The sequence below is a fragment of the Paraburkholderia unamae genome (assembly GCF_003096875.1).
Taxonomy (GTDB): Bacteria; Pseudomonadota; Gammaproteobacteria; order Burkholderiales; family Burkholderiaceae; genus Paraburkholderia; species Paraburkholderia unamae.
This window is the reverse complement of the sequence record NZ_QEOB01000012.1, coordinates 283,628-334,466: the sequence shown is the minus strand read 5'-3', so window position 1 is coordinate 334,466 and position 50,839 is coordinate 283,628. Positions and strand designations below refer to the sequence as shown.

Sequence of the window (50,839 nt, the reverse complement as noted above, 5' to 3'; positions counted from 1 at the left end):
CAGTCGCTCACTCAAAGCTGACAGGTTCTGAATAAATTCAAAAACCTGACTTACTTTAGTGTGAGACTCTTGATACTTTCGCTACTCCCGACTTCATTCCGAAGAACAAGGTCAGGCCGCGCCACCGCATCAAGCGCCCACACTTATCGGCTGTAAATTTTTAAAGAGCAATTCGTCTTAATCGCTGCGTTTTCGTTCGCAGCGATCAGCGAAGGAGGCGAATTATGCAGGTCGCTGAATCACCCGTCAAGCGATTATCGAAAAATAATTTCTGGGGCCGCTACGCTGATTATTTGACACGCAACCCCTGCCTCCCGACGCGCCTGCGAATGAAAATGCGTTGCCATGTATTGAACGCCCGCCATCGCCCCGGCACCGCATATTGGCGCCATCCCATTTCGTGAATCACAAGCGCTCAAGGGCAATCCGTTCGTGCCGGGCGTTCAGTTCAGCCCGCTCAAGAATTGTGCACGGTGGGCACCCGACCGCAAAAGGTAGCGCGCGGGGCGCTGCCCGGGCGACCCCGGCGATGTCGTCTGCTCGACGATCTTCGCCGACGTTTCTATCGACGGTGGGCGCTGGCGCGACGAGATCTTCGGCGCTGCGCCCCGCGTAAGCGCGTTCGATAGCGAGGCAGGGGCCGTCGCCACGGCCACCGAGACGTGGTACGGCGTCGTCGCAACTGCGGTAACTCGTGACGCCGCGTCCGGCGCGGCATGGTGTGGCTCAACACGCCACAAGCGGATCTTTGCTCAACCCTCGTGAGACGGCTACAGCCAGAACAGGCTAGGCCGCGAACTCTGCTCATTCGGGCTCGCCGCATGTCAGGAAAAAACGGGGGCCCGCCTCGCCTGAGCGCCTTCTCTCGTGCGGCGCCATGAGGGAATCTCATGCGGCCCATGAGGAGATTTCGATTGTCCGGCGAATTTGGGCTACCTACATTCCTTTCTCACACCGCACTGCGGAACAGCGGTCAATGCCCCGTTCGGGCACGGTGCAGCCCACCGCCTCTTTGAGGCAGCGTCATTCCCCAGGAGAGAATCGTGCAGAGTTTGAAACCCGGCAGACGGCAGGCCATGAAGATCATCGGCAGCACGCTCGGTGCCTGCGCGCTGCCAATGCCGTTCATTCAGACGGCCCGTGCGCAGGACCACAATTTTGCCGGCAAGACGCTTCGTCTTCTAACCTGGTCGGACGATACCGGCGCGGCCGCTCTGCGCAATATCGCCCAGACGTTCAGCAAGCAAACCGGCGCAAAAGTCATCGCCGATCGCGCGGACGGCACATCGGGCATGGTTGCGAAGGTCAAGGCCGCAGGCGATCGCCCCACCTACGACGTGATTACGCTCGCAGGTGTCGGTGCGGCCGGTCTTGCCGACGCTGGACTGCTTGCCCAGCCCGACCTCGGCCGCCTGCCGAACCTCAAGGACGTGCCTGCGGCCTATCGCACAGGAGCGAACGGGTTTGGCGTCGCGTATCTGTTGTGGTCGGACGGGCTCGTCTACAACACCTCGACAGTGAAAACGCCGCCAGCGAGCTACGAATCGCTTTGGGATTCAAAGTACTCAGGGCGCCTGTTCCTGCCGCCGCCGGAATGGGCCGAAGCCGTCGACCTGACGATCATTGCGGCCAAACTCGCGGGAGGATCGCAGCAGAACATCGAGCCAGGCTTTCGCAAGCTCGGTGAACTGAGGGAGCGCGTGATGACGCTCGGCGAGAATCCGAACCAGGTCGCCGACCTCTTTCGTACGGGCTCGCTTGATATCGGCGGCATCTATTCGGCTGCGTTCTTCCCCGACCAGATCCGCAAGCCCGAGTACAACCTGGGCATCACGTACGGCATGAAAGAGGGCTTCGCGACGCAACTGATGTTTACGGTGATTCCGAAAGCGCATCCCGGTGACCTCGACCTCATTCACGCGTTCATCAACCACTCGCTCGACGCGGGTGTTCAGGGGCGTATGGCGGCCGACGTGCTGAATGGCCCCGTCAACGCCCGTGCGGTGATTCCCGCTGAAAGCCGCGCATTCGTGCCGTCACCGAAACAGATCGCCGAAAAGGCCATACTGCACGACGACAAGGCACTCGCTGCCGTACAGGCCGCGTGGATCAAGCGCTACACCGGTCTCTTCGCTGCCTGACGTCATGTCTGCCCTTTCATCAGCCGCAGCACAATCCGCCGGACCGCGTGCGTGCCGGGGGCGCGACCGGCCAGCGCTCGCGCGCATGCCGCCCTGGCTGCTGCTCGCGCCGATCCTCGTCGTGCTTGCCGTTCTTGTTGCCGCCTCGCTCGTCGTGCTGCGCATGAGTTTCGGTGTGCCAGGCAACGAATGGCACACGTTCACGCTGCAAAATTACGCGGATCTCGCTGACGCGTACTTCCTCAAGTCACTCTGGCTCACGGTGCGGCTCGCGTTCGAGAGCACGGTCTGCGCCATGCTGCTGGCAACTCCCGTTGCGCTGGCGATGGCGCGCACCGAATCGCGGCTCGCACGCCGCCTCATGCTGGCCTTGGTGCTGCTGCCGCTGCTCGTCAACCTGCTGCTTCAGGGATATGGCTGGCTCGTGATCCTCGGCCCCGCAGGCGTGTTGAACCATGCATTGAAGGCGGCCGGGCTGGTGCAACGCCCTGTGATGTGGCTGTACCGCGAACAGGGCGTGCTGCTCGGTCTGATCCAGACCGCGTTTCCGCTCGGCGTGCTGCCGATGTCGAGCGCGCTGCGCGCCGTGTCGCGCTCGTTCGACGAAGCCTCCGCCACGCTCGGCGCTTCGCGCTGGCAAACGCTCCGGCACGTCACGCTGCCGCTCGCGATGCCCGGCATCGTGTCCGGCGCGCTGCTCGTGTTCGCGTACAACGCGAGCGCGTTTGCCGTGCCGCTCCTGCTCGGCGGCCGGCGTGTGCCGATGCTCGCGGTGCTCGTGCACGATCAGGTTGCCCCGCTGCTGAACTGGCCGGCCGCGTCGGCCTCGGGTATCGTGCTGATGGCTGCGACGCTCTCCGTGATGGCCGTGTCCCAGCGCCTCGCGCGCCGCCGGCAGCACACCGTGGAGCCCGGCCGATGAACCGCTTCCTGCCCGGTGCGGCGCTGCCCGGACGCCTCGGCCGCTCGACCGCATGGCTCGCCACCCTCGTTCTGTTTCTCGCCGCCCTGCCGATTCTCACGATGATCGTGATGTCATTCGGCACGGCCGACACGCTCGAGTTTCCGCCCGCGCATTTCGGCCTGCACTGGTACCGCGCGGCGTGGCGCACGTTCGTCTCGCCCGACGACACCGACGCGCTGTCGATGGGCGCGGCGCTCACCACGAGCCTCATCGTCGCCGTCGCCACGATGCTTGTCTCGACGCTGGCCGCCGTACCGGCCGCATATGCGCTCGCACGCTATCGCTTTCGCGGCCGCACGCTCGTCGAGCAACTGGTCGCGCTACCCATCGTCTATCCGGTCGTGATGCTCGGACTCGCGCTACTGCTCGTCTTCAACGCACTGCCCGTTGAGCTCGGCTTGCTGCGCCTCGTCACAGCGCACGTCATTCTCACGCTGCCGTTCACCGTCAAAAACTGTGCGGCGTCGGTGGCCGCGATCGGCCCCGAGTTCGAGGAAGCAGCCTGCCTGATGGGCGCGAGCCCCGGACGTGCGCTGTGCGACGTCGTGCTGCCGCTCATGAGGCCTGGCATTCTCGCCGGCATGTTGTTTGCCTTCATCGTGTCGTTCAACGAGTTCACCGTGACGTTCTTTCTCTACAACGTCGACACGATGACGCTGCCGGTCTGGCTCTATAGCCGGACCGTCTCGTCGCTCGACCCGACCGTATTCGCCTTTGCGGTCTTCATCGTCGCAATCGACTTCGCGCTGATCTGGCTGCTCGAAAAGCTCGTCGGTGACAACGGCGTCGCGCTTTAGGCGCCGGACACCCATATCGCCGCCCCCGACCAAGGAATGACGATGACCCAGCTGATACTGCAAGACGTGGCGAAGCGTTTCAACGATGCGTACGCCGTCGATCACGTGAACCTGAACGTCCCCGACGGCAAGCTCGTGTGCTTTCTGGGCCCCTCGGGCTGCGGCAAGACCACCCTGATGCGCATCATCGCCGGGCTCGAAACGCCCACGTCCGGCTCGATGACCTTTGCTGGCGAAGACCTGTTGCGCGTGAGCGCGAACCGGCGCAACTTCGGGATGGTATTCCAGTCGCTCGCGTTGTTTCCGCATATGACGGTCGCGCAGAATATTGCGTATCCGTTGCGCTTGCGCAGGACCGACGCGACCACGCAATCGCGCCGCGTTGCCGAGTTGCTCGACATGATCCGCTTGCCGCACGTCGCGAACCGCCTCGTCACGCAACTCTCCGGAGGCCAGCGCCAGCGCGTGGCGATTGCACGCGCGATCGCCACGTCGCCGCGCCTCTTGCTGCTCGACGAGCCGCTCTCGGCACTCGACGCGAAGCTGCGCGAGGCAATGCAGGTCGAGATCAAGCTGCTGCAACAACGGCTCGGGATCACCACGATCATGGTCACGCACGACCAGCGCGAAGCGATGACGATGGCCGACGAGATCGTCGTGATGGACAAAGGCCGGATCCAGCAGACAGGGCAGCCGCTCGACATCTATCGCAATCCCGTCAACGAGTTCGTCGCCGATTTCATCGGCCTCGGCAACATCCTGCCCGTTGAGGACGTCGGCAACGGCGAAATCATGCTGCGCGGCGGCCAGCGCCTCGCCGTAGCGAAAGCGGCGCACGCGGATGATGCTCGACGCGACATGCGTCTGCTGATCCGCCCGGAAGACGTGTGCCTGCGCTCGCGCGGCGACGCCGCAGCACCGAACACGCTTGCGGGCGTCGTGACGTTCGTGCGCGACGTGGGCGTTTCGATTGAAGCCACCATTGCGTGCGAAGGCTTCACCCTGACGGCCACCACGACACCGCGTGAATCGCCGGCCCTGCACACAGGAATGCCTGTTTTCGCCGAACTGCCGCCGCATGCCTGCAAGCTCATTGCCGCCCGCCCAGCCGCCTGAGCGCAGCGGCGAAACCCTCTCCTGCCAGAGCCTCCCAAGGACATAGCCCACCATGAACATCTCCGCCCAATCCACTCACCCCGCCCGGGGGCTGCTCGCCCGCGCCGCTGTCACGTTTGCCTGCCTGAGCGCGCTCACCGTCGCACCGTTCGCACAAGCCGACACCCTCGATACGATCGCGAAGTCCGGAGTCGTGCGGATCGGCGTGTTCGAAGACTACCCGCCATTCGGCTCGATCGGCCCCGACATGCAGCCGCAGGGCTATGACATCGACATGGCCACGCTAATCGGCAAGGCACTCAATGCGAAGGTCGAGCTTGTCCAGGTAACGGGCGACAACCGCATGGCCTACCTCGCGGACCACAAGGCGGACATGCTGCTGTCGGTCGGCCAAACGCCGGAGCGCGCGAAGGTCATCGACTTCTCGCAGGCGTATGCGCCGTACTACCTCGCCGTGTTCGGGCCGAAAAGCCTTGCCGTGAAAAGCTCGGCCGATCTTGCGGGCAAGACCATCGCCGTGGCGCGCGGCACGCTGGAAGACCTGAGCGTGACGAAGGTCGCGCCAGCAGGCGCGACGCTCAAGCGCTTCGACGATCCGAACGGCGCGATCTCAGCGTTCCTCTCCGGCCAGGCGCAGTTGCTCGTCGTCGGTAACGACGTGGGCGCGACCATCATCGCGCGTCACCCGTCCATCGACCCCGAACAGAAGTTTTCACTCTTTAGTTCACCCGATCATGTCGGTCTGAACAAGAACGAGCCGCGCCTGATGCAGAAAGTGAACGATGCGATCTCGGGCGCGAAGAAGAACGGCACGCTCAATACGATCTCGCAAAAGTGGTTGCGCACACCGCTGCCCACGGACCTGTGAGGCCGAGCAGCCGTCTTGCTTCCGGTGTTCGAGAGGCCCCGCGTAACCCGTCGCGGGCGCTCGGCAGCGCCATTCCCGGCGCTAGTGGCACCGTCATGCGTGGCCCGGAAGTCATCTCGCAGACGTTGGTAGATGACGTCACGTACACGGCGACCTAACTGTTTCTTTGGATAGCGCCGCACCGGCTGAAGCGGCGCATCAGCATTTATGCACCGATCTGGTGAATAACGTCCGAAATGAGGCCAATGCCCGCGCAACGATTCCATGGACTGCCCGTTAGACTCCCCGTGAACAAGCGCAACGCATGAAGTTGGCGCAGTCCTTGCTTAGCCCACGGCACGCTCGTGCTTGACGTCAATTGCGGGCGACAGACCTCTTTGGAAATCCCACGATGGAAAACAAGACCCAATCACTTCAACGTCGTCGTTGGCTCGCTGCGCTCCTGGCCGTTCCCGCGCTGACCGTTTTCGCGGCACAAGCGGCCAACGCCGACGCGCTCGACGCCATCACCAAACGCGGCACGCTACGCGTCGCCGTCCCGGAAGACTATCCGCCGTTTGGTGCCGTTGGCCCGGACATGCAGCCGCAGGGCTACGACATCGACATGGCCGCACTGCTGGCGAAGTCGATGAAGGTCAAGCTACAGCTCGTGCCCGTCAACAGCGCAAACCGGATTCCCTATCTGCAAACCGACAAGGTCGACCTCGTCATCTCATCACTAGGCAAGACGCCGGATCGCGAGAAGGTCATCGATTTTTCACAGGCCTATGCCCCCTACTTTCAGGGCGTTTTCGGGCCTGCCGATATCAAGGTCGGCGGCCCGGCGGACCTGACCGGCAAGACCGTCGGCGCGACGCGCGGCGCGCTCGAGGAAGTTGCGCTCACGAACATGGCACCCAACGCCACCATCCGCCGCTTCGATGATAACAACGCCACAATCCAGGCTTTTCTCTCCGGCCAGGTGCAGTTGATCGCCGCAGGCAATATTGTCGCCGCGGCGATTCTCGCCAAGCACCCGCCGCGCGAACCGCAGATGAAGTTCGTCATCAAGGACTCGCCGTGCTTCGTCGGCCTCGACAAAAACGAGCCGCAACTGCTCGCCAAGGTTAACGCGACCATCGAGCAGGCGAAAAAAGACGGCTCGCTCCAGGCGATGTCGAAGAAATGGTTCGGCCAGCCCTTGCCAGCCAATCTTTGACGTCCCCCGCCGCCACGCGCGGCGGGCGCTTTCACCGCTGTGCAACCCTCGTTCCTTCATGAGTTATCAGCTTCAGTTCGGCGACCTCGGCGCCTATACCAGCATGTTCGCAAGCGGCGCGGCCGTCACAATCGCGCTCACTGCGGCCTCGACGGTACTCGGCATCAGCCTCGGCGTTGCGGGTGCCGCTGCGTACCAGAGCCCCCGTGCGATGCCGCGCGCAGCCGTTCATGCCTACGTGGAGGCGATCCGCAACACGCCTTTTCTCGTCCAGCTCTTCTTCGTATTCTTCGGGCTCCCTGCCCTTGGCGTGCACATCGGCGAATATACGGCGGCCGTTCTGGCCATGACGTTGAACCTCGGCGCGTACTCCGTGGAAATTCTGCACTCAGGCATTGAGGCCGTGCCGCGCGGACATCGCGAGGCTGCTGCGGCGCTGGCGATGTCGCGCCGCGAAACGTTTGTACACGTGCTCCTTCCACAAGCGTTCGCAAAGGTGTTCCCTGCTCTGGCGAGTCAGATCGTCATCACGATGCTTGGCTCGGCGGTCGTCTCGCAAATCTCAGTCGCGGATCTCACGTATGCGGCAAGCTATGTGCAGTCGCGCAATTTCCGCGCTTTCGAAACGTATTTCCTCATCGCCGGCATCTACCTTGTCATGGCGCTCCTCTTACGCGGCGCGCTTAACGCCGCCGGCCGGCGCTTGTTCACGCGCAACGTACGAGGCGCGCGATGATTGAATTCACATTCGCTCAGATCGTCGAGGGTTTGCTCCTGGCCGCGCGTTGGACCGTCCTGCTCTCGCTCGTCTCGTTCGCGACCGGCGGCGCGGCAGGGTTGCTGCTCCTCGTGATGCGCGTATCCAACTCCTTCGTGCTGCGCTCGGTCGTGCGCATTTATATCGAGGTGTTCCAGGGCACACCGTTGCTGATGCAGCTCTTTATCGTCTACTTCGGGTTGCCGTTGCTAGGCATAGACGTCTCCGCATGGACGGCTGCCACGCTCGGCCTCACGTTCTTCACCAGCGCCTATCTCGCCGAGATCTGGCGCGGCTGTGTGGAGGCGGTGCCGAAGGGCCAGTGGGAGGCGTCGTCCAGTCTCGCCATGGGATATTTCGAGCAAATGTGGCACGTGATCCTCCCGCAAGCCGCGCGCATCGCCATAGGCCCCACCGTGGGTTTCGGCGTTCAGGCCATCAAGGACACGGCGCTGGTGTCGATCATCGGTTTCGCCGAACTCACAAAGGCCGGCACACAGATTTCGAACGCAACGTTTCGCCCGTTTCTCGTCTACGGACTCGTTGCGCTGATTTATTTCGCCCTGTGCTATCCGCTGACGCGGTTTGCGCGGGCGCTTCAAAGGAAATGGCATGCCGCTCGTTAAAGCCGAGGGCGTCGAAAAGCAGTACGGCGCCCACCATGTACTCAAGGGAATCGACCTCGCCGTCGAGCGCGGCCAGGTCGTCTGCATCATCGGACGCAGCGGTTCCGGCAAAAGCACCTTGCTGCGCACGCTGAACGGACTCGAAAGCATCGACGCGGGATCGATCGAAATCGACGGCGAACACGTCGATGCGCGGCACGCGGACCTGCGCGCGCTGAGACTGAAGGTCGGCATGGTCTTTCAGCAATACAACCTGTTTCCGCATCTGAGCGCCGGCGAGAATGTGATACTTGCGCAAAAGGTCGTCAAGAAGACGTCACGCAAGGAGGCGCGCGCAATCGCGCAGGAGATGCTGGAGCGTGTTGGCCTCGGCGGCAAATTCGACGCGTATCCGGATCAACTCTCGGGCGGACAACAGCAGCGCGTCGCCATTGCACGCGCGCTCGCCATGAAGCCGAGCGTACTGCTCTGCGACGAGATCACGTCGGCGCTCGACCCCGAACTGGTGGGCGAAGTGTTGGGTGTTGTGGAAAACCTGGCGCGCGAGGACATGACGCTCATCATGGTCACCCATGAAATGCGCTTCGCGCGAGCGGTCAGCGACACCGTGGTGTTCATGCACGAAGGCCGAGTGTGGGAAAGCGGACCGCCCGAGGAAATTTTCGGCAGCCCGTCGACAGTGGAATTGCGGCGCTTCATTCAGTGACACGATGGCTCGGCGTGCAAGTTCCTTGAAGCCGATAGGCGCTTCGCAGATGCAGCGTTGAACGGGCGAATCGTGCCAGCCGACGCCGCAGCCAATGGTGTCCATTAATCAGCAAGCCTGTCTTTCTGCCCACACGCTCACGCACGTCAACGTGACAGAGCCGATGCGAACGTTCAGCCTCCAGCCGGAAGCCTGACCAGTAAGCCGTTCGACTCGGCACGAAGCACGGAAAGACCGTTGCACCTGCGTTCGTGGCCCGATATGCCTGCGCGAACCACGCTTCAACTCACGAACGGCAGTTTGCTATGGCGCGCCTGTGCCAGCATCGAAACGGTGATCTTGCGCACTTCCAGCTTGCTCTGCGTCACATGCGCGCGCAGCAGGATGGCCGCTTCGGCAAGCTTGCCGCGCTCGATCAGCGTGAGCATGGTCGCGTGCTCGTCGTAGGTCGCGTCGGTGCGATGCGGCTTGAGGAAATCGAGCCGCCGCACGATGCGGATACGTTCCGTCACTTCGTTGTGAACGCGCAGCATTTCCGCGTTGCCGGTCGCTTCGACCAGACCGCGATGAAAGCTCTCGTCGAGCCGGAACATGCGCGCGGGGTCGCTCTCGCGCAATTCGGGCGCGACGCACCAGACTGCCTTGAGCGTGTCGATGACGCGATGCGACGGCCCTGCGCTCGCCACGCGTTCGATGGCGGCGAGTTCCAGCACGATGCGCAAATCGTAGAGCTGATCGAGACGATCGAAATCGATGTCGCACACTTTCCAGCCGCGCCGGAAACCCACTTCCAGATAGCCCTCGCGTAGCAGACGGAACAGCGCGTCGCGCATCGGCGTGCGTGAAACGCCGTAGTGTTGCGCGATGTCGGTTTCCGAAAAACGGTCGCCGGGAAAGAGCCGGAAGTCGAAGATGTCGTGCTTGAGTTGCAGATACACCTGCTCCGCCAGCGGATTCGCGCCATATACGACTTTCGCCGCGCCTGAGCTCGCGTCCCCGATCGCGTCTTCGTTTGCCTCCACGGTCGCGTCATCCGACGCCTGTGAATCGGCCTGTTTCGCGTCGATCTGCCGTTTGGGTTCGATGACCGTTCTCCTGCGCGCGTTTGCGTGCCAAGCGTGGATTAACCGAGGGTTGCGTAAGCTGCCAGCGCATCCGGCGCGTCGATCAGACTCACGTGCGCCGCAACGATGATCCAGCCGCCGAACGCCGCATCAGGCGCACCAAGCCGCGCCCACGTCTGCATCTGGCGGCCAACGAGCGGCGTGGCGTCGCTGGTGAATTCGGTGCTCACGGTCGCGTAGTCTCGATCGAACGTGGTCACCACCGTGCGATGCCGCTTTCGCGACTTCGGCACCGGCGCGCACGATTCGCGCCACGCGCGCACGGCCGCGCCGCCGTGCTGGATTTCGGCGATGCCGTAGCGCACCGTCTCGGGCGCGTCCCAGAACAACACGTTCATGGCAGCGACGTCGTTGTCGATCAGCGCGCGTTCGTAGGCTTCGAACGCCGCCGTCACCTGGGCGACGATGGCCGGATCGTCGATCACCGGTATGAGCTTGTGTTGCGTCATGTTGGATCGGACTCCAGAAGTTGCGCAAGCGTCGCGGTCCACCCGACGATGCCGCCTTGCGAGCGGATCATCGCGAGCGTCGCGTCCTTGAATGCGGGAATGTAGCTCGCTGTGGCGTCCTCGATCACGAGGCAGTCGTAGCCGCGGTCGTTCGCCTCGCGCATCGACGTCTGCACGCACACCTCGGTCGTGACGCCCGCAAACACCAGATGCGTGGTGCCGCGCGTGGCGAGTTCCTCGCCGAGCCGCGTCGCGTAGAACGCGCCCTTGCCCGGCTTGTCGATCACGAGTTCGCCGCCGATGGGCGCGAGCGCGTCGACGATCGCGTTACCGGGCTCGCCGCGCACGAGAATGCGGCCCATCGGACCCATGTCGCCGATGCGCGCGCTCGGCTGCCCGCGCAAACGTTTCGCGGGCGGGCAGTCCGACAAATCCGCCGCATGCGATTCACGCGTATGCACGACGAACCAGCCGCGCTCGCGCGCGTGCCGCAACAGCCGCGCGACGTCGGGCACGATGCCGCCCAGCAGCGACACGTCGTTGCCGAGCGCCGCGCCGAAGCCGCCGGGCTCGATGAAATCGCGCTGCATGTCGATCACCACGAGCGCGGTCTTTGACGCCTCGTACGAGAAAGGAGAAGGCAACGCGCCAGCAAGAATCGGCATGGTCGATCAACCCTTGTAAGTGCGTTCGGGCGCGGGGAAACCGCACGAGGTGCCGTCGGTCACGCGCACCTCGCTTTCCCACGGCAGACGATACTCGCCGCGCACCATGTCCTGCATGAAGGTGTACGGGCAGTCCCTCGCACCGCCCTTCACGGCCACATAGCCGCGGTGGCCGAACTGATAAATATTGTTCTCGACGCCCCAGTGCGCGCGCGCCTCGCGCACGAGGTCGGGCCGCATCTCGCAGGTGATGATCTCGTCGGGACGATGGCTGCCGTCCACCATCACGGTGCCGTCGAAATCGCAGAACATGCCTTCGCCCATCGAGTCGAACGTGCCGTCGCTACCGCACAGGCACACGCTCGCGGTTTGCGCTAGATTCTGGAACGCATTCGACTGATTGGTGATGCGCCACGCGTGCCGGATCGGCGCCGTATAGCCCGCCGTACGCAGGATCACTTCCGCGCCCTTGTACGCGGCTTCGCGCGCCATCTCCGGAAACATGCCGTCGTGGCAAATGACGAGACCGAGTTTCACGCCGCGCGGTCCCACGCACACCGGCACGCCGAGATTACCCGGCTCCCACGGCTCGACGGGCACCCACGGATGCAGCTTGCGGTAATACAGCTGGATCTCGCCCTTATCGTCGATGATGAGGCCGCTGTTGTACGGATTGCCGTGCGGGTTGCGCTCCATGATCGAGAAGCAGCCCCAGATGCGAAACGCCACGCACGCGGCCTTGAACGCGGCCACTTCGGGGCCGTCCAGCGTGCACATGATCGCGTCGTCGGTGCGCATGGAAAGGCCGTGCAGCGCGTATTCGGGAAACACCACGAGATCCATCGCCGCGTTGTTGCGCCGCGCCTTGCCGACCAGATCGACGATGCGCTGCGTTTGTGCCGCGAGTTGCGCCGGTGTTTCGATATCGGGATTGCGCAGTTGCACGAGGCCGATCACCACGCCCGCAGGCGAGCGGTTCAAGCCGCCGAGTCCACTCGAACTCATCGTTCAGGCTCCATGAAAAGCAGCGGACGGCACCGCCGCGTCGGGTTGACGATCGTCGCCGTGGCCGGCCATGTGGCGCCCGAGCACCACGCGGTCCGCGTTTTCCACGGGGGTTTCGAACACCAGCCTCCCTTGCGCGATCACGGCGATGCGGTCGGCCAGTTCCAGCAATTCGTCGAGGTCTTCGCTCACCAGCAGCACGGCCGCGCCGGAGTCGCGCGCGGCCAGAATGCGCGCGTGTATATCCGCGACCGAAACAAAGTCGAGCCCGAACACCGGATTGGCGACGATCAGGACGTCGACCGGCTGGCCGAGTTCGCGGGCGAGCACGGCGCGCTGCACATTGCCGCCGGAGAGCGTGCCGATCGCGCGGTCCGGCACCGGCGGCCGCACATTGAATTCGTCGATGCGCTGTTCGGCACGCTCGCGCATGGCGCGGCGGTTCAGCCGCCAGCCGCCCGCGCGCAGCGGCGCGCGATCGAAATCGCGCAGCGCGAGATTCTCGGCGATGCTCAAGTTCGCCACGCACGCGTTGCGCAGCGGCTCTTCCGGCAATGCGAACACGGACAAGCGCGTCATCGCTTCGCGCGTCGCGCGGTACGCCTCGCCCTTTACCCGCATCGCGCCCGACTGCACGCGGCGCTGCCCGACCAGCGCTTCGACCAGTTCCTTCTGGCCGTTGCCCGACACGCCCGCGAGCCCGAGAATTTCCCCGGCGCGCACGGCGAGCGACGCCTCGCGCACCGCGGCATGGCCACGATCGTCCACCACCGTCAGCTTCGACAGTTCGAGCGCGACCGGCGCATCGGCGGCGATCGGCTTGCGCGCGGGCTGTCCATCGTCGATGCCGGCCGTGGCGCGCGCGTCGACACTGTTATCGCCGCCCATCATCCAGGAAGCCAGGCGATCGCGATCGGTGTCGCGCACGGCGCAACTGCCCACGAGACGCCCCTTGCGCAACACCGTGACATCGTCGGCATAGGCCATCACTTCCCGGAACTTATGCGTGATCATCAGCACGGTCAGCTCGTTACGCGTGGCGAGATCGCGCATCAGGCCGAGCACCTCGTCGGCTTCCTGCGGCGTCAGCACGGAAGTCGGCTCGTCGAGTATCAGCAAGCGCTGCCGCAAATACAACTGCTTGAGAATCTCCAGCTTCTGCTTTTCGCCGGCCGCGAGACCCGACACCGGCGCGTCGAGCGCGAGGCGAAACGGCATGGTGTGCATGAACGCGTCCAGCGCCTTTCGTTCGGTATGCCAATCAATTTTAAACGGCAGCTTGCCGCGCGCGAGCAGCAGGTTTTCTTCGACCGACAAGCCCGCCGCCAGCGTGAAATGCTGATAGACCATGCCGATGCCGAGCGCCTGCGCGTCGCGCGGCGAGGCGATGCGCACCTCGCGCCCATCGGCGACGATCTGCCCGCTGTCGAGCACGCCGTAGCCCACGAGCCCTTTCACGAGCGTGCTCTTGCCCGCGCCGTTTTCGCCGAGCAAGGCGTGGACGGTGCCCGCGCGCACCTTGAGCGTGACGTCGTCGAGCGCGCGAAACGCACCGAAGCGCTTGCTCGCGCCGAGCACTTCGATGCCAAGCGCGCCGCCGCGGGACGGCAGGGGTTTCATGCTGGCGAGCGTGGACATGATCAGCGTCCCAGCGTCGCGAGCAGCGCATGCGAATCCGACACGGTACCGAACACGCCGCCTTGCATCAGCACCATGTTCAGCGCCGCGTCGTGATTGCCCTTGTCGGTCGCGCCGCAGCAGTCCGCGAGGATCGTGCATTCGAAACCACGATCGTTCGCCTCGCGCATCGTCGTGTGCACGCATACGTCGGTGGTGATGCCCGTGAGCACCAGATTGACGATGCCGCGCGTGCGCAGGACGAGTTCGAGATCGGTCGCGCAGAACGAGCCCTTGCCCGGCTTGTCGATGACGATCTCGCCCGGCAGCGGCGCGAGATCGTCGATGATCTCCCAGCCCGGCTCGCCCCGCACGAGAATCTTGCCGCATGGACCATCGTCGCCGATGCCGACGCCGTTCGTGCCCGCGCGGCGGCTACGCCAGCGCTTGTTCGCGGGGAGATCGGAGAGATCGGGCCGATGCCCCTCGCGCGTGTGGATGATCGTGAAGCCTTGCGCGCGCATCGCGGCGAGCACGCGCTGGATCGGCCCGATCGGCGCGCGCGTGAGCGAGAGGTCGTAGCCCATCTTGTCGACATAGCCGCCGATCCCGCAGAAGTCGGTCTGCATGTCGATAATGACGAGCGCAGTGTTGTCGGCGCGCAGCGCGCCGTCATAAGGCCACGGATAAGGACGGGCGTCGATGAAACGGGTCATGTCGGTCTCCGGTGAGACGGATGGATTCGAAGGCGAAGGAAAACGTCAGCGCGTGAGACTCAGCTCGCCGGGCGCGCCCGCGAGCGTGCGATCCGGCCGGCAGTTGACGATCATGATCGCGAGCGTCAGCACATAGGGCGCGGCGTTGAAAAGGTAATAGCCGCTCGTCACGCCGATCGCCTGCAACGCGGGACCGAGTGCGCCCGCCGCGCCGAACAGCAGCGCCGCCCACAGGCAACGCAGCGGCTGCCAGCGCGCGAAGATCACGAGCGCGACCGCCATCAGCCCCTGGCCGCTGGACAGCCCTTCGTTCCAGCTGCCCGGATAGACGAGCGACAGATACGCGCCGCCCACGCCCGCGAAGAACCCACCGACCGCCGTCGCGACGATGCGCACGCGCGTGACCGCATAGCCCATCGCCCGCGCGCTCTCCACGTTCTCGCCGACGAGGCGCAGCGTCATGCCCCAGCGCGTCGAACGCAGCCCCCATTGCAGGACGAACGCCAGCGCCACGCCGATCAGAAACAGCGGGTTCACGTGCATGGCGTTATGCAGTTGCGGCGAGGCGCTCCACGCGCCGAAATCGAACGAGCGCAGCATCGGCGCCTGCGGCTCGATGAACGGCTTGCCGAGATAGAACGCAAGACCGGTGCCGAACAGCATCAGCGCAATGCCGAACGCGATGTCCGACACGCGCGGCAACGAACAGATCAGGCCGTGCAGACAGCCGAGCAGCAGGCCCGCGCCGCCCGCGATGAGCACGCCTGCCCACGGCGAGCCGGTCAGATACGCGCCCGCGTAACCGCTCATCGCGCCCGACACCAGAATGCCTTCGAGGCCGAGATTCACGCGCCCGCCCTTCTCGGTCAGGCATTCGCCGAGGCTCACGAACAGATACGGCGTGCTCACGCGAATAGCGCCCGCGACTAGCGAGAGCATCAGCACGGCAAACGGCGATTGCAGATCAGGCATGAGTTTGCTCCAGCGAAGGCGAGACTTCGGATTGCGCCGCGGCCTGAAGCTTCACGCGCCACGCGGCGAGGCGTCCGCCCAGCGCTTCCCACGCGAGGAGGTTCGCGAACAGCAGACCTTGCAGAACCAGCGTGGTCGCGTCGGGCAGATCGAGACGACGTTGCAGCAGACTGCCGCTCGCCTCGATGCCGCCGATCATCACCGCGCACACGACGATCGCGAGCGGATTCTGGCGCGCCGCGAACGCGACAAGGATGCCCGCGTAACCGTAGCCCGCCAGCAGCGAGGCGTTGGCGCTGCCCTGCACCGCCGCCACTTCGAACATGCCCGCGAGGCCCGCGGCCGCACCGCCCAGCACGCACGCGGTCAACGCGAGTGAATTCACCGGCAGGCCGACGAGGCGCGCGGCGCGCGCATTGCCACCGGTCACGCGCATCGCGAAGCCCTTGGTGCTATGACGCACGAACACCCACGCCGCCACGCACGCGAGCGCGCCCCAAAACAGACCCCAGTGCACGTCGAGCCCCGGCAGCGAACCGATCGAAAACGCGTCGGGCAACGCGGGCGTGGACGGCTTGTTCAGGCTCGCGGGATCGCGCAGCGGCCCTTCCACGAGAAACTTGAACACGGCGATCGCGATATACGACATCAGCAGCGAACTGATCGTCTCGTTCACGCCGCGCCACTGGCGCAACGCGCCCACCGCGCCGATCCACGCGCCGCCCACGAGCATGCCGGCCACCGCCATGAGCGGCGTCGCGACGAACCAGGGCGTGGCGGCCGGCAGCAGTTGCGGCATGAGCGCCGCCGCGAGGCCGCCGAGCGCGAGCGCGCCCTCCCCGCCGATCACGATCAGCCCGACCTGCGCGGGCAGCGCCACGCACAACGCGGTGAGCATCAGCGGCGCGGCGCGCAGCAAGGTGCTTTGCCACGCGAACGACGAGCCGAACGCGCCCTGCGCGATCAGCACGATCGCGTCGCCGGCCGGTTGCCCCTGGATCAGCAGGAACAGCGAAAACAGCAGCAACGTGCCGACGATCGCCGCGAGCGTCGGCAAGGCGGGCAGCACGCCGATCAGCACGCGGGCGGCGCCGACTGAAGTCACCGAGGAAGCGCGAGCGCGCATGATCTCTCCTTGCAAGGGGGTGCGAGCGTGGGCACGCGGCGGTTATGCGATGGCGCGCGACGTGGGCATCGACGTGGGCATCGATCAGATCTGGCCGACGACGCCCGCGACGAGGTAGTTCATGCTTTCGAGCGTGATATCGGTCTGCGCGTAGCTCGTGCCCGCCGCGATCGCCGCGCCGCCCTTGTTGTCCTTCAGCGGTCCCTTGAAAATCACGAACTGGCCGGCCACCATCTGCGCCTTGATCGTGTCGGCGCTCGTCCTCGCGGCGGGCGTGACCTTCGCGCCGTAAGGCGACATCTTCACGAAGCCTTCCTTCAGGCCACCGCGCAAAATGTTCGGCTGCGGCTTGCCCGCCTGCGCGTCGGCCACGAGCGTCCTGTACGGCGTCGCCCAGTCCCATTCGGCGCCGGTCAGATACCCCTTCGGCGCCAGCGCGGCCTGGCTCGCGTGGTAGCCGCAGCTCATCGCGCCGCGTTTCTCCGCCGTTTCGATCACCACCTTCGGACCATCGACATGGCAGGTCAGGACGTCGCAGCCTTGATCGACGAGACTGTTGGTCGCCTCGGCTTCCTTGACCGGCATCGACCAGTCGCCCGTGAAAATCACGTGCGTGGTGATCGACGGATCGACCGACTGCGCGCCGAGCGTGAACGCGTTGATGTTGCGCAGCACCTGCGGAATCGGCTTGGCGGCGACGAAGCCGAGCTTTTTGCTCTTGCTCATGTGACCCGCGACCACGCCGTTGAGGTACTGGCATTCGTCGATATAGCCGAAGTAGCTCGCGATATTGGGCGGATTGCCCGGCTTCCAGAGTCCGCCGCAATGCGCGAAGCGGATCTTCGGATACTTCGCGGCCATCTTCAGCACGTGTGGATCGAAATAGCCGAACGAGGTCGCGAAGATCAGCGTCGCGCCGTCCTGCTCGATCATCGCTTCCATCGACTTCTGCACCGCGACCGTTTCCGGCACGTTCTCTTCCTCGACCACCTTCACGTTCGGCAACTTCTTGATGACCGCCGTGGCCTGCGCCTGCGCCTGGTTGTAGCCGTAATCGCCCTTCGAGCCGACGTAGACCACGCCGACCGTCAGCTTGTCGGCGGCGAACACGCTTTCGAGCGGCAGCAGGCTGCCGAGCGCGAGCGCGCCGGCCTGTTTGATGAAGTCGCGGCGTTGGGTCATGGTGTGGATTCCTTGAGTGGGTCGTTCACTGCGTTCGGGTTTCACTACGTTTTGGAATGGCGGATCGGAGACGTCAGGCATGCGGTGGCGGCGCGCGGTGCGCAACGTGATGTGCCAGATACGCGCGCCAGCCGCCATACGCGGTGATGTCGACGGCGCCCGCGCTGGCGGCGACGGCGCACGGCTCGCAGACAAAGCCCTTCACAATGCGTCCGTCGAAGGTGTCGAGCGAGCCGATCGCGAGCGGCGCGGGCACGGCGGCCACGAACGCGCCGAACGTGCGCAGCGGCACCTCCCAGAGTTCGATGTCGATGGCCTCGCCTTGCGAGCCCTCCACAGCGTCGCGCTGACGCACGAGGCCGGGCTTCGGTGGCGCGGTGCCTGCCAGCGCATAGAGCCGGTAGCACGGCGCCGTCGTCGTCGCTTCGAGAAAGCGCGCGCCGGCCTGCCGGAGTTGCCAGTTCAACGGCTCCCCGCGCAAATGCGCGCCGACCACGGCAAGCGTGACGGTCGGTTCCTGGAGCGGCAGCGGCTGCGCGGCGATTGCGTCGGCAGCGCGCGCGTCGGCGGCGTTGTCGAAGCACGCCTGAATGCGCGCGCCGAGCACCGCAAGCTGCTGGTCGGCGCCCGAGCGCGCGATCAGCGTGACGCCCGCGGGCAAGCCGTCGGCGCGCGGCGCACCGGGCACGGCGAGCGCGCACCAGTCGAGCAGATTGACGAAGTTCGTGTACACGCCCAGGCGGCTGTTCACCTCGACGGGATTCGCCTCTACCTCGGCGATGGTCGGATGCGTCGGCGTGGTCGGCACGATCAGCACGTCGGCATGCTCGAACAGCGCCTCGGCGTCGCGCTTCAGGGCCGCGAGCGCGTACTGGCCGTCGAACGCCGCGGCGGCGTCGAAACGCGCCGCCTGGCCGATCACCTTCGCCACGGTCGGGTCGATGTCCGCGCGATGCGTGTCGAAGAAGTCGCCGAGCGCGGCACGCCGCTCCGCCACCCACGGCCCGTCGTAGAGCAGCGCCGCGACCTGCTGCAACGGCGCGAACGCGAACGTCGAAGGCGTGAGCGCGAGATGCGCGGCGATGCCGTCGAGCGTCGCGGCGAACGCGCCGGCCGCGCGATCGTCGCCGAAGAACGTCAGCGTGTCCGGCACGGCGATGCGCAGCGGCGCGTGCTGCAAGCCGCGCGAGGCGAGCCGCTTGGCGTAACCGTCGCGCGCGTCGAAGGCGGCAAGGCGGTCGAGCACCGTCCATGCGTCGGCGACGTCGTGCGCGAACACGCAGAGCGTGTCGAGCGTGCGGCACGCCGGCACCACGCCACGCTTGCTCACGAGGCCGAGCGACGGCTTGAGGCCGACGAGTCCGTTGAAGCCCGCCGGCACGCGCCCCGAGCCCGCCGTATCGGTGCCCAGCGAAAACGCGACGATGCCCGCCGCGGCCGCGATCGCCGAACCCGAACTGGAGCCGCCGGAAACGTACGCGTCGCGCTCGATCTGACGCACCGCGCCGTAGGGCGAACGCGTGCCGACGAGGCCGGTCGCGAACTGATCGAGATTGGTCTTGCCGACGAGGATCGCGCCCGCCTCCAGCAATCGCGCGACCGCGAACGCGGTTTCGTCGGGCGTGTAGGCAAACGCTTCGCAAGCGGCGGTTGTCGGCAGGCCCGCGACATCGATATTGTCCTTGACCGCGAACGGCACGCCGAACAGCGGCATGCGCGCGAACAGCGCCGGGCCTTCGTCGGCGAGCAACGCTTCGAGTTGCGCCGCGCGCGTGACGAGATCGGCCTCGGACACGCGCAGGATCCACGCTTCGGGACGATGCGTGGTCGCGAGACGTTGCAGCACGGTAGCGACGATGTCGCGCGGCGAGATCTCGCCGCGGCGATAGGCGTCGAGCAGGGCGTGAACCTTCAACACAGCGGTGCGTGGCATGAGTTCAATCTTGAATACAAGATGAAGTGCGCCACGCAGCATCCATGCCAGATGCGATAAAGCGAGCGGCAAACGCTTGTCCGCACAAGCTTTTCGGGCAATCGACAGCGTGTCGATCCAGCGATTTACCGCGAAGATCGCGCGCCATCGTGGGCCGTTTCATGTTGCCGGGCGGTGCAGCGATTCACGTTGCCAGTGCACGGCGGCGGCGCCTCGCACTGGCGCGGCGCGCCACGCTTCAGGGCATTCTCGCCACGCCGGGTCGCTGCGCGTACATCGGGCAAGCGCTGCCAGGGTGCAGACGCGTCGCGTCGCAGCCGCATTCGGCGTTAGCTGTCATTCAAGAAAATTTTCGGGGTTGGCATTGCCCCAGTACCGTCCAGACCGATCCCACCAAACGAGCGGTAGAGACTACTGTTGCCACCTGAGATTGCAACAGCAGCGACGCGCACGCGTAAAGGTACCCCCGACCACCCCATCGAGTTTCGGCGAGAACTCGCCAAGCTGGCATGTGAACCGGTTGTCTCGGTCGCACGACTGGCTCAGGAACACGGGCCGAATTGACATCGATCGTTGCAGAACGGCCGATTGACTCTTGGAACCTGCCGGATGCTACGCGATACGGCAAGCGAGCGGCGAGGAGCAAACAGCAAAAGCAAAAGATTGACTCCTGCGATATTGGTCATAGGATTAAAAGGAGTCTCCCCTGGTTCGTTGAGTTTTCTCGTCTATGCTTTTTGGCAGGTGGTTGCTGAATCTGGAAAATTCGGCGCTGAATGCTCCATTACCTTAATGTCCTTCCGGGTTTTCATGCTTGTGATCGCTTTGTTGCAGGTAGTCCTGAAATGTGTGGGGAGAATCAGATCGCCGTGAACTTTTCTCGGTGCGCGTCTTGCGGGAGAAGTGCTCCCGGCTCTCCGTATCGAAATAGAAGAGGTAACGATGAGTGGCACAAACAAAACTATTGCCGACAAGGCCAATGTCTACATTCAGGCGGCGGAATCGGTGAGTACTGCAACGCGTAACCAGGTGGTTGAGATAGCGTTTTGGAACATTCAATCTGATCGTCAACGATACTGCATGAATGACGTCGCGATTACATCTGCCGAACACTATCTTTTTGCCAGATATATCGTGGGCTTATATTTCCTCATGATTTGGCCATTGTGCGCTATCGCGTTTCCCGGTTACGACGTGATCAAATCTGTTCTCGGTAATTTTACTGCTGCATTTTTAAACAATTTAAGATATATCGATTTTGGTGCTGGTAGATAAATTTCCGGATGGAAATACAAATGCACATTTGCTTGCACTCAACCGCCCCTACCGAGAAACGATTTGCATCGAAAGCCACCTTCAGCTACCTTTCAGATTCCAGTATCAGAACGCCGGCGCGGTCAAAATTCGGAGTCCCTGCGTGCGTGGGAAAATGACCGTTGTAACTTCTCGATTCAATCTGCCGTTGCCCGCGGGTGAGCACGGAGTGACCGCTCAGGGTTGCGGATTCAACCGGTCAACGCGATCCGTTGCGTGTGCGCTTCCGATGGTCTTCAGAGTTCGGCCATAACCTGCCGATCGCCAACGGCAGCTTTCGGGAATGCGAAAGATGCCTCAGGACCACAGTGTGTAGTGTGGTCCTCAGTTCCCGTACTGCCGTACTCGTCGTGAACGCACCCGCGTTCTCGTTGATCTCAAGCTGCCCGTAGCCTCAGCGAGTGAGTGCCCGAGACATCTCAGCAATCGGCATTGCGCGGACCGAGTTCAGCAGGCGCATCTCACCCGCGTCCGGCGTCGCCATGTTCACGACCGCGTTGAATGTCTCATCCACGCGCGCACGGAACACGTCCAGCATCCCGTCGAGGAGGCGTTCGGCGCCCCTTCCCGGGAGCCCGAGTTCGTCCGCCAGCTTCAACATGTTCTGTCTTGAGACGTCAGCAAAATGCCTGGCGTCGCCCACCTGCATGGTCAATTCACAGTTCGGCCACTGGTCCGCGCGCTCCGGCTGATATGTTTTTGTGTGGTACACGGCCGTGCTGACGATGTCGTAGAACGGTGCCAGCCTGTAGCCGAGCGGCGTCACGAAAAACGAAAGATTCTTCAGGTGCGCGTCGCCGTTACCGACAAGCACGTTGAAGACAGCCCACCGGAAAATCTCCAGTCGGGTATTTGCCCGGGTACTGGTTCTGTCTATCGCCTCTCGCAGCCGCTGTGCGTTGGCGCCGTCGTATTTGTAGTCCTTCGAGACGTTCAGCAACTGCGCTGCATCAATGACGTGCAGTCGGCGCGCTGGCTGCGCCGTCGTATCCCGGTCAAATCGGTCGACGATGTAGCACGGTGTCGGCACACGTGCGAAGTGCGTCGCGGGTACGGGCAGTGCCACTGCCCGCGCAAGTCGCATACAGAAGAACTCGTTTATCGCAGAGTGGGGATAGCCTGCCGCACGTGAGTCCGGCTTGAGCAGTTGCATCGAGGGCTCACTGCCTTCGGGCTCAAAGAGCTCGCATTCGGGCGGCTCGCCACGCATCGTCACGAGGAGCTTGGGCTGTGCGCCTGCCGCCGACATGCGTTTGGGCGCGTCAGCGGTCAGAGGCCGTTGCGGCATCGCGAGAATCCGCGCCTCGAGATCGGCAAAAGACAGCGGCCGCAGTGCGCCAGGAGGCTCTTTTTCGTCGGGCGCGAGCAGCGTGAGCGCGCCGGCCGATTCCCGGCCGTAGTAACCGAGGAGGCCCCAGGCATCACTCGCATCGATTTTCGCCTCGCGTGCGAGCGCCTGGCGCATGCCCTCCTCGGGAAGCAGGTTATCGAAGAACCATTGCACAGGACGATTGCTTGAGCCGTCGATAAAGGGCTCCTGCCGCAGCGGGAACGCCGGCGACAGCGCAAAGGCGCTTCTGGAAGCGAGCCATTGTGGGTCGTACGTGAACGACCAGATGTCGTCGTTGTCTGCGACGACCCCCATGCGTTCGCCATTGGCCCACGCTACGAGCGCCCTATTCGGCATTCGGGCTCCTGCGCCTGCGGCGGGCCTGCTCCGCTGTCCTGGCCGAAATGGCGATCGATGTCTGCGCACGGAGCGTGATGCCCAGTTCGGAGAGCAGAACGAAAACCTTGCCTATCTGGGCTGTCGGCTTTCCAGACTCCACATGCGTAATGAATTTGGGCGACAGCCCCGTGACGTTGACCAGGTCATCACGCGTGAGCCCCTGCGCGATGCGGGCCGCGCGAACAATGTTGCCAAGCGCCGCAACGTCCGATATGGGGAAATCCGATTGATCCACAGTGGGCCCTTTTGCTCGTACCCGATCGGGTACATCATAGCAGAAAGGCGGCTGACGCCCCCGGGAAAAGTTCCGATCGGGTACGAAAGCCAAGTCAATCGGCGTGCTTCGATCTATTCGTATCCGATCGGGAACGAAACTCAGTCAAGATCACTGGCCAAGGGCGGCTGGTATCCATTTGGGTACCAAGCAAGTCCCCAGCGTCGATTTCAATCGGGGAAATAAAGGGCCCCTGAGCGCACCGATCGCGCCTTACGTGCAGCGGAGAATCCGCACAATGTCGCTATCGCTGCTGGTTTTCCGTGCATTCACTTCCCGGCGCGATACCAGCCCGCATAGAGAGAAGCGATGATTCGAAAATCGTCACGGGTTAACGAATCGACGCCACGTCCGTTCGCCACTTCAGACACGACTTTATTGAAATCATCATCGACCTTTAAAAACATGTCCAATACCCCGATGCTTTGCAGAACCGCCACCTTTGGTGCAGATTCAGCGATGAATTTCATGGGCAAGCCTGCGGGATGTGCTGCCACCACGAGCGGCCAGTACGTCTCAAGCAAGCACGCGAGATCCAGTTGTTGAGGTAAATCCATGGTCGTCCAGTTTTCTTAGTCATGCCCATACCAGGCGTCAACGAGCGGCCCAACCTCGACAGACGTCAGTTCGGCCCTCGCTTCAAGCCAATCGCGTACAACGGCTCGATGCGACTCCGTTGCCGATGCGAGATTGGCAAAGGGAACGACAAATCCATCAAGCTTGTCCCCGATCGCTCCACCATAGGTCAATTGCGCGTCCTCGATACAGTCAGCGATGAACGCATCGCAAACACGCTCGGCGTCGGCTTCGGAAACGCCCTCGCGCAGCACGGCGGACACGGCGAATCCCAGTTCCTGAAACTCCCCGAGATGGAGCTTCTTACGTTGGCGACGATTATGTTGTTTAGCCATGAATGTGTGGCTCCAAATTTCCAGTTTATCGGCCTGTGCCGTGATGACTTGATCAACTGCCTCCCTGCAACTTTCGAGGCCGCCACGTCGAGAGTTGCCGTGGACTCGCACTCAGCCACATACCCGGAACGCTCGATCAGGCAGTCCGCGAAATCCGCCTTGGCGCATGCCACGAAAACACGAAGCGCCTTTCCACTGTAACCCGCGTAGCGCCTCGCTTGCCCGGAAAAATGCCGGATGTGGCAGCCCCCACCGCGGCAGGCAACCGGAACGGCAGGAGGCAAGCCGGTGCGCCGCCCGTCCTGCTAACCGGGATCATGCGCCGAGAACTGGCGCTTACGTGGAACGACCGCCGTGCCGGGATCGCGTCGGATGGATTTTCGGCCATTGCGGTCGCTCAGATGTCGCACTTCGTCAGGCAGCTTCAGGTCGCTTTTCAGCCATCCACAACCGCGCACGAGCACGTCACACGGGCGTGCCTGTGCCGCGACTCCATGCACGCCATTCAGCTCGCTTTCAATCAGATTCAGGTTGGCCAGGTTCTCTCCCCTGCGGATCGATGGTGACTGGAGTCTGTGGATCCTGGTGCCGCCAGTCGGCCTAAGAGCGCGCACCTGCATGCCGCGGATCACCGTACGAACGCGATCCAGATCAGGCTGGTATATATCGCTTTGCTCGCCGCCGCGCTGCATCGCCCCCCGTTTCGTCACACGCTTGTCCTCGCGCGCGCGAATGGCCTGGATCCTTCATGACGCGCCCTTACTCACCACGCATGCCGCGTTGCCCTCGGCCGGCTCATCGGTTGGCCAATATATCGGCGCTAGTGCTGGCCGTTCTCATTGTCGCGCTGCTATCCGGCTGCGCGATGGTGCGCGTGAACTCGCTCGGCCCGCAGCAGTACTTTGCCATGCGCCGGGGCGATATTCTCTCGACCGGCCACTTGAGCGCGGCGACGCAGGCCACGCTGCGGGTTGCGGCACTGAACGAAGGTTCGTGCCAAAGCGCGCCGCAAGCGTGTATCGACACGATTGCAACCGTCCGCGGACTCAATACCGATCAGCGCCTCGCCAGCCTTGCCGAGTTATCGCTCCAGATGGCGCTTGCACAAACGCCGCCTGCGGGCACCCCCTGGAGCGACGCTCAATTCGATTCGTGGCTAAAGACAGCGCGCTACGCGTATGCGTTTTTATTCCTCGGTCAACGCACGGCAGGCGAACGGGCATTCAAGGATCGCCAGACGCAGATTCGCGACTACTACAACTATGCGGTCCAGGAACTTGCCGGCGCGCTGTTTCTGCGCAGCACGTCTGCAACGAACCATGGCAATCGCGATCCGGAAAATCAGTTCATCGCGGCGTGGACCGTTCATATTGACCTGAGAGAAGTCCGGCTGCCCGAGGGCGTACGCGAACTCAGCGAAGTCATTCCGGCTTCGAGGCTGTCGTTCGCGGGACTGCACAATACCTATCGCCGTGACGGCCTGGGCGCGGAACTGGTTGCGGTCACCCAGGCCGCCGCGCCCAACCCGGCCAGCAGCACACCAAACAGCGCGGCAAACAGCGAGCCAACCGCCGAAGGCAATCCTGATTCGAACGCGGGCGCCACGCTCTGGTTCGCACCGGGCTCGCGTCCGTTCAACGAAATGCCCTCGCCAAATGTCACGGCGCTGCTGTCGTTTGGCGGCGGCACGCTCGAACAGGTGCTCGCTTCGCACGACGTGGTCTTCTCCGCCTACGATCCGTATCGGGTGGAAGACGTCGAGCTGAATGGCCAGACCGTGCCGCTCGCGGCCAACTTCAGTGCAGGCTACGGCATCTGGCTTGCCCGCTCCGGCTTTGCCAGACAGTCCTTGCTTTCGATGCTCGGCCGCACGAGGGGCATCGATCGCCCACGCATTTACATGATGCAACCGTTCAATCCCGACCGGCGCATCGTGCTGATGCTGCATGGACTGGCCAGCAGTCCCGAGGCATGGGTCAACGTCGCCAACGATATTCAGGGTGACGAAATACTTCGCGATCATTTCCAGGTCTGGCAGGTCTACTACCCGACCAACGTGCCCATACTCGTGAACCTCGCGAGAATACGGCAGGCGGTGCAACTCACGCTCGCGCATTTCGACCCCGCAGGCGTGCTGCCCGCTTCGAACGGCATGGTGCTGATCGGCCACAGCATGGGCGGTGTGCTCGCGCGGCTGCTCGTTTCGTCTTCCGACGATGTTCTGTGGGTCACCATCCAGAACCAATACCTGCCCGAAGGGGTCGACCTCGTTCGCGAGGATGAACGGCTCAATCGTCTGCTCCGCTTTACGCCGATGCCACAGATCGAGCGCGCGATCTTTATCGCCACGCCACACCGCGGCACGCCGTTCGCGAGCAACAGGCTGTCTCGCTGGGTCGCGAATCTGGTGCGCTTGCCGCTTGCGCTGCTGAAGGAGATCGACGACATGCTGCAAAGCGCGACCAACGCGGATAGCACCCAGCGGGCAGGAAAGACCATCGCGATTCCCAACAGCATTGAGCAGTTGCGGGAAACCGATCCGATCATCCAGTCGATTTCACGGCTGCCGATCAGCCAGAGTGTGTGCTTTCACTCGATTATTGCGCGGCGCCGTGAGACGGGCCCGCTCGAAGATTCCGATGACGGAGTCGTCCCCTATCGCAGTGCGCATCTCGACGGCGCGCTCTCGGAAAAGGTGATCGTCTCGGGGCATAGCGTTCAGGAAACACCTGAGGCGATCTTTGAAATCCGGCGCATTCTGCACGACGATATCGAGGTCTTCGATAGCCACGGTGCATGTGCACGTCTTGGCGCCAATTGAATTGGCATGCCGGCTATCGCTTTCATGCCGGAAGCCCGCGCCGCCGCTATCGCGAAGGAACTCACTCCACCCGCGCGAATGCGGCACGCTGCGCGTACATGCTTCGAGGTTGTCGAGGGCGCGCCAATACTGGCGGATACCCACATGAATCCGGGTCGGTCTTACGGACTGCAATCTCGGTGCGCCCGCCAACTCAGGCAGGGGGCACGACATCGCCCGTTGTCAGGAGGAACAACGGCTCAACCCGCTCGCGGCAACGATACATCGCCTGTTGGATCCGGCCGACTGTCTGCCCACAGCTAATCGCTGCCCACAAAGGGTTCTTGAAGCGGGCGGTCACAAAATACCTGGTTTCAGTGATATGGCGACTCGTCTTCGCTTTGCATAATTCCTCTGAAGTTTGGGGGTGTGGGCATTCCCGTCTGGAGAGACGCATCGGTCAATGCCTGCTCGATAGCTGCCTGGTCCCATGTTCCTGTGCCCCGATTGATGCATTGGCAGGCACCCGGAGTCGCTTCGCCCGGTTGCGACTCCAGATAGCCAAGGCGGGGAAATCAGGGCAGACCTATCACACGCTAGCTCTAAATAAACGTTCTCGTTTTACTATAAAAATAGAGTGCAGATCATGAAATCTTATTCGCTTAAAGTGACGGTGCTGGCACTCGTCATATTTCTGGCGTCGTGCGGGGGAGACAACACGACATCGCCAACGCCTCAGCCGCAGGCGGCCACTACCGTGATGGTCTACATGGTCGGCTCCAACCTCGAGAGCAACTGGGAAAGCGGTACCGCGAACATCAACGAGATGCTGAAGGCGACGCTGCCAGCCAGTACCAATATCGTGATCGAAACCGGTGGCGCCAATGTCGTAGACGACAGTTCCCGACCGGTTCCGGACTGGGTCAATGTCAAACGCCACGTACTCGCCAACGGCAAGATTCAGCAGGTCGCCGATCTTGGCAAGGTCGATATGGGTGCGCCCTCAACCTTGTCGGATTTTATCGTATGGGCGAAACAGCACTATCCAGCGGGCAACTACAAGTTGCTGTTGTGGGACCACGGGGGCGGCTGGTCCGGTTTTGGCGGCGACGAGAATTTCCGGAGTGCGTCCGGGGCGGACTCGTCAATGACGTTGCCGGATTTGTCAAAAGCGATCTCGGACGGCACCCGGGCAGCGAATATTCACTTCGATCTGATCGGTTTTGACGCGTGCCTGATGGCGACTGTCGAAGTTGCGAGCGCGCTGAGCCCGTATTCCAGCTATCTGCTCGCATCACAGGAGCTGGAACCTGGGGCCGGCTGGAACTGGACTTCGGTCGTGGCCTCTGCGGCGCAGGATGCCCGCACGTTCGGCAAGTCGGTTGCCGATTCGTACATCGAAAAACAGGACGAGGACAGCGAATTCGGAACACTGTCGTTGATCGACCTGAGCAAGATGCCAGGCGTACAGACCGCCCTTGAGTCGTGGTCAGGATCCGTGTTGTCGAGGGTTGCCTCTTCGGATGACAGCTGGGTCAATGTCGTCTGGAAGCGGGCGACCTCGCTGGGATTCGGCGGAACAGGCAATGCCGCTGACAGCAGCCGCGACCTTGATCTGGTCGATCTGAAGCAGTTTTCACGAAGCATTGCCGATACCGCTCAGGGGTCTGTTGCGCTGGCTAACGCGATCAGCCAGGCTGTGGTGTATAACAACACCACGGCGGATTACAGCGGTTCATCCGGGCTGTCTGTCTATTTTCCGTCGCGATCTCTCGCGAGCCAATCGGGATCCGCTCAGTATCAGACCATCGGTTTTTCAGCTGGATACCGGGATTTCACGAGCAAATATATTGCCGCGATCGAAGCCAGGCCGCATATCAGCTACATCAACGCCGTTGTCACGCGAGGAGCGATCGCGGCCGATGTCCGCAGCGATGCGGGGATCGTCCTGGTCGACAACCTGCTTTTCTCGAATGTGGGAGCGGACGGCCAGGCGACGCTGGTAGGCAGTATGCCCATTTACCAGAATGCCAAAAATTTCAGGGCCTCAATCTCCTTGACTGCACCGTTGTCGGGTAACTGGCTCACGCTCAACGGCTATCCGGTGATTCTTGGCTATGTTGGTGCTGACGACGATGGCGACCAATACTGGGTGGTTCCAGTTGAGCTGAATGGGGAGCTGACTTATCTCATGTATCAAGAATATATCGGTCCGCAAGGTACACCAGTGTGGGTCGCGTTCGGCACGACGTCGTCGCTCGCTGATCGTGTGCCCCGAATCTTGCCGTTACCTGAACCGGGCGACAAGGTACGTGTCCTTGCCGCAGACTACGACATCAAGACAGCGAAGCTGACAGGTTTCCTCCCCGCTACGCCTGAATTCAGCATGGAGGATTTCGATCTCGCGTCGACGCCAGTGGCGGCGAATCTGAGTCAGGCATTGATGGCGACAGATTCGACCTGGAACGTCAACGTCACGGATATTTATCCGCGTACCCAGTGAGCCGACATGCGGGACATGCAACGCGGCGCATGCTTCGCCCCGTTGCATTATCGTGATCCCGTAAACGTGTGCGACGGTTATGTACACCAGCAAGCTCTGGCTGAAGCGTTGCGATGGAAGCCGGGTGGAAAGATATGTTGATGGATTGAAGGATTCGACTTTCATCCAAGGTGGATGATTACATTATTAAATAAGGATGCCTGATTTTATAATGAGTCGAATTTTATTGATTGGCGCAACTTCCTTTTCCTGAGTGTGACTGGAGCGGCAAGCGCGCAGTCGTACGGCGAACTAGAAAACATTCGGCAATCGAGCCCAAAAACCTTCGGCAGCGGAACCGGCGGGTCGCTTGCTCGCCAGGCCGCGGCCCCGGTGCGAATGACAGCGGCCGGGCATCTGTCTATTTTGACAAGCGCGGCTCAATGGCCCGCAAGAGGGATCCGGCAACCCACTGCAACCAACCGGGTTGATTGTGGTTCACGGAACAAATGAGCCGGGCTGCAATTTAGCTGGTGATCAACATGAACAAAAAAATCCTGAAGCGCGCCGGCGCCGCCGCGTCCTTGCTCGTGACTCTCGGCCTGTCCGCCTGCGGCGGATCGGACAACTCCCGTGATGCGGCGCTGGAGCCTTTCTACCAGCAGACCGTGGCCTGGAGCGACTGTAGTACCGGCACGTTCGCCAACGTCACGCCGGATCTTCGGCCGGTGTTGTCCGGCAGAACCCAGTGCGCCATGGTGAGGGTGCCACTCGACTACAGCGACGTCTCCAAAGGCAGCGTCAGCATCGGCGTTCTGAAGGTGGCGGCGGGCACGCAGGAAAACCGGCTGGGTGCGCTGTGGACCAATCCGGGCGGACCGGGCGTAAGCGGGCTGCACATGCCGTTGGCCCTGAGTCGCCTGTGGCTCCTGGCCAACCCGGCCAATCCGGTCGGCGCGAAGCTTCTGCGCTTGTCTGATTCCTACGACCTGATCGGCTTCGATCCACGCGGAGTGGGCGTCAGCACTACGCTCACCTGTAGCTCGACGACGTCGCTGCCGGCGGTCAACGACACTGACCGTTCCGCAGAGGGCATCAACTCGCAGATCGCCTACGACCGCGCGGTGGCCGCCGCCTGCGGCGGCAATCCGCTGACCCCGACGATCAATACCGAATACACGGCGCGGGACATGGATGTCATTCGCGCCGCGCTGGGGTACGACAAGCTCAATTATTACGGGGCCTCGTATGGGACGCGGTTGGGTGCCTATTATGCCGACCTGTTCGCCGATCGCACTGGCCATATGATCCTCGATAGCCTGATGGATATCGGCCTGCCGCTGCCGGATGCTTTTCTCGGTCAGGCTCCGTCCATGCAGTATCTACTGGACGACATCATCGCACCCTATGCCGCCGCCCATGACAGCTATTTCGGTCTGGGTTCGGACGTGGACGGCATCCGGCAGATCGCCCGTAGCGGTCCGGCCTGGCTGACGAGTTGGCTTGCCGGGGGCTTGTACGACTTGTTGGGCAACCAGGATGATGTCAACGGCGTCATCGTTCATCTGGTGGTGAGCAAGGCGGTCGGTGCCATCTTGCAGGGGAACCCCGCGATCTCCCCGGATGATCTTTATGCTGCCCTTGACACGATGCAATTCCTGCCCGCTGCGGCGGCGGATCAGGAAGTCGCCGCGCATCAGGTCGCAATTAACGCGGCTACGTACTACCGCGATTTCCTTGCCGGTCAGACACAAGCCATCGCGCTAGACGCCAGCCAGGCCACGAGCAGGTCGGTCATCTGCAACGATGCCGCGCCGCTGCATCGGGACCAGCCATATTGGACGAGTCTTGGCAACGCGCTGGCACAGTCCTCGCTGTTTGGAGGGGGAGTCGTCGGCAGCGTCCAGCATTGTCTGTACTGGTCGTTCGCCCCCCGGAATCCGCCGACCTTCGCGCGCGCGGCGGCGCTGCCCTTATTGCTGCTGCAACCCGAGTTCGACGCCAAGACGCCTTTGGCCGGTGCGCGCGAAACAGCGGCCATCCTGAAGCATTCGAAGTTCGTATTGCAGGAAACCAGCTATACCCACGGCGCGCTGTTCACCAACGATGCGTGCATGGACGACTATGTGGCGAACTATCTGCTGCAAGGCAGCTTGCCGTCTGGCGACGCGGTCTGCGCGGGCGCGGGTTTGCCTGAGCCGGGCACCGCCTCCGCAATACAGGCCAATATCGCCGCCAGGCGGCTGACGCAGCCGGCCGATCTCTTTACCGATCCGGCCCAGGCGCAGGATTTGCAGCGCCAGCTGCGCGACATGATCAGGTAGGGGTTCGCCGCCGGAAGGCCGGGTATTGCGGCCGTACCGCCAGTGCCACACTACCCCGCGCCAACTTCAACTTGCCAATACCGTCCTGAGGCTGACCCGGCATTCCGGATCAGCCTCACCCCATGCCTAAAAGCTGTGACGCATACCCACGCGCACGACGACCTGATTGGGCGTAGTCGAAGCCGTGATGTTATTGTTCGCCGCCATCGCCTCCGTGCCCACCGAATTCGTGCCGCTCGCGTGCTGCCACACGCCGCTCACGTATAGCAGCGTGCGTTTCGACAGCAGATACGTCGATCCGAGATTGAGCTGACCGTAATGCGCGTCGTTAGCCCATGTGTAGCTGTAGGCCGCACCGAGGAGGAAAGCCGGCGTCACGTTGAACGTGTAGTTGCCCTCGAGCGTATTGAAATGCGCATTGCCACCGAGCGGCGTTGTCGACGTGACAACGGCATCGTGGAACTGCACATTCGTGTAGAGCAAGCCCAGGTTCGACGCGCCAAGTTGATACTTCGCACCGCCTCCCGCGATCTGCAACGAAGACGCGCTCGCATAGCCGCGATAGATCGGCGTGGTGAGCGGATTCGTCCACGATGCGCCTTCCACGGGCGTAGCGGTCGCGCTCCAGACGGCCGTGGCGGGATTGTTGACCTTGAGGTAGGCGGCGGCCAGGGCGAGCGGCCCGTTCGCATACGTAAGCGAGAAGTTGACCGTCTGGTTGCGTCCCATCGACCCGGCAACATTGCCGAACGCGTAAGCCGCACCGAACTGCAATCCGGAGAGCGTGGGCGAGAGATACTTCACTGCGTTATTGAGGTTGAAGTCGCCCCACACGTTGTCCACGTCGCCCGCATGTGCGCCGAGGCCGCCCGCGAACTTGCCCGCCGCCGAAAGCGGCACAAGGCTTTCGAACAGCAGGTCGTACTGGCGACCGAGGCGAATCTGCCCATAGCGGTCGCTGCCGAGCCCCACATACGCCGAGCGCCCGAATAGCGCGCCGTTGTTGCCAAGCGCACCGTTGCCCGGATTGAAGCCGTTTTCGAGCTTGAAGAACGCACGCAGGCCCGCACCCAGATCTTCAGTGCCCGTCAGGCCCCACTTGCTGCTTCCAAGCCCGCCTTGCGACATCGCATACGAGGCGTGACCGCCCTGGTTGTTCGTGTATTGCAGCCCTTCATCGACGACCCCGTAGAGCGTCACCGAACTTTGCGCGTGCGTGGCGCCCGCCGCCACGCCGCACACGACCATCATCATGACCTTTTTCATCGAATTTCCCCAAGCCCTGAATTGTTGCGACATTTCCCGGAGTGGCTTCGTCATGCGAAGCACATTGACCGCGTGGCCTCCGCTTTATTTTTTCTGTGACGCACGCTTCGTCAGAGCGTCACGCGCATGCGCTCCACCTGCGCCGCGCCCGCGCCGCGATACGCCGTCACCTCGATCTCGACGAGATACTCCGGACCCGCCAGTGGCGTCGCCGTGATCGTGCTCGCAGGGTCGACGCCGCGAAACGCCTCGGCGATCACGTGCATCACGGCGTCCTTGTCTTCGAGACGCGGAATAAACACGTGCGACCGCACCACATCGGCGAAACCCGCCCCCACGGCCTTGAGCGCGCCTTCCACGTTGGCGAGGCACTGGCGGGTCTGCTCCGCGGCATCGTTCGAGATTTCGCGCGTCTGATAGTTACGTCCCGCCGTATTGGCGACAAGAATCCAGTTGTCCACGACCACGGCGCGCGAATAGCTGTATTTGTCTTCGAACACGCTGCCGGATTTGAGTTTTTCGACTTGCGGAGTTGCCATTTGAATCTGCCTCTTGAAGTGGGTGGCGCCAAAGAAACGCCATAATCAAATCAGTTGATTTGGCATACTAAATATTGACCAAATCATTTGAATCGGGGTAAGACGATGCGTCGTGCGACGTCGAACGCCGCACGACCCAACAGAACACACTTACACGCTGTAGCGATACACTCGCTGCGCCGTTTCCGGCGAGATGCGACCTTGTGCGAGGTCCGCTTGCACCTGGTCATGCGGTCGCTTCACGGGATCGCCGTACCCGCCGGCACCGGGCGTCACGATATCGAGCGTTTGCCCGCGCTTGAGCGCGACCGAGCCTTTGAGCGATGCACCCGGTTCGCCGAAATCGAAGCGGCCTCGCCCGCCCTCTTCGCCGCCATGCAGCCCCCACGGCGACGACATGAGGCGCGAACCTTCGAGATACACCACGCAATCGCGGTCGATGCGATAGACGCGCCGCAGTCCCATGCCACCGCGGAATTCGCCGGCGCCACCCGAGTCCCCCACAAGCTCGTAGCGCAGCAGCGTGAGCGGATATTCGAGTTCGAGCGCTTCGACCGGAAGGTTCGAGGTGTTCGTCATCGAAACGTGCACACCGCTCAGGCCATCGGCATGTGGGCGCGCGCCGCTACCGCCGCCAATCGTCTCCAGATACACCCAGAGGCTGCCGTCGTCACGCGTGCCCGTGAAGCTCGCGACCGTGCAGGCGCCGTTGCCCGCTGCCGGCACGCGCTCGGGCACGGCTTGCGCGAGCGCGCCGTTGATCACGTCCACCACGCGCTGACACGCGCCGATGCGTCCGTCCACCGCCGCCGGGTGCGTGCAGTTGAGCAGCGTGCCCTTCTGCGCCGCCACCGTAATCGGGCGCGCAAGACCGGCGTTCGGCAAGATGCTCGGATCGACGATCGATTTGACTGCGTAGTAGACCGTCGCGAGCAGGCCCGTGTAAGTGACGTTCATGCCGGCACGCACCTGCGCGGGCGACTCGAAGTGCAGGCGCATCTCGTCGCCCCTCACTTCGATTTCCACGCCCAGCGTCATCTCGCCGTCGAACTGCACGCCGTCGTAACGATCGGTGAAGCGATAGCGTCCATCAGGAATACGCGCGATGCCCGCACGCATCTTGCGCTCTGCATAGTCCTGTAACGCGTCGCCGGTTGCGACCACCTGCTGCGCACCGTACTTGCGGTAGAGCGCTTCCATGCGCTCCACGCACAGCCGGTTCGCCGAACATTGCGCGCGCAAATCGGAAATACGCTCGTGCGGCACCTGGCAGTTCAGCAGGATCAACTCCTGCACGTCCTTTTGCAGCACGCCTTCGCGGTAGAGGCGAATCGGCGGAATGCGCAGCCCTTCCTGATAGATATGCGCGTGGCCGCGGTCGGCGAAGTCGGCGTGGTGCGCCGTGTTGACGGCCCAGCTCACGATCTTGCCGTCGAAGAAAATCGGCTCGGCGATCACGATGTCGGGCAAGTGCGTCGCGCCACCTTCATACGCGTCGTTGGCGATGAAGATGTCGCCGGGGCGAATGTCCTCCACGGCGTTGCGCTTGAGAATGTGCGGAATCACGCCGATGAAGCTGCCGAGGTGCATCGGAATGTGCTCGGCCTGGCACAGCGCCTGGCCGTTCCGGTCGAAGATGGCCGTCGAGCAGTCGCGGCGCTCCTTGATGTTGGTCGAGTAGCTGGCGCGCACAAGCGCTTCGCCCATTTCCTCGACAATCGACGTCAACGCGCTGCCGATGACTTCCACGGTGATGGGGTCGACGGTGATCTGCATCACACGAACTCCAGAATGAGGTTGAGGTAAGGGTCCACGCTGGCCTTCATGCCAGGCAGCACGACCGTCGTCGTGTCCATCTGCTCGACGATGGCCGGGCCATCGATCACGTTCCCCGCGCGCAGCAGCGAGCGCTCGTACACGGGCGTTTCCACGAAACCGCCCGCCTCGGGCAGCCACACTTCGCGCGCGCCGCCGCGAGCGGCGGACGCGTCGGGCCCCATGTCGGGTTGCGGCTGGAATTCGTTCTTCGCGACGCGGCCGAGGGCTTCGACGCGCATCGCCACGATCTGCACGGCCTCGCCTTCGGCGACGAAGCCGTAACGCTGACGATGCGCCTGCTCGAACGCCGCGCGCAGCGCGTCGAGGGTGTCCGCAGTGATATCGCCCTCGGGCAGTTGCACCGATAATTCGTAGTTCTGACCAACATAACGCAGGTCGATCGTGCGCGTGAGCTGGCGCGCGGGCGCGGCAATGTTCTCGCCGTCGAACCACCGTTTCGCCTTCGCCTGCAATTCACCGTAGCCGTCGCGCAACGCGCCGAGCGCGTCTTCAGCGAGGGGCAGCAGTCGCGTGAGGGCGAAATCCGAACGCAGGTCGGTGAGCAGCAAGCCGAGCGCGCAGAGCGTGCCAGGCGTGCGCGGCACGATCACGTGCGACATGTCCAGTTCCTTCGCGAGCCGCGCCGCGTGAAGTGGACCCGCGCCGCCGAACGCCATCAACGCATAGTCGCGCGGGTCGTGGCCGCGCTGCACGCTGATCACGCGAATCGCTTTCGCCATGTTCGCCGTCAGCACGGAAATGATGCCCTGCGCCGTGTCCATCGCCTCCATGCCGAGGCGTTCGGCGATCTTGCCGATCGCCTCGCACGCGAGATCGCGATGCACCTTCATGCGCCCGCCCAGAATCTCCTTCGGGTTAAGCGTTTGCAACACGATGTTGGCGTCGGTCACGGTCGGCTCGGTGTTGCCGCGGCCATAGCAGACCGGACCCGGATCGGCGCCCGCGCTGCGCGGGCCGACCTTGAGCAGGCCGCCGCTGTCGATGCCCGCGATCGAGCCGCCGCCCGCGCCCACCGTGTGGATGTCGAACATCGGCGCCTTGATCGGATAGCCATGCACCTCCGCCGAACTCGTGAGCTTGCAAATGCCGTCCTGCAACAGCGCGACGTCGCTGCTCGTGCCGCCCACGTCGAAGGTGATGACGTTGGGAAAACCCGCCTGCCTGCCGATGGCCTGCGCGGCGACCACGCCCGTGCTCGGGCCCGAGAGCAGCGTGCGCACGGGCAGCGTCGCCGCGGCGTCGAAGCCGATCACGCCGCCGTTCGACTGCGTGAGACACGGCGCGACGCGCAGACCGATCTCGACGAGCCGGTGCTTGAGCCGCTCGACATAGCGATACATGACCGGGCCGAGAAAGCCGTTTACCACCGTCGTCGACAAGCGCTCGAATTCGCGGAACTCAGGCGCGACGTCGCTCGACGTGCTGAGGAACACGCCCGGCAGCAGTTCGGCAAGCAGTGCGCGCGTGCGCGCCTCGTGCTCCGCGTTGAGGAAGCTGTACAGATAGCAGATGGCGACGGCGCCCACGCCCGCGTCCTTCAGGCGCTGTGCCGCGGCGCGCACGTCGTCCTCGCGCAGCGCAACTTCCACGCGGCCCGTGCTGTCGAGCCGCTCGACCACTTCGAGCCGCAGGTCGCGCGAAACGAGCACGTCGGGCTTTTCGGCATTCATGTCGTAAAGGCTCGGTCGCTTCTGGCGCCCGATTTCGAGCAGGTCGCGAAAGCCGTCCGTGACCACGAGACCCGTCTTCACGCCCTTCAGTTCGATGAGCGCATTGGTCGCGACCGTCGTGCCGTGCCCGAGGAACGACACCTCGCCCGCCCGTGCACCCACGCGCTCGAGCCCCTGCTGCACGGCTTCGATGATGCCGCGCGAAGGATCGTCCGGAGTGGACGGCACCTTCCAGATTTCCAGCTGCCCAGTTTCGTCGTTGAAGAGGCAGATATCGGTGAAAGTGCCTCCCGAGTCCACACCTATGCGCCAGCTCATGGTCAGTCCTTGCTCCAAAGTTGAATTACCGTCGACGAATCGACACGTGCCTGATGGTTCGCGCGAGGGCACTCGAATGGGCCTCGCGCGCGGCGCTCACACTTCGCCGCTGTGAATGATTTGCTTGCCGCGCGTTTCGGGCAGCGTCCAGAGCGCAGCCGTCGACAGCAGCGCGAGACAGATGCCGACGACCATCATCGACCAGCCCAGCCCGTAGCGGCTCGCCATGAAGCCGATCAGCATCGGCCCGAACGCCGCGATGCCGCGCCCGACGTTGTAGGTGAAGCCCACGCCCGCGCCGCGAATGCGCGTCGGGAACTGCTCGGAGAGAATCGCGCCGAGCCCGCCCGCCACAGAGGAAATGCTCATGCCGACGAGAAACACCAGCACGTAACCGAGCGCGAGCGACTGCACCGGCGTGTAGAGGAACGCGACAATGCTCGCAATGGCGAACGCGAACGCGCCCGTTTGCGTGGGGCGGCGGCCGAAGCGGTCGTGGAACCAGCCGCTCGAGTTGTAGCCGATGAAGCCGCCCACGATCTGCACGAGCATGAAGGTGGTCGTGCCCGCCACATGCAGCCCGCGCTCGGTGGCGAGATAAAGCGGCAGGAACGAGACGATCGCGTAGTAGTTGCCGTGCGCGCCGACCAGGAACAGCGTGGACGACAGCGTGGTGCGGCGCAGATCGCGGTGAAAGAGCCGTGCGATGCCCTGGAACGGATTGAGCGGTTTGTGCTCGCCCGTTGCCACGCGGTCACGCATGCCGCGCCGGATGATGAAAATGGCGATGGCGGGCAGCAGACCGAGCACGAACAGCCAGCGCCACGCGTCGTGAGCGGGCGCGAACGAGAACACGAAGTAATAGGCGATGGTCGAGGCGGCCCAGCCGATCGAGTACGCGCTCTGCATGAACGCCATCAGGCGGCCGCGGCTTTCCGCCTTCGCGTATTCGGAAAGCAAGGCCACGCCCACGGGCCACTCGGCGCCGAAGCACAGGCCTTCGAGCGTGCGCCAGACCACCAGTTGTGTGGCGTTCTGCGCCGTGGCCGTGAGCGCCGTCGTCACGGAAAAGCCGAGCACGACCCAGACGAGCACGCGCACGCGGCCATAGCGGTCCGCGAGCGCACCGCCGAACATGCCGCCCACGGCCGAGGCCACGAGGCTCGCGGTGGAGATCGTGCCGCCCAGGCCGATGGAAAGCTGCAACGAGGTGAGGATCGCGCCGAGGGCGAGCGCGAACATGGTGTGATCGAAACCGTCGAGGCCCCATCCGAGGGCCGATGCGACGATGACCTTGCGATAACGCGTGGTATGCGCGTGATCGGCCGGCGCCGCCGTTGCCTCCGGCGCATGCGCCGGGGCCGTGTGGTCAAGTGAAAGCGACTGCGACTGCTTCATTGCAAGCTCCTGTCGATGACGGCTATGCATTGCGACATGCTGATCGCGCCGCCTGGATGTCGCGCGCCGCGCACGCTCGCACCCCTGCTCGCTGATCTTTCAACCCCTGCGCCCGACGTCTTTGCCGAACGCCCATGGAGACCCCGATTCCAGAGCGCAGTGGCCAGCCGCATCCCCGATGTCGTGAAATCATCATGAAAAGCCAAAAACACCACGTCAAGAAAAATCTCACATTGTGTGTTTTTGATATGTTATGTTCTACATTATGGAACTTTGAGAAACCCGCCATGACCGAAAGCAACGCAAAACCAGGCGCCCAACTAATCGATCGGGTCGTGCTCATCCTCGACCTGGTGGCCAACAGTCGCGACACCGGCATCACGCTCAAGGACGTCTGCGACCACACGGAGCTCAACAAGGCCACCTGCCACCGCATTCTTTCCACGCTCGTCGGCCACAACCTGCTGACCAAGGTGGACAAGGGGCGGCGCTACCGGCTGGGCACCAAGATGCTCGTGTACGGCGCCAAGGCGGCCAACGGGCCGGGGCTGCGCAGCCAGTTCCTGCCGGCCATGCAACGGCTCATGGAGGCGACGGGCGAAACCGTCGTGCTGATGGCGCGCGACCAGGACGACTCGGTCTGTATCGACCGCCTCGACGGCGAGTGCTTCGTGCAAACGCTCACCGGCGCGATCGGCGGCTATGTGCCGCTAGGCGTGGGCACCGGCAGTCTCGCGATGCTCTCGTTTCTCGACGAGGGCGAGCGCGACGCGATCATCGCGCGCAACCTGCCGCGCATCGGCACCTATGCGAGCCTCACTGAAGCGCGCGTGCGCACGCTCGTCGGCGAAACCGCCGCGCAGGGCTACGCGCTCGATCGCGGCGAGCTGCTCGTGGGCGTCGCAGGCATTTCGGTGCCGATCTTCGCCGTGGAGTCGGGGCCCGTGGCGTCGCTCGGACTGACGTTCCTCTCCGCGCGGCTCACCCCGGAGCTCATCGAAAAGTGCGTGGCACTCCTGAAGGAAGAAGTCGCGCGTGTCGCACCGAATCTGAATCCGCTCGACCGGCGCCTGACCGCGCCGGGGCGCGCGTAGCTGGCTGGCCGTTCACCGGGCCCGGCGCGTGAGCGTGCGGGCCCGGCGGCGTTTGTTCAACATGAAACGGAACTAGAGGTGGTTGGGTATGGGACCAGTGGTAGACACCGTCGTCTCCTCGACGGCGTTTCCGCGTCATGCGGGAGTGGTGGTCGTGGGCGGCGGAATCGTCGGTGTGGCCACGGCGCTTGCGCTCGCAAAGCGCGGCGTGAATGCCGTCGTCGTCGAAAAGGGTATCGTGGCGGGCGAACAGTCGAGCCGCAACTGGGGCTGGTGCCGCCAGACCGGGCGCGATCTGCGCGAGCTGCCGCTGATCGTCGAAAGCATGCGCATGTGGGAAACCATGAACGTCGATACCGGGCGCGAAACCGGTTTCCGTCGGCACGGCATCCTCTACGCCTCGAAAACGAAGGAAAAGCTCGAGCGCCACGAAACGTGGGCCACCGAGGCACGCGCACACGGGATCGAGAGCCGCGTGCTGGGCACGAACGACTTGCGCCGGCATCTGCCCGAACTTCCCGGCTCGTGCGTGGGCGGTCTCTACACCGCCAGCGACGGCCGTGCCGAACCGCAACAAGCCGCCTCGGCGATGGCGCACGCCGCGATGCGCCACGGCGTGAACCTCCAGCAGCAATGCGCGGTGCGCGCGATCGAGACGAGCAACGGCGCCGTGACGCATGTGGTCACCGAACAAGGCCGCATTCGCACCGACGCCGTGGTCGTAGCGGGCGGCGCCTGGTCGCGCCTGCTCATGAAGGGGCTCGACACGCCACTGCCGCAACTCAAGGTGCTTTCCAGCGTACTCCGTACGCGTCCGCTTGCCGTGCCGATCGAGCCGTGCGTGAGTCTCGGCAACGTGGCGTTCCGCCAGCGCCTGGACGGCGGCTGGACCGTGGCGACTTCCGCGACCAACGTCGCCGACGTCACGCCCGACGCCATCCGTTTCTTCCCGCAGTTCCTGCCTGCCTACCTCACCGAACGCTCGGCGCTCAAGGTCCGTTTCGGCCAGCGCTTCCTTGAGGAGGCGCTGCATTGGCGACCTGGAACGGCCGATCGTCCCTCGATCTACGAGGCGATCCGGGTACTCGATCCGCAGCCGCACCGCCCGACCCTCGAACGCATGCTCGCCGACCTCAAGCGCGACATGCCCGCGTTCGGCAAAGCGGAGGTCTCGCAAACGTGGGCCGGGTTGATCGACACCATGCCCGACGCGATTCCCGTGATTTCGAAGGTCGATGCGCTGCGCGGCGTGGTCGTGGCAACGGGCTTCTCGGGACATGGCTTCGGCATTGCGCCCGCTGCGGGGCGCCTCGCCGCCGACCTGGTGTGCGGCGACACGCCCGTGGTCGATGCTGCGCCCTTCCGGCTCTCGCGCTTCACCGACGGCGAAAAGGTGCGCGCGCAGCACTGGCTTTGATCTTTCGGCCTCCTCAACGGCGGGGTTTCCCGCCGAAGACGGCTTCACGCAGCCAGCGCGTGCGCCAACTGGTCGACGCAGGCCACGATCGCATTGCGCGTGTTGAGCAGATGCACGCGCGTCTGCTCGTGCACGGTCGCAGCGGCGCGCGCGCGCCAGGCCGCGAGCAGTTGCGCATGCTCGTCGTTGTTGCTCGCCATGATGTCCGGCTGCACATGCATGGACAACGACACGTATGGCCGCGCGTGCAGCGAAAGCCCGCGCACCACTTCGAACAGCCGTGTGTGCGCCTCGCATTGCATCAGATGCTGATGGAAATCCTCGTTGAGCAAGGCCCATTGTTCGGTGGTTGGCGCGGCGTGGCGCATGGCGGCGTGGCTCGCCTGCGCGGCATCGAGTTGCGCGGGGCTCGCGCGCAAACACGCGCGCGCGGCGAGCATGGGTTCGAGCATCATGCGCAACTCGTAGATCTCGCTCACGTCGTCGGCAGTGAGGCCGCGCACTTCCACGCCCTTGTTCGGGTCGATCGCCACCAGCCCTTCGGCGCGCAGATCGCGAAACGCCTCGCGCACCGGCGTCGTGCTCACGCCGAGCCGCTTCGCCACCTCCTCCTGGCGCATGCGCGTGCCCGCCTTGTGGATGCCCTTCAGAATCTCCGCGCGCAGCGTGCCGAGTACGTACTCCTGAATCGTGCGATACGGCTTGCCCATGTTGCCTCCCTGGTCGCTTGCGGGTCGCTCGCTGGTCGCGTTGACGCTAGGCGATGGCTTCCGCACTCGCGGCGGGTTCCAGCTCGCGCCGCGCGCCGATCACCTGCTCGATCCACGCCGCCACGCGCAGCGTCGCGAGATCCTCGCCAAACGCGCCGATGGTCTGAAAACCCAGCGGCAAACCGATCTCGGTCCACCCTGAAGGCACGGTCACGGCGGGCATGCCGAGCAGGCTCCACGGCGCGCAGAAAGTGGGGTCGCCGGTGTCGTCGAGTCCTTGCGGCGCGACGCCCGTGGCCGGCACGCTCACGAGCGCATCGCACCCCGCGAGCAGTTCCGCCGAGCGCGCGCGCCACTGCGCCTGCAACGCGAGCGCCGCCCGATAGCGCGCCTCGGGCATCGCCGCGCCTTCGTCCACGAGCGCGCGCATGGGCTCGCTCAACTGGTCGCGATGCGCGCGCGCCTCCGGGCCCACCGCATGGCACGCTTCCACGCGCAGGATCACCTGCAACGCATCGACGATCTCTTCGAGATCGGCGTCGAACTCGATTTCGACGATCTCCGCGCCCGCCGCGCGCAACTGCGCGAGCGCGCCGTCGAAATTCACTTTCTGCATGTCCTGCAAGCGCGCGTCGAACGGCATGCGCACGACGCCCAGTCGCGGCGGCGCGGGCAGCGGCGCGAACCACGCGCGCCAGGCGTCGGCGCTGTCGATCGCTTCCACGCGCTGGGCGACGAATAGCGCGTGCGCGAGCGCCGCCACTTCCACGTCGCGCGCGAGGAAACCGATGTGATCGAGCGACGCCGCGAGCGCATGCACGCCCTCGCGCGAGATCGTGCCGTAGCTCGGCTTGTAGCCCACTACGCCGCAGTACGCGGCGGGACGGATCACCGATCCCACCGTCTGTGTGCCGAGCGCGAGCGGCACGATGCCCGCGCCCACGGCCGCCGCCGACCCGCTCGACGAACCGCCCGGCGTATGATCCCGACGCCACGGATTCACGGTCGGCCCCGGATGACGCCAGGCGAATTCAGTCGTCACGGTCTTGCCGAACACCAGCGCGCCGAGTTCGCGCAGTTGCGCGACGATGGGCGCGTCGGCCTGCGGACGATGACCGCACCAGATCGGCGAGCCGTAGCACGTCGGCATGTCGACGGTGTCGATCAGATCCTTCACGGCCACGGGCAGGCCCGCGAGCGGCGCATACGCATTGGGCTCGACATACGCATCCGGACGATACGTGAACGCGTGCAGCGATTCGAGCGCCTCGGCGCGCGCCACGGCCTCGTCGAGCCGCGCGCGGCTCGCGGCCGGATTGCCGCGCTGCGCGATCAGCGCCGTCACGAACGACGGTTTGGCTTCGTTCATCCTGTCCTTCCCTTCGAAGCGCCGGCGCAGCGCGCCGGCGCGATAGCGGGCGGCGCGGCGCCTACTTCTTCGCGGCGGTCGCGGCAAACGAATTGTCGACGGCACTCGCATAGGTCACGCTGCCAGGCTTGATATTGCCGATCGACTCCTGCAAATCGAGCGCGTTGCGAAACGCCTGCCCGGAAATCTCGGGCGTGGGCGCGTAGATGTTCTGGTCGATCAGGCGGCCCACCGCCGCTTCGACGATCTTCGCGTCGAGCGAGGGAAACTCCGTCTTCGCAACCGCCTTGGCGGTCTCCGGCGACTCGTGGATCAGCGCCTCGGCCTCGCCGATCGACTTCACGAACGCCGCCACCATCTGCGGCTTGTCCTTGATGGTCGAGGCCAGGGTGTCGATGGTCGAGAACGCATAGCCGCCCGGATACGCCTTCGGGAAACCGTACACGACCTTGTAGCCCTGCGCGATGCCGGTGTCCGCCTGCGGTTCGTAGACGGCCGCCGCCTGGCTGCGGCCCGCGCTCACGGGCGCGAGTTCAGTGCCGAGTTGCACCGTGTTGAGCGACACCTTCTCGATCTTCTGATCCTTGATCAAGCGTTGCAGCAGATAGGTGCTGGTCGAGGGCGGCAGCGCCGTGGCCACGCTTTTGCTCGCCATGTCGCCGGGCTGATGCACGCCCGCGTCGGGCGGCGCGATCACCCATACCGGCACGCCCGCCACCACGTTCGCGACGGCCATCACGTTCGCGCCCTTGAGGTTCGCGAGCACGGCCGTCATCGGGTCTTGCAGCGAAAAATCAGCATGGCCGCCGATCACCGCCGCCACGCCCGCCGCGCCGCTGCCGGCCGTGACCTTCTTCACGTCGAGTCCGTTCTTCGCGAAGATGCCCTTGTCGATCGCCACGTAGAGCGGCAAATACTGGATCGACTGAAATGCCTGATACACCGTGACCGGCTCCGCCGCCTGCGCGCAGACCTGAACGCTCAACCCCGTCACCGCAGCCGCAATGGCAATCGTGCTTACTCGTTTCATCGTGCTGACTTCCATGAAATGACCCTTGCTTCCGTGAATTGAACGATCCAGCCCAGCAGCGTCGCCATCAGCGTGAGCACGATAATGCCGAGCCACACCGTATTCAGATCGAACAGCGATCCGGCGACGAACACCTCATGCCCGAGCCCCGCCTGCGAAGCGATGTACTCGCCCACCACCGCGCCGATCAGCGCGAAGCCGATGTTCACGCGCAGCGTCGAAAACACCCACGGCAGCGCGCCGGGCAGGATCAGCTTCGTGAAGATCATCGAGGGCTTCGCGTTGAAGGAGCGGAACAGGTTGAGCAGATCCTTGTCGACTTCGCGCGCGGCGGCGCACGAGGAAATCATCGCCACGGCGAAGGTGGAAATGCCCGCGAGCCACACTTTCGACGTCATGTCCGACCCGAACCAGATGACGATCAGCGGCCCGAGCGCGATCTTCGGAATACTGTTCAGGATCACTGACAATCCTTCCGCGACACCGGAAACGCGCGGCACGAACCAGAGCAGCAGGCCAAGGCCGATACCCAGGCCGCTGCCCACCACGAGGCCCACCACGGTTTCGTAAAGCGTGACCAGCGTGTCGGGCACCAGCGTGCCGCCGTTCAACCCTTGCTGCGCGGCCTGCCAGATGCCCACGGGCGAGCCGAGCAGCTTGCCGTTGATCCAGCCTGCCGAGACCGCCACTTGCCACAGCGCGATCAGCGCCACGACGATGAGCGCCAGGGCACCCGTGGTGCCGAGCTTCGCCGCGCGGCGCGGTTTTGCGCGCTGGCGTGCTGGCGCATTCGTTGAGATCGCAATATCGCTCATGCCGTGGCTCCCGCGTGCTGGATGGTATGGCTGCGCAGTCCGTTCCAGACGCGCGAATGGAAGGTGCGGAACTCGGGCGCCTCGCGTGCCGAGACCGCCGTGCGCGGGCCGTGCGTGGTCAGGCGCACGTCGATATCGTCCTCGATGCGCGCCGGGCGGCCGCCCAGCAGGATCACGCGGTCGCTCATCGCAATCGCTTCCTCGATATCGTGCGTGACGAGCACGACGCTCGTGCCGTTCTGCTCGCGCAGCGCCATCACATCGTCCTCCAGCGCGAGGCGCGTTTCGTAGTCGAGCGCGGAAAACGGCTCGTCGAGCAGCACCAGCGTGGGATCGACCAGCAGCGTGCGCGTGAGCGCCACGCGCTGACGCATGCCGCCCGAGAGCGAATGCGGATACGCATCGGCGACCGCGCCCAGACCGTAGCGCGCGAGCATCTGACGCGCGCGCTCGATGTCGGCGGCCTTGACCTTGCGGTATAGCTCGATGCCGAGCACGGCGTTTTGCAGCACCGTGCGCCACGGCATCAGCAGGTCCTTTTGCAACATGTAGGCGATGCGCCCGGCACTGCCGTCGTCGCGCCTGCCCACGCCGATCTGTCCCGACTGCGGCTCGATCAGCCCCGAGACGAGATTGAACAGCGTGCTCTTGCCCGCGCCGCTGCGGCCGACGATCGAGACGATCTCGCCGCTGCGTACGCTGAAGTCGAGCCGCTCGAAAATCGGCACGTCGATACCGTCGGCAGTCCGAAACGCATGACTGAGCTGATGGACCATCAGGCGGTCCGTACCCGACGCGTGCGTCGAAGCGATTTCCCCCGCGTGCGGAGTTGCAATGGCTGAGACACTCATGAACATCCTCATCGGTACGTGGCGTACGTTTGTGCTGTGCACAACACATAGTGCACAATCAAAAAACCACGGCGCAAGTGAAAAAATAATTCCCGCGCAATCGGGGATTCACCTGCTCGATGATGGTGCGCGAATGCGTATTCGCAGGCGAGAAAAGCACCAGATACGCGTGCGGTGCCGCGTGATCGTGCGCTTTTTTTGATGAGAGTGTGAGATGCGCTTCGCCACGGCGCTTTGGAAGCAAGACCAGCGAATTGACGACTCAGGCGCCTCCCGCGCGAACGCAGGCGGCGCCTGATTGCCATTCATGCAATGCGTGCCTTGCGCACGCGTGGACGATCAGCGGAAGCCGCCCGCCGCCAGCAGATGCTCGCCGGTCAGCCAGCGCGCTTCGTCGGACGCGAGGAACACCGCGACATCGGCGATATCTTCCGGCTGGCCGGCGCGGCCGAGCGGCGTCTTCGCAATGAAATCCGAAGCCATGTCCGAGCCGGTGATGCCCGCGCTATGCGTGCCTTCCGTTTCCACGTATCCGGGGTTGATCGAATTCACGCGGATCTTGCGCGGGGCAAGCTCCAGCGCCAATACGTTCGTGATAGCGTCGAGCGCGCCCTTCGTGCCGGTGTAAATCGCGCTCGCGGGCGGCGTGATACGCGTGACGCCCGAACTGATATTGATGACGCTCGCGCCTGCGCCAAGGTGCTTCACGGCCGCTTGCGTGACGAGCAGCGGGCCGAGCACGTTGGTGTCGAACTGCCGATGGAATTCCTCGGTGGTAATGTCCTCGACCGCCGAAAACGCGTACACGCCCGAATTGTTCACGACGATATCGAGGCGGCCAAACGAGTCGATGGCCGTTTGCACGAGTTTCGCGGCGTCGGCGGGCTGCGAGACGTCACCGCCCACGGCCGTCGCCTTGCCGCCCGCTTCCTGGATCTGCTCGACAACCGCCAGCGCGCCCGCCTTACTGCTTGCATACGTCACCACGACCGCCGCGCCCTCTTTCGCGAGCGCACGGGCGATCGCCGCGCCAATTCCCTTCGATGCGCCCGTAACGAGCGCGACTTTGCCTTCGAGCCTGGCCATGACAAACCTCCAATATGGGTTGAACCGTCCGCTTGCCGCGTCGGTGCTCAACGACAATGTAGAGGGTACGCGGGGCGCGAAAAAGAGCCTGCCGCCGAATGGAGTGGCCACATTTGCCGAACAATGCGCGCGCCATGCCGAAGGCGCGCGTGAGCGCGTGAGCGCCTGGCAGTGCGCGAACGCACTGGGACTGCGGAACCCGAGCATCATCGCCACGTCCGCCAACGGCCGCGGGGCGGACGAAAACCTCGACTACCTGGAGGTCGTTCATGGACTCATACGTTACCCGCCCATCTCGTCTCGCTTCGCGACGCGATCAATGCAATGGATCGAGAAAAGGCGTGTCCGGGTCGCTGGTGTAAAAAACAACGACACGGAGCGAATCGTTGGTGCTGCGGTTATAGCCGGTCATCTTCACGTTCGGCGGCTCCACCATTGCCTGACCTTGAGTAACGGTGACGGGTGCTCTGCCTTCCATCTCCAACGTGAACGCCCCCTCAAGCACATACACCGTCACCGGAAACCGGTGAGTATGAAAAACGGTTTTATCGCCGGGTTTGAAACTCGCTGTCAAAACGCGAATCTCCTGCTTTTCGCCTCGCGGCATACCCTCTACCATTTGCTGAAGAAGCATTTGAGGCTTGACGGCTCCCGACTCTTGCGCCGCACAAGGTAGGCAAAAAGTCGAACTCAAAGCGACAGTTGCGAAAGCCAAACAGGTAGTCTTTTTCAATTTTTCTGCTCCATTCGACATTCGACATTCGACCGCTCCTCTGGGGAAGCGGGGGAATTCAAGGTGCTCAATGCGAGCATAAGTGTTGAGTAAAAATCTGTGCGTTCGGCCACGTTCCATTGGAAGAGTCCGCAACATGTTCTCTCGCCCTTTGCACGTGGGCTCAAGAAGAAGCTGGTCGGCGAATGCCAAACACTGCGGATAGCGCAGACTTGCCCACCCCACTATTCAAGTGGCGGGTGCAGTGGGCTTTACAGACATTCGAGTCTCAACGAGCCAACGACCGTGAGGGGTCGAGACCTGGCGGCGGTTTGCCAATCACCTAAACCGCTCTATTTGCCGGTTGATCAAAATACGGCTCCAATACGCTTTCCATCCACTTCATGAAAGCCCGGACCCGTTGCGACAAATTACGTCGATGGGCAACGACAAGCCACGCGGCAAGTGGCTCAGGTCGCAGATCGGGCAGAACCTCCACCAACGCGCCCCGTTCGATGTGATGCGCAAGCGCCGAATATCCCGCCTGGATCAATCCAATGCCAGCAAGTCCGGCCGCATGATAGGTCTGCACGTTGTTGACTTGCATCGCGCCGGGCAAAGCAAGCGTTGCATAGCCGTCGCCGTCTGGATATTCCCACCCGGCAAGCCTCCCGCCAAGTGTGCGCGTGTAGTGAATCATCTGGTGCCCCAGACCGCGCAGTTCGTCGAGCGTGCGGGGCGTGCCATGCCGCGCAAGATAGCTCGGGCTCGCCGCATTAATCATGCGCAGCTTGCCAAGCGGGCGGGCAATCAACGTCTCGTCGACAATCGGGCCCAGACGAACCACGCAATCGAAACCCTCCTGGACGAGATCGACACGCCGATCGGTGCTGGACAGCTCCAGTTCCAGCTCTGGATGCGCCGCCAGCCATTGCGGCAGCGCGGGAACCACGACGGTTTGCGCTAACTCCGTCGGCATATCTACGCGCAATTTCCCGCGTAACGACGCACCGTTATTCGCGAACATCGATTGCAACTCCTGCACTTCAGCCAGCAGGTCGCGTGCGCGTGAATAAAAGGCGCGGCCATCTTCTGTGAGCTGAACATTCCGCGTGGTCCGATGGAGGAGAGAAACGCCCACATCCTGCTCAAGCTCGCGGATCACCAAAGAGACACGTCCCTTCTGAAGACCCAAGCTTTCAGCCGCACGCGTGAAACTCGTCATTTCAGCAACACGGGCAAAGATCAAAAGTGCGTCGAGGTTTTGCATTGTTCACTCGGTGAGTAACAGAACGTTCTCTCTGGCCTGATTTATAGCTCAATGGTAACTCAGTAGACTCGGCTTCCATGTCCTTGTCTCGAAGGGAACGGCCATGAAATACAAGCAACCCGGTAACGCCGGGCTGTATGTGTCCGAACTGTGCCTCGGCACGATGACGCCGGGCGGCAATGCTGGCGCCGGCATGTGGACGGCGATTGGCGCACCGGGTCAGGAGGAGGCGAACCGCCTCCCGCATACCGGCACTACGACAGGGGCGATCGCAAGCAACCGCCCCTTATTCAATTTCAGACCAACATTGAAGGAAAGCTAAACATGCCTAAAGCCTATCTGATCGCACACGTCAGCATCTCGGATGCAACGGCATACGCCGCCTATGCAAAAGCCGCAGGCGACGCGATGCGCCATTTCGGCCCGAAGCTCATCGCGGCGTCGGGACAGTATGAAAACCTCGAAGGCGAGGCTCACGAGCGGCATGTGATCTTTGAGTTTGATTCGTTCGCCGAGGCCAAACGGTTCTATGAAAGCCCTGAATACCAGGCAGCCAGGGCGCTGCGCGCCGGGGCAGCGACCGGGACGTTTGTCCTTCTCGAAGGGATCTCGTAACGCTGAGCGTGACCGATCGAACTGGTTCGGTTAACTAATCCACAGGCAGTCGGGAAACGCAGTCAAAGCATTTTGGGTTGAAGCCACCATAAACGAAACGCCGCGCTGACTCAGCGCGGCGAGACGACAATGGCGACCCGGCGGTTTTGTGCGCGGCCGACTTCCGTGCGGTTGTCGCCAACCGGGTCGCGCTTGCCTTTCCCAATGATCTCGACGTGTTCGGCAGGAAGGCCGGTGTCGACGAGTTCGAGCCCCACGACCTCGGCGCGGCGTCTGGACAACTCCAGGTCATAGGCGTTCGAGCCCTCCCCGTCGCTGTAGCCATAGACGCGCACGCTGTTGAGCCCCGCCGATGTGAGCGTGCGACCAATTCGCTCGACCGTGCGTCGGGCGTCGGGCTTGAGGTTATAGCGGTCGAAGTCGAACAGGATGGGGCCGGTCAAGCCGAACTCGAAGCCCTGCCCGGTCTCCTCGAATCCCGCAGACGTCAGTGCCTGGACCTGCTTCTGCGTCAGACCACGGTAGAGCGGCGGCGTCTTGCAGCCCCCAAGGAGCAAACACAGGAACAGTGCGCTCACAATGCCTGATCGCCAGATCCTTGCAGGAAACGAGTGTTTCTTCATCGCATTCCCCTCTTGCGCGCTGGCTTCGCACGCGCTGTTTCGAATCCTTGCGACGCTCGGGCTGCTGCGCCATGCCATCGCGTCAAGCCGGTCCGGCAACACCTTCGGCGAACTGCCACGAGCCCGGTCGCGCGCGCTTGGCCCGGTACATCGCCGCATCGGCAGCGCGCAGCAAGCCGTTCGCGTCGCGCGCGTGATCGGGATACAGCGCAATCCCGATGCTCATCATGGCGGCAACCGTGCGGCCATCGGATAACGTGATCGACAGCGTCGTGCCGGACAGGATGTCCTCGGCAATACGGGCGGCGCTGGCCAGTTCGCGCATCGGTGCCAGCATCACGGCGAATTCGTCGCCGCCGAGGCGTGCCACCAGATCGACCTCGTTCAACTGCGTGCGCAACCGCGCCGCGATGCCGATCAG

The 50,839-nt window shown here is 63.6% G+C and carries 47 protein-coding genes and 3 pseudogenes (1 of these 50 only partly in view); 20 read left to right on the top strand and 30 right to left on the bottom strand.

Going from position 1 to position 50,839, the window contains the following annotated elements:
• Positions 1-528: 528 nt before the first annotated feature.
• The 10 genes and pseudogenes from C7402_RS48340 to C7402_RS25540 form a co-directional block, all read left to right on the top strand.
• Positions 529-765, top strand: a pseudogene (locus tag C7402_RS48340) (hypothetical protein); the annotation flags it as partial.
• A gap of 278 nt (positions 766-1,043) precedes the next feature.
• Positions 1,044-2,141 (top strand): extracellular solute-binding protein, encoded by a 1,098-nt coding sequence (locus C7402_RS25580; RefSeq protein ID WP_116612642.1) that lies wholly within the window; start codon positions 1,044-1,046, stop codon positions 2,139-2,141.
• Positions 2,142-2,145: 4 nt separating this feature from the next.
• Positions 2,146-3,063, top strand: a complete 918-nt coding sequence (locus tag C7402_RS25575) for an ABC transporter permease (protein WP_116612641.1) — start codon at positions 2,146-2,148, stop codon at positions 3,061-3,063.
• Positions 3,060-3,902: an ABC transporter permease gene (locus C7402_RS25570; protein ID WP_116612640.1), complete on the top strand. Its 843-nt coding sequence runs from the start codon at positions 3,060-3,062 to the stop codon at positions 3,900-3,902. The genes C7402_RS25575 and C7402_RS25570 overlap by 4 nt, the downstream gene beginning before the upstream one ends.
• Positions 3,903-3,944: 42 nt before the next feature.
• Positions 3,945-5,018, top strand: coding sequence for an ABC transporter ATP-binding protein (locus tag C7402_RS25565; RefSeq protein WP_116612639.1), 1,074 nt, complete (start codon positions 3,945-3,947; stop codon positions 5,016-5,018).
• A gap of 52 nt (positions 5,019-5,070) precedes the next feature.
• Positions 5,071-5,886 carry a transporter substrate-binding domain-containing protein gene (locus C7402_RS25560; protein ID WP_116612638.1) on the top strand — a complete coding sequence of 272 codons (816 nt, stop codon included), beginning with the start codon at positions 5,071-5,073 and terminating at the stop codon, positions 5,884-5,886.
• A gap of 391 nt (positions 5,887-6,277) precedes the next feature.
• Complete coding sequence (locus C7402_RS25555; protein ID WP_112176825.1) at positions 6,278-7,084, top strand: transporter substrate-binding domain-containing protein; 807 nt, start codon at positions 6,278-6,280, stop codon at positions 7,082-7,084.
• Between the two features lie 58 nt (positions 7,085-7,142).
• Entirely contained in the window at positions 7,143-7,820 is a 678-nt protein-coding gene (locus C7402_RS25550) for an amino acid ABC transporter permease (RefSeq protein WP_116612637.1), read from the top strand.
• Positions 7,817-8,467, top strand: coding sequence for an amino acid ABC transporter permease (locus C7402_RS25545; RefSeq protein ID WP_116612636.1), 651 nt, complete (start codon positions 7,817-7,819; stop codon positions 8,465-8,467). Before C7402_RS25550 ends, C7402_RS25545 begins: the two co-directional genes overlap by 4 nt.
• Entirely contained in the window at positions 8,454-9,173 is a 720-nt protein-coding gene (locus C7402_RS25540) for an amino acid ABC transporter ATP-binding protein (protein WP_112176828.1), read from the top strand. Before C7402_RS25545 ends, C7402_RS25540 begins: the two co-directional genes overlap by 14 nt.
• Before the next feature lie 281 nt (positions 9,174-9,454).
• Here the strand turns inward: C7402_RS25540 and C7402_RS25535 are convergent, their stop codons facing one another.
• The 10 genes from C7402_RS25535 to atzF all read right to left on the bottom strand — a co-directional run bounded on the left by C7402_RS25535 (position 9,455) and on the right by atzF (position 19,962).
• Positions 9,455-10,174: a GntR family transcriptional regulator gene (locus C7402_RS25535; protein WP_116612661.1), complete on the bottom strand. Its 720-nt coding sequence runs from the start codon at positions 10,172-10,174 to the stop codon at positions 9,455-9,457.
• A gap of 122 nt (positions 10,175-10,296) precedes the next feature.
• Positions 10,297-10,746 carry an oxalurate catabolism protein HpxZ gene (gene hpxZ / locus C7402_RS25530; protein WP_116612635.1) on the bottom strand — a complete coding sequence of 150 codons (450 nt, stop codon included), beginning with the start codon at positions 10,744-10,746 and terminating at the stop codon, positions 10,297-10,299.
• The gene (locus tag C7402_RS25525; RefSeq protein ID WP_116612634.1) at positions 10,743-11,411 is read right to left on the bottom strand and encodes a cysteine hydrolase family protein; all 669 of its coding nucleotides are present in this window, start codon (positions 11,409-11,411) and stop codon (positions 10,743-10,745) included. The genes hpxZ and C7402_RS25525 overlap by 4 nt, the downstream gene beginning before the upstream one ends.
• A gap of 6 nt (positions 11,412-11,417) precedes the next feature.
• Entirely contained in the window at positions 11,418-12,416 is a 999-nt protein-coding gene (locus tag C7402_RS25520) for a formamidase (RefSeq protein ID WP_112176831.1), read from the bottom strand.
• A gap of 3 nt (positions 12,417-12,419) precedes the next feature.
• Positions 12,420-14,054: an ABC transporter ATP-binding protein gene (locus tag C7402_RS25515; protein ID WP_116612633.1), complete on the bottom strand. Its 1,635-nt coding sequence runs from the start codon at positions 14,052-14,054 to the stop codon at positions 12,420-12,422.
• 2 nt (positions 14,055-14,056) lie between these two features.
• Complete coding sequence (gene biuH, locus C7402_RS25510) at positions 14,057-14,749, bottom strand: biuret amidohydrolase (RefSeq protein WP_116612632.1); 693 nt, start codon at positions 14,747-14,749, stop codon at positions 14,057-14,059.
• Between the two features lie 45 nt (positions 14,750-14,794).
• Entirely contained in the window at positions 14,795-15,721 is a 927-nt protein-coding gene (locus tag C7402_RS25505) for an ABC transporter permease (protein WP_112176834.1), read from the bottom strand.
• The gene (locus C7402_RS25500) at positions 15,714-16,847 is read right to left on the bottom strand and encodes an ABC transporter permease (protein WP_112176835.1); all 1,134 of its coding nucleotides are present in this window, start codon (positions 16,845-16,847) and stop codon (positions 15,714-15,716) included. The genes C7402_RS25505 and C7402_RS25500 overlap by 8 nt, the downstream gene beginning before the upstream one ends.
• 84 nt (positions 16,848-16,931) lie before the next feature.
• Complete coding sequence (locus C7402_RS25495) at positions 16,932-18,029, bottom strand: BMP family ABC transporter substrate-binding protein (RefSeq protein ID WP_116612631.1); 1,098 nt, start codon at positions 18,027-18,029, stop codon at positions 16,932-16,934.
• 73 nt (positions 18,030-18,102) lie between these two features.
• The gene (gene atzF, locus C7402_RS25490) at positions 18,103-19,962 is read right to left on the bottom strand and encodes an allophanate hydrolase (protein WP_116612660.1); all 1,860 of its coding nucleotides are present in this window, start codon (positions 19,960-19,962) and stop codon (positions 18,103-18,105) included.
• Between the two features lie 417 nt (positions 19,963-20,379).
• On the opposite strand from atzF, the pseudogene C7402_RS48200 reads away from it, so the two are divergent.
• Together C7402_RS48200 and C7402_RS46400 are read left to right on the top strand one after the other, a co-directional pair.
• Positions 20,380-20,523 (top strand): annotated as a pseudogene (locus C7402_RS48200) (IS66-like element accessory protein TnpA); the annotation flags it as partial.
• 381 nt (positions 20,524-20,904) lie between these two features.
• A complete protein-coding gene (locus tag C7402_RS46400; RefSeq protein ID WP_133254555.1) occupies positions 20,905-21,237 on the top strand; it encodes a hypothetical protein in 333 nt (110 codons plus the stop codon).
• Between the two features lie 433 nt (positions 21,238-21,670).
• Here C7402_RS46400 and C7402_RS25480 read toward each other — a convergent pair whose 3' ends face one another.
• The 5 genes from C7402_RS25480 to C7402_RS46395 form a co-directional block, all read right to left on the bottom strand.
• Positions 21,671-22,963: a HipA domain-containing protein gene (locus tag C7402_RS25480; protein WP_116612630.1), complete on the bottom strand. Its 1,293-nt coding sequence runs from the start codon at positions 22,961-22,963 to the stop codon at positions 21,671-21,673.
• Complete coding sequence (locus tag C7402_RS25475) at positions 22,953-23,240, bottom strand: helix-turn-helix domain-containing protein (RefSeq protein WP_116612629.1); 288 nt, start codon at positions 23,238-23,240, stop codon at positions 22,953-22,955. Before C7402_RS25475 ends, C7402_RS25480 begins: the two co-directional genes overlap by 11 nt.
• 308 nt (positions 23,241-23,548) lie before the next feature.
• The gene (locus C7402_RS25470; RefSeq protein ID WP_116612628.1) at positions 23,549-23,836 is read right to left on the bottom strand and encodes a hypothetical protein; all 288 of its coding nucleotides are present in this window, start codon (positions 23,834-23,836) and stop codon (positions 23,549-23,551) included.
• A gap of 15 nt (positions 23,837-23,851) precedes the next feature.
• Positions 23,852-24,190, bottom strand: coding sequence for a YggL 50S ribosome-binding family protein (locus C7402_RS25465; protein WP_116612627.1), 339 nt, complete (start codon positions 24,188-24,190; stop codon positions 23,852-23,854).
• Positions 24,191-24,495: 305 nt separating this feature from the next.
• Positions 24,496-24,900 (bottom strand): hypothetical protein, encoded by a 405-nt coding sequence (locus tag C7402_RS46395; RefSeq protein WP_133254554.1) that lies wholly within the window; start codon positions 24,898-24,900, stop codon positions 24,496-24,498.
• 113 nt (positions 24,901-25,013) lie between these two features.
• Here C7402_RS46395 and C7402_RS25450 point away from each other — a divergent pair, with 113 nt between their 5' ends.
• From C7402_RS25450 to C7402_RS25435, 3 genes are all read left to right on the top strand, one after another.
• The gene (locus tag C7402_RS25450; RefSeq protein ID WP_308012610.1) at positions 25,014-27,011 is read left to right on the top strand and encodes an esterase/lipase family protein; all 1,998 of its coding nucleotides are present in this window, start codon (positions 25,014-25,016) and stop codon (positions 27,009-27,011) included.
• A gap of 625 nt (positions 27,012-27,636) precedes the next feature.
• Complete coding sequence (locus C7402_RS25440) at positions 27,637-29,493, top strand: clostripain-related cysteine peptidase (protein ID WP_116612624.1); 1,857 nt, start codon at positions 27,637-27,639, stop codon at positions 29,491-29,493.
• A 521-nt stretch (positions 29,494-30,014) separates the two neighbouring features.
• Positions 30,015-31,796, top strand: a complete 1,782-nt coding sequence (locus C7402_RS25435; protein WP_116612623.1) for an alpha/beta fold hydrolase — start codon at positions 30,015-30,017, stop codon at positions 31,794-31,796.
• Positions 31,797-31,922: 126 nt separating this feature from the next.
• Here the strand turns inward: C7402_RS25435 and C7402_RS25430 are convergent, their stop codons facing one another.
• The 5 genes from C7402_RS25430 to C7402_RS25410 form a co-directional block, all read right to left on the bottom strand.
• Complete coding sequence (locus C7402_RS25430; RefSeq protein ID WP_116612622.1) at positions 31,923-33,062, bottom strand: porin; 1,140 nt, start codon at positions 33,060-33,062, stop codon at positions 31,923-31,925.
• Positions 33,063-33,172: 110 nt separating this feature from the next.
• Complete coding sequence (locus tag C7402_RS25425) at positions 33,173-33,601, bottom strand: RidA family protein (RefSeq protein ID WP_116612621.1); 429 nt, start codon at positions 33,599-33,601, stop codon at positions 33,173-33,175.
• Positions 33,602-33,751: 150 nt separating this feature from the next.
• Entirely contained in the window at positions 33,752-35,377 is a 1,626-nt protein-coding gene (locus tag C7402_RS25420) for a hydantoinase B/oxoprolinase family protein (RefSeq protein ID WP_116612620.1), read from the bottom strand.
• Positions 35,377-37,428 carry a hydantoinase/oxoprolinase family protein gene (locus tag C7402_RS25415; protein ID WP_116612619.1) on the bottom strand — a complete coding sequence of 684 codons (2,052 nt, stop codon included), beginning with the start codon at positions 37,426-37,428 and terminating at the stop codon, positions 35,377-35,379. The genes C7402_RS25420 and C7402_RS25415 overlap by 1 nt, the downstream gene beginning before the upstream one ends.
• A 96-nt stretch (positions 37,429-37,524) precedes the next feature.
• On the bottom strand, positions 37,525-38,826 hold the full coding sequence (locus C7402_RS25410) for an MFS transporter (protein WP_165841997.1): 1,302 nt from the start codon (positions 38,824-38,826) through the stop codon (positions 37,525-37,527).
• A 287-nt stretch (positions 38,827-39,113) separates the two neighbouring features.
• Between C7402_RS25410 and C7402_RS25405 the strand changes: the two genes are divergently transcribed.
• On the top strand, positions 39,114-39,920 hold the full coding sequence (locus C7402_RS25405) for an IclR family transcriptional regulator (RefSeq protein WP_112176847.1): 807 nt from the start codon (positions 39,114-39,116) through the stop codon (positions 39,918-39,920).
• Positions 39,921-40,008: 88 nt separating this feature from the next.
• Positions 40,009-41,337 (top strand): NAD(P)/FAD-dependent oxidoreductase, encoded by a 1,329-nt coding sequence (locus tag C7402_RS25400; RefSeq protein WP_116612617.1) that lies wholly within the window; start codon positions 40,009-40,011, stop codon positions 41,335-41,337.
• Between the two features lie 44 nt (positions 41,338-41,381).
• On the opposite strand, the gene C7402_RS25395 is transcribed toward C7402_RS25400, so the two are convergent.
• From C7402_RS25395 to C7402_RS25375, 5 genes are all read right to left on the bottom strand, one after another.
• Complete coding sequence (locus C7402_RS25395) at positions 41,382-42,047, bottom strand: GntR family transcriptional regulator (RefSeq protein ID WP_116612616.1); 666 nt, start codon at positions 42,045-42,047, stop codon at positions 41,382-41,384.
• A gap of 46 nt (positions 42,048-42,093) precedes the next feature.
• Positions 42,094-43,416, bottom strand: a complete 1,323-nt coding sequence (locus tag C7402_RS25390) for an amidase (protein ID WP_116612615.1) — start codon at positions 43,414-43,416, stop codon at positions 42,094-42,096.
• A 61-nt stretch (positions 43,417-43,477) separates the two neighbouring features.
• Positions 43,478-44,446, bottom strand: coding sequence for an ABC transporter substrate-binding protein (locus C7402_RS25385; RefSeq protein ID WP_112176851.1), 969 nt, complete (start codon positions 44,444-44,446; stop codon positions 43,478-43,480).
• A complete protein-coding gene (locus tag C7402_RS25380; RefSeq protein WP_116612614.1) occupies positions 44,443-45,261 on the bottom strand; it encodes an ABC transporter permease in 819 nt (272 codons plus the stop codon). The genes C7402_RS25385 and C7402_RS25380 overlap by 4 nt, the downstream gene beginning before the upstream one ends.
• Positions 45,258-46,112, bottom strand: coding sequence for an ABC transporter ATP-binding protein (locus tag C7402_RS25375; RefSeq protein ID WP_244314939.1), 855 nt, complete (start codon positions 46,110-46,112; stop codon positions 45,258-45,260). Before C7402_RS25375 ends, C7402_RS25380 begins: the two co-directional genes overlap by 4 nt.
• Between C7402_RS25375 and C7402_RS46385 the strand changes: the two genes are divergently transcribed.
• Entirely contained in the window at positions 46,111-46,314 is a 204-nt protein-coding gene (locus C7402_RS46385) for a hypothetical protein (protein WP_133254552.1), read from the top strand. The two genes, C7402_RS25375 and C7402_RS46385, sit on opposite strands and share 2 nt — an antisense overlap.
• A gap of 137 nt (positions 46,315-46,451) precedes the next feature.
• Here the strand turns inward: C7402_RS46385 and C7402_RS25365 are convergent, their stop codons facing one another.
• The 3 genes from C7402_RS25365 to C7402_RS25355 form a co-directional block, all read right to left on the bottom strand.
• Positions 46,452-47,198 carry an SDR family NAD(P)-dependent oxidoreductase gene (locus C7402_RS25365; protein WP_116612612.1) on the bottom strand — a complete coding sequence of 249 codons (747 nt, stop codon included), beginning with the start codon at positions 47,196-47,198 and terminating at the stop codon, positions 46,452-46,454.
• A gap of 316 nt (positions 47,199-47,514) precedes the next feature.
• A complete protein-coding gene (locus C7402_RS25360) occupies positions 47,515-47,931 on the bottom strand; it encodes a cupin domain-containing protein (RefSeq protein WP_165841996.1) in 417 nt (138 codons plus the stop codon).
• Between the two features lie 322 nt (positions 47,932-48,253).
• Positions 48,254-49,180: a LysR family transcriptional regulator gene (locus C7402_RS25355; protein ID WP_112176863.1), complete on the bottom strand. Its 927-nt coding sequence runs from the start codon at positions 49,178-49,180 to the stop codon at positions 48,254-48,256.
• A 103-nt stretch (positions 49,181-49,283) separates the two neighbouring features.
• Between C7402_RS25355 and C7402_RS25350 the strand changes: the two are divergent.
• Together C7402_RS25350 and C7402_RS25345 are read left to right on the top strand one after the other, a co-directional pair.
• Positions 49,284-49,421: pseudogene (locus C7402_RS25350) on the top strand (aldo/keto reductase); the annotation flags it as partial.
• Between the two features lie 83 nt (positions 49,422-49,504).
• A complete protein-coding gene (locus C7402_RS25345; RefSeq protein ID WP_116612610.1) occupies positions 49,505-49,795 on the top strand; it encodes a DUF1330 domain-containing protein in 291 nt (96 codons plus the stop codon).
• Between the two features lie 110 nt (positions 49,796-49,905).
• On the opposite strand, the gene yfiB is transcribed toward C7402_RS25345, so the two are convergent.
• Positions 49,906-50,418: an outer membrane lipoprotein YfiB gene (yfiB, locus tag C7402_RS25340; protein WP_116612609.1), complete on the bottom strand. Its 513-nt coding sequence runs from the start codon at positions 50,416-50,418 to the stop codon at positions 49,906-49,908.
• A gap of 82 nt (positions 50,419-50,500) precedes the next feature.
• Positions 50,501-50,839 carry the 3' end of a diguanylate cyclase DgcN/YfiN gene (gene dgcN, locus C7402_RS25335; protein WP_116612608.1) on the bottom strand. The gene runs 930 nt beyond the window's last position, so only the last 339 of its 1,269 coding nucleotides appear in the window; its start codon lies beyond the right edge, outside the window — the gene reads right to left on this strand; its stop codon occupies positions 50,501-50,503.

What these genes read in the sequence shown, in the direction of transcription:
- C7402_RS25440 (WP_116612624.1), top strand. Translation starts at nt 27,637, where the DNA reads ATGAAATCTTATTCGCTTAAAGTGACGGTGCTGGCACTCGTCATATTT.
- C7402_RS25405 (WP_112176847.1), top strand. Translation starts at nt 39,114, where the DNA reads ATGACCGAAAGCAACGCAAAACCAGGCGCCCAACTAATCGATCGGGTC.
- C7402_RS25560 (WP_116612638.1), top strand. Translation starts at nt 5,071, where the DNA reads ATGAACATCTCCGCCCAATCCACTCACCCCGCCCGGGGGCTGCTCGCC.
- C7402_RS25555 (WP_112176825.1), top strand. Translation starts at nt 6,278, where the DNA reads ATGGAAAACAAGACCCAATCACTTCAACGTCGTCGTTGGCTCGCTGCG.
- C7402_RS46400 (WP_133254555.1), top strand. Translation starts at nt 20,905, where the DNA reads ATGAGTGGCACAAACAAAACTATTGCCGACAAGGCCAATGTCTACATT.
- C7402_RS25380 (WP_116612614.1), bottom strand. Translation starts at nt 45,261, where the DNA reads ATGAGCGATATTGCGATCTCAACGAATGCGCCAGCACGCCAGCGCGCA.
- C7402_RS25415 (WP_116612619.1), bottom strand. Translation starts at nt 37,428, where the DNA reads ATGAGCTGGCGCATAGGTGTGGACTCGGGAGGCACTTTCACCGATATC.
- C7402_RS25500 (WP_112176835.1), bottom strand. Translation starts at nt 16,847, where the DNA reads ATGCGCGCTCGCGCTTCCTCGGTGACTTCAGTCGGCGCCGCCCGCGTG.
- C7402_RS25375 (WP_244314939.1), bottom strand. Translation starts at nt 46,112, where the DNA reads ATGAGTGTCTCAGCCATTGCAACTCCGCACGCGGGGGAAATCGCTTCG.
- yfiB (WP_116612609.1), bottom strand. Translation starts at nt 50,418, where the DNA reads ATGAAGAAACACTCGTTTCCTGCAAGGATCTGGCGATCAGGCATTGTG.
- C7402_RS25520 (WP_112176831.1), bottom strand. Translation starts at nt 12,416, where the DNA reads ATGAGTTCGAGTGGACTCGGCGGCTTGAACCGCTCGCCTGCGGGCGTG.
- C7402_RS25400 (WP_116612617.1), top strand. Translation starts at nt 40,009, where the DNA reads ATGGGACCAGTGGTAGACACCGTCGTCTCCTCGACGGCGTTTCCGCGT.
- C7402_RS25385 (WP_112176851.1), bottom strand. Translation starts at nt 44,446, where the DNA reads ATGAAACGAGTAAGCACGATTGCCATTGCGGCTGCGGTGACGGGGTTG.
- C7402_RS25435 (WP_116612623.1), top strand. Translation starts at nt 30,015, where the DNA reads ATGAACAAAAAAATCCTGAAGCGCGCCGGCGCCGCCGCGTCCTTGCTC.
- C7402_RS25545 (WP_116612636.1), top strand. Translation starts at nt 7,817, where the DNA reads ATGATTGAATTCACATTCGCTCAGATCGTCGAGGGTTTGCTCCTGGCC.
- C7402_RS25355 (WP_112176863.1), bottom strand. Translation starts at nt 49,180, where the DNA reads ATGCAAAACCTCGACGCACTTTTGATCTTTGCCCGTGTTGCTGAAATG.
- C7402_RS25570 (WP_116612640.1), top strand. Translation starts at nt 3,060, where the DNA reads ATGAACCGCTTCCTGCCCGGTGCGGCGCTGCCCGGACGCCTCGGCCGC.
- C7402_RS25345 (WP_116612610.1), top strand. Translation starts at nt 49,505, where the DNA reads ATGCCTAAAGCCTATCTGATCGCACACGTCAGCATCTCGGATGCAACG.
- C7402_RS25410 (WP_165841997.1), bottom strand. Translation starts at nt 38,826, where the DNA reads ATGAAGCAGTCGCAGTCGCTTTCACTTGACCACACGGCCCCGGCGCAT.
- C7402_RS25575 (WP_116612641.1), top strand. Translation starts at nt 2,146, where the DNA reads ATGTCTGCCCTTTCATCAGCCGCAGCACAATCCGCCGGACCGCGTGCG.
- biuH (WP_116612632.1), bottom strand. Translation starts at nt 14,749, where the DNA reads ATGACCCGTTTCATCGACGCCCGTCCTTATCCGTGGCCTTATGACGGC.
- C7402_RS25515 (WP_116612633.1), bottom strand. Translation starts at nt 14,054, where the DNA reads ATGTCCACGCTCGCCAGCATGAAACCCCTGCCGTCCCGCGGCGGCGCG.
- C7402_RS25540 (WP_112176828.1), top strand. Translation starts at nt 8,454, where the DNA reads ATGCCGCTCGTTAAAGCCGAGGGCGTCGAAAAGCAGTACGGCGCCCAC.
- C7402_RS25550 (WP_116612637.1), top strand. Translation starts at nt 7,143, where the DNA reads ATGAGTTATCAGCTTCAGTTCGGCGACCTCGGCGCCTATACCAGCATG.
- C7402_RS25465 (WP_116612627.1), bottom strand. Translation starts at nt 24,190, where the DNA reads ATGGCTAAACAACATAATCGTCGCCAACGTAAGAAGCTCCATCTCGGG.
- C7402_RS25395 (WP_116612616.1), bottom strand. Translation starts at nt 42,047, where the DNA reads ATGGGCAAGCCGTATCGCACGATTCAGGAGTACGTACTCGGCACGCTG.
- C7402_RS25390 (WP_116612615.1), bottom strand. Translation starts at nt 43,416, where the DNA reads ATGAACGAAGCCAAACCGTCGTTCGTGACGGCGCTGATCGCGCAGCGC.
- C7402_RS25565 (WP_116612639.1), top strand. Translation starts at nt 3,945, where the DNA reads ATGACCCAGCTGATACTGCAAGACGTGGCGAAGCGTTTCAACGATGCG.
- atzF (WP_116612660.1), bottom strand. Translation starts at nt 19,962, where the DNA reads ATGCCACGCACCGCTGTGTTGAAGGTTCACGCCCTGCTCGACGCCTAT.
- C7402_RS25480 (WP_116612630.1), bottom strand. Translation starts at nt 22,963, where the DNA reads ATGCCGAATAGGGCGCTCGTAGCGTGGGCCAATGGCGAACGCATGGGG.
- hpxZ (WP_116612635.1), bottom strand. Translation starts at nt 10,746, where the DNA reads ATGACGCAACACAAGCTCATACCGGTGATCGACGATCCGGCCATCGTC.
- C7402_RS25365 (WP_116612612.1), bottom strand. Translation starts at nt 47,198, where the DNA reads ATGGCCAGGCTCGAAGGCAAAGTCGCGCTCGTTACGGGCGCATCGAAG.
- C7402_RS25505 (WP_112176834.1), bottom strand. Translation starts at nt 15,721, where the DNA reads ATGCCTGATCTGCAATCGCCGTTTGCCGTGCTGATGCTCTCGCTAGTC.
- C7402_RS25430 (WP_116612622.1), bottom strand. Translation starts at nt 33,062, where the DNA reads ATGAAAAAGGTCATGATGATGGTCGTGTGCGGCGTGGCGGCGGGCGCC.
- C7402_RS25470 (WP_116612628.1), bottom strand. Translation starts at nt 23,836, where the DNA reads ATGGATTTACCTCAACAACTGGATCTCGCGTGCTTGCTTGAGACGTAC.
- C7402_RS25420 (WP_116612620.1), bottom strand. Translation starts at nt 35,377, where the DNA reads ATGCAGATCACCGTCGACCCCATCACCGTGGAAGTCATCGGCAGCGCG.
- C7402_RS25425 (WP_116612621.1), bottom strand. Translation starts at nt 33,601, where the DNA reads ATGGCAACTCCGCAAGTCGAAAAACTCAAATCCGGCAGCGTGTTCGAA.
- C7402_RS25525 (WP_116612634.1), bottom strand. Translation starts at nt 11,411, where the DNA reads ATGCCGATTCTTGCTGGCGCGTTGCCTTCTCCTTTCTCGTACGAGGCG.
- C7402_RS25495 (WP_116612631.1), bottom strand. Translation starts at nt 18,029, where the DNA reads ATGACCCAACGCCGCGACTTCATCAAACAGGCCGGCGCGCTCGCGCTC.
- C7402_RS46385 (WP_133254552.1), top strand. Translation starts at nt 46,111, where the DNA reads ATGAACATCCTCATCGGTACGTGGCGTACGTTTGTGCTGTGCACAACA.